Source organism: Nitrosomonas sp. Nm166 (assembly GCF_900112825.1).
GTDB lineage: Bacteria > Pseudomonadota > Gammaproteobacteria > Burkholderiales > Nitrosomonadaceae > Nitrosomonas.
On record NZ_FONE01000019.1, the window covers coordinates 1 to 56,022 of the forward strand.

At 44.9% G+C, this 56,022-nt stretch carries 48 protein-coding genes and 1 pseudogene; 33 read left to right on the forward strand and 16 right to left on the reverse strand.

Going from position 1 to position 56,022, the window contains the following annotated elements; all coding sequences use genetic code 11:
* Together BM021_RS06925 and BM021_RS06930 are read right to left on the reverse strand one after the other, a co-directional pair.
* A pseudogene (locus BM021_RS06925) lies at nucleotides 1-215 on the reverse strand (alginate export family protein); the annotation flags it as partial.
* A 358-nt stretch (nucleotides 216-573) separates the two neighbouring features.
* On the reverse strand, nucleotides 574-1,434 hold the full coding sequence (locus BM021_RS06930) for a radical SAM protein (RefSeq protein ID WP_090720256.1): 861 nt from the start codon (nucleotides 1,432-1,434) through the stop codon (nucleotides 574-576).
* 45 nt (nucleotides 1,435-1,479) lie between these two features.
* On the opposite strand from BM021_RS06930, the gene queD reads away from it, so the two are divergent.
* Genes queD through ald form a run of 5 tightly spaced genes read left to right on the forward strand, consistent with a single transcriptional unit; the run spans nucleotide 1,480 to nucleotide 5,302 of the window.
* Complete coding sequence (queD, locus tag BM021_RS06935; RefSeq protein ID WP_090720344.1) at nucleotides 1,480-1,929, forward strand: 6-carboxytetrahydropterin synthase QueD; 450 nt, start codon at nucleotides 1,480-1,482, stop codon at nucleotides 1,927-1,929.
* Nucleotides 1,930-1,953: 24 nt separating this feature from the next.
* Nucleotides 1,954-2,727 (forward strand): TatD family hydrolase, encoded by a 774-nt coding sequence (locus tag BM021_RS06940; protein WP_090720258.1) that lies wholly within the window; start codon nucleotides 1,954-1,956, stop codon nucleotides 2,725-2,727.
* On the forward strand, nucleotides 2,720-3,376 hold the full coding sequence (locus BM021_RS06945; RefSeq protein WP_090720260.1) for an ankyrin repeat domain-containing protein: 657 nt from the start codon (nucleotides 2,720-2,722) through the stop codon (nucleotides 3,374-3,376). Before BM021_RS06940 ends, BM021_RS06945 begins: the two co-directional genes overlap by 8 nt.
* Before the next feature lie 39 nt (nucleotides 3,377-3,415).
* A complete protein-coding gene (locus tag BM021_RS06950) occupies nucleotides 3,416-4,156 on the forward strand; it encodes an SDR family oxidoreductase (RefSeq protein ID WP_090720262.1) in 741 nt (246 codons plus the stop codon).
* A gap of 21 nt (nucleotides 4,157-4,177) precedes the next feature.
* Nucleotides 4,178-5,302: an alanine dehydrogenase gene (gene ald, locus BM021_RS06955; RefSeq protein ID WP_090720264.1), complete on the forward strand. Its 1,125-nt coding sequence runs from the start codon at nucleotides 4,178-4,180 to the stop codon at nucleotides 5,300-5,302.
* 164 nt (nucleotides 5,303-5,466) lie between these two features.
* Here the strand turns inward: ald and BM021_RS06960 are convergent, their stop codons facing one another.
* From BM021_RS06960 to BM021_RS06990, 7 genes are all read right to left on the reverse strand, one after another.
* Nucleotides 5,467-6,129, reverse strand: a complete 663-nt coding sequence (locus tag BM021_RS06960; protein ID WP_090720266.1) for an HNH endonuclease — start codon at nucleotides 6,127-6,129, stop codon at nucleotides 5,467-5,469.
* A gap of 151 nt (nucleotides 6,130-6,280) precedes the next feature.
* Nucleotides 6,281-7,147 (reverse strand): YicC/YloC family endoribonuclease, encoded by an 867-nt coding sequence (locus BM021_RS06965; RefSeq protein WP_090720268.1) that lies wholly within the window; start codon nucleotides 7,145-7,147, stop codon nucleotides 6,281-6,283.
* Nucleotides 7,148-7,164: 17 nt separating this feature from the next.
* Entirely contained in the window at nucleotides 7,165-8,199 is a 1,035-nt protein-coding gene (locus tag BM021_RS06970; RefSeq protein WP_090720270.1) for a metallophosphoesterase, read from the reverse strand.
* Nucleotides 8,200-8,211: 12 nt separating this feature from the next.
* Nucleotides 8,212-9,831, reverse strand: coding sequence for a peptide chain release factor 3 (locus BM021_RS06975; protein ID WP_090720272.1), 1,620 nt, complete (start codon nucleotides 9,829-9,831; stop codon nucleotides 8,212-8,214).
* Entirely contained in the window at nucleotides 9,821-11,893 is a 2,073-nt protein-coding gene (locus BM021_RS06980) for an ABC transporter ATP-binding protein (protein ID WP_090720274.1), read from the reverse strand. Before BM021_RS06980 ends, BM021_RS06975 begins: the two co-directional genes overlap by 11 nt.
* Nucleotides 11,894-11,925: 32 nt before the next feature.
* Nucleotides 11,926-13,404, reverse strand: coding sequence for an ABC transporter permease (locus tag BM021_RS06985; RefSeq protein ID WP_090720276.1), 1,479 nt, complete (start codon nucleotides 13,402-13,404; stop codon nucleotides 11,926-11,928).
* Between the two features lie 168 nt (nucleotides 13,405-13,572).
* On the reverse strand, nucleotides 13,573-15,957 hold the full coding sequence (locus BM021_RS06990; RefSeq protein WP_090720278.1) for a penicillin acylase family protein: 2,385 nt from the start codon (nucleotides 15,955-15,957) through the stop codon (nucleotides 13,573-13,575).
* 218 nt (nucleotides 15,958-16,175) lie between these two features.
* Between BM021_RS06990 and flhB the strand changes: the two genes are divergently transcribed.
* From flhB to motD, 7 genes are read left to right on the forward strand one after another with little or no spacing between them, the layout of a single operon-like run.
* On the forward strand, nucleotides 16,176-17,321 hold the full coding sequence (gene flhB / locus BM021_RS06995) for a flagellar biosynthesis protein FlhB (protein WP_090720280.1): 1,146 nt from the start codon (nucleotides 16,176-16,178) through the stop codon (nucleotides 17,319-17,321).
* A gap of 9 nt (nucleotides 17,322-17,330) precedes the next feature.
* Entirely contained in the window at nucleotides 17,331-19,415 is a 2,085-nt protein-coding gene (gene flhA / locus BM021_RS07000; RefSeq protein WP_090720282.1) for a flagellar biosynthesis protein FlhA, read from the forward strand.
* The gene (gene flhF / locus BM021_RS07005) at nucleotides 19,412-20,695 is read left to right on the forward strand and encodes a flagellar biosynthesis GTPase FlhF (RefSeq protein WP_090720284.1); all 1,284 of its coding nucleotides are present in this window, start codon (nucleotides 19,412-19,414) and stop codon (nucleotides 20,693-20,695) included. The genes flhA and flhF overlap by 4 nt, the downstream gene beginning before the upstream one ends.
* Nucleotides 20,688-21,584, forward strand: coding sequence for a MinD/ParA family ATP-binding protein (locus BM021_RS07010; RefSeq protein ID WP_090720286.1), 897 nt, complete (start codon nucleotides 20,688-20,690; stop codon nucleotides 21,582-21,584). The genes flhF and BM021_RS07010 overlap by 8 nt, the downstream gene beginning before the upstream one ends.
* 6 nt (nucleotides 21,585-21,590) lie before the next feature.
* Entirely contained in the window at nucleotides 21,591-22,307 is a 717-nt protein-coding gene (locus BM021_RS07015; protein ID WP_090720288.1) for an RNA polymerase sigma factor FliA, read from the forward strand.
* A gap of 38 nt (nucleotides 22,308-22,345) precedes the next feature.
* Nucleotides 22,346-23,104: a flagellar motor protein gene (locus BM021_RS07020; protein WP_256207821.1), complete on the forward strand. Its 759-nt coding sequence runs from the start codon at nucleotides 22,346-22,348 to the stop codon at nucleotides 23,102-23,104.
* Between the two features lie 40 nt (nucleotides 23,105-23,144).
* Nucleotides 23,145-23,945 carry a flagellar motor protein MotD gene (gene motD, locus BM021_RS07025; RefSeq protein WP_090720290.1) on the forward strand — a complete coding sequence of 267 codons (801 nt, stop codon included), beginning with the start codon at nucleotides 23,145-23,147 and terminating at the stop codon, nucleotides 23,943-23,945.
* Here the strand turns inward: motD and BM021_RS07030 are convergent.
* Both BM021_RS07030 and flgM read right to left on the reverse strand, forming a co-directional pair.
* Nucleotides 23,929-24,396 (reverse strand): flagella synthesis protein FlgN, encoded by a 468-nt coding sequence (locus BM021_RS07030; RefSeq protein ID WP_090720292.1) that lies wholly within the window; start codon nucleotides 24,394-24,396, stop codon nucleotides 23,929-23,931. The two genes, motD and BM021_RS07030, sit on opposite strands and share 17 nt — an antisense overlap.
* Nucleotides 24,396-24,689, reverse strand: a complete 294-nt coding sequence (gene flgM, locus BM021_RS07035) for a flagellar biosynthesis anti-sigma factor FlgM (protein ID WP_090720294.1) — start codon at nucleotides 24,687-24,689, stop codon at nucleotides 24,396-24,398. Before flgM ends, BM021_RS07030 begins: the two co-directional genes overlap by 1 nt.
* A gap of 329 nt (nucleotides 24,690-25,018) precedes the next feature.
* On the opposite strand from flgM, the gene BM021_RS07040 reads away from it, so the two are divergent.
* The 11 genes from BM021_RS07040 to der all read left to right on the forward strand — a co-directional run bounded on the left by BM021_RS07040 (nucleotide 25,019) and on the right by der (nucleotide 36,337).
* The gene (locus tag BM021_RS07040) at nucleotides 25,019-25,759 is read left to right on the forward strand and encodes an EI24 domain-containing protein (RefSeq protein ID WP_090720297.1); all 741 of its coding nucleotides are present in this window, start codon (nucleotides 25,019-25,021) and stop codon (nucleotides 25,757-25,759) included.
* Between the two features lie 94 nt (nucleotides 25,760-25,853).
* The gene (locus BM021_RS07045) at nucleotides 25,854-26,699 is read left to right on the forward strand and encodes a DUF3025 domain-containing protein (protein WP_090720298.1); all 846 of its coding nucleotides are present in this window, start codon (nucleotides 25,854-25,856) and stop codon (nucleotides 26,697-26,699) included.
* Nucleotides 26,700-26,754: 55 nt separating this feature from the next.
* A complete protein-coding gene (ndk, locus tag BM021_RS07050) occupies nucleotides 26,755-27,180 on the forward strand; it encodes a nucleoside-diphosphate kinase (RefSeq protein WP_090720299.1) in 426 nt (141 codons plus the stop codon).
* Between the two features lie 21 nt (nucleotides 27,181-27,201).
* Nucleotides 27,202-28,305, forward strand: coding sequence for a dual-specificity RNA methyltransferase RlmN (gene rlmN, locus BM021_RS07055; RefSeq protein ID WP_090720301.1), 1,104 nt, complete (start codon nucleotides 27,202-27,204; stop codon nucleotides 28,303-28,305).
* The gene (gene pilW, locus BM021_RS07060) at nucleotides 28,302-29,084 is read left to right on the forward strand and encodes a type IV pilus biogenesis/stability protein PilW (RefSeq protein WP_177186318.1); all 783 of its coding nucleotides are present in this window, start codon (nucleotides 28,302-28,304) and stop codon (nucleotides 29,082-29,084) included. Before rlmN ends, pilW begins: the two co-directional genes overlap by 4 nt.
* Nucleotides 29,084-30,334: a RodZ domain-containing protein gene (locus BM021_RS07065; protein ID WP_090720303.1), complete on the forward strand. Its 1,251-nt coding sequence runs from the start codon at nucleotides 29,084-29,086 to the stop codon at nucleotides 30,332-30,334. Before pilW ends, BM021_RS07065 begins: the two co-directional genes overlap by 1 nt.
* A 37-nt stretch (nucleotides 30,335-30,371) precedes the next feature.
* Nucleotides 30,372-31,610 carry a flavodoxin-dependent (E)-4-hydroxy-3-methylbut-2-enyl-diphosphate synthase gene (gene ispG / locus BM021_RS07070; protein ID WP_090720305.1) on the forward strand — a complete coding sequence of 413 codons (1,239 nt, stop codon included), beginning with the start codon at nucleotides 30,372-30,374 and terminating at the stop codon, nucleotides 31,608-31,610.
* Complete coding sequence (gene hisS, locus BM021_RS07075) at nucleotides 31,610-32,869, forward strand: histidine--tRNA ligase (protein ID WP_090720307.1); 1,260 nt, start codon at nucleotides 31,610-31,612, stop codon at nucleotides 32,867-32,869. The genes ispG and hisS overlap by 1 nt, the downstream gene beginning before the upstream one ends.
* A gap of 95 nt (nucleotides 32,870-32,964) precedes the next feature.
* The gene (locus BM021_RS07080; RefSeq protein WP_090720309.1) at nucleotides 32,965-33,603 is read left to right on the forward strand and encodes a YfgM family protein; all 639 of its coding nucleotides are present in this window, start codon (nucleotides 32,965-32,967) and stop codon (nucleotides 33,601-33,603) included.
* An 8-nt stretch (nucleotides 33,604-33,611) separates the two neighbouring features.
* Entirely contained in the window at nucleotides 33,612-34,838 is a 1,227-nt protein-coding gene (gene bamB, locus BM021_RS07085) for an outer membrane protein assembly factor BamB (protein WP_256207822.1), read from the forward strand.
* A gap of 101 nt (nucleotides 34,839-34,939) precedes the next feature.
* Complete coding sequence (gene der, locus BM021_RS07090; RefSeq protein WP_090720314.1) at nucleotides 34,940-36,337, forward strand: ribosome biogenesis GTPase Der; 1,398 nt, start codon at nucleotides 34,940-34,942, stop codon at nucleotides 36,335-36,337.
* Between the two features lie 40 nt (nucleotides 36,338-36,377).
* On the opposite strand, the gene BM021_RS07095 is transcribed toward der, so the two are convergent.
* From BM021_RS07095 to BM021_RS07105, 3 genes are all read right to left on the reverse strand, one after another.
* Entirely contained in the window at nucleotides 36,378-37,811 is a 1,434-nt protein-coding gene (locus BM021_RS07095) for a dihydrolipoyl dehydrogenase (RefSeq protein WP_090720316.1), read from the reverse strand.
* Nucleotides 37,812-37,882: 71 nt separating this feature from the next.
* On the reverse strand, nucleotides 37,883-41,809 hold the full coding sequence (locus BM021_RS07100; RefSeq protein ID WP_090720319.1) for a translocation/assembly module TamB domain-containing protein: 3,927 nt from the start codon (nucleotides 41,807-41,809) through the stop codon (nucleotides 37,883-37,885).
* Between the two features lie 9 nt (nucleotides 41,810-41,818).
* A complete protein-coding gene (locus tag BM021_RS07105; RefSeq protein WP_256207823.1) occupies nucleotides 41,819-43,609 on the reverse strand; it encodes an autotransporter assembly complex protein TamA in 1,791 nt (596 codons plus the stop codon).
* A 167-nt stretch (nucleotides 43,610-43,776) separates the two neighbouring features.
* Here BM021_RS07105 and BM021_RS07110 point away from each other — a divergent pair, with 167 nt between their 5' ends.
* From BM021_RS07110 to BM021_RS07150, 9 genes are all read left to right on the forward strand, one after another.
* Nucleotides 43,777-44,451, forward strand: a complete 675-nt coding sequence (locus BM021_RS07110) for a uracil-DNA glycosylase (RefSeq protein ID WP_090720321.1) — start codon at nucleotides 43,777-43,779, stop codon at nucleotides 44,449-44,451.
* 27 nt (nucleotides 44,452-44,478) lie between these two features.
* Complete coding sequence (locus BM021_RS07115; RefSeq protein WP_090720325.1) at nucleotides 44,479-44,667, forward strand: tautomerase family protein; 189 nt, start codon at nucleotides 44,479-44,481, stop codon at nucleotides 44,665-44,667.
* Nucleotides 44,668-44,672: 5 nt separating this feature from the next.
* A complete protein-coding gene (uvrC, locus tag BM021_RS07120) occupies nucleotides 44,673-46,490 on the forward strand; it encodes an excinuclease ABC subunit UvrC (RefSeq protein WP_090720327.1) in 1,818 nt (605 codons plus the stop codon).
* A gap of 55 nt (nucleotides 46,491-46,545) precedes the next feature.
* On the forward strand, nucleotides 46,546-47,142 hold the full coding sequence (gene pgsA / locus BM021_RS07125) for a CDP-diacylglycerol--glycerol-3-phosphate 3-phosphatidyltransferase (protein ID WP_090720329.1): 597 nt from the start codon (nucleotides 46,546-46,548) through the stop codon (nucleotides 47,140-47,142).
* Nucleotides 47,143-47,575: 433 nt separating this feature from the next.
* Complete coding sequence (locus BM021_RS07130; RefSeq protein WP_090720331.1) at nucleotides 47,576-48,559, forward strand: lysylphosphatidylglycerol synthase transmembrane domain-containing protein; 984 nt, start codon at nucleotides 47,576-47,578, stop codon at nucleotides 48,557-48,559.
* A 30-nt stretch (nucleotides 48,560-48,589) separates the two neighbouring features.
* Nucleotides 48,590-49,759: a non-hydrolyzing UDP-N-acetylglucosamine 2-epimerase gene (wecB, locus tag BM021_RS07135; RefSeq protein ID WP_218147829.1), complete on the forward strand. Its 1,170-nt coding sequence runs from the start codon at nucleotides 48,590-48,592 to the stop codon at nucleotides 49,757-49,759.
* Entirely contained in the window at nucleotides 49,756-50,742 is a 987-nt protein-coding gene (locus BM021_RS07140; protein ID WP_090720333.1) for a polysaccharide deacetylase family protein, read from the forward strand. The genes wecB and BM021_RS07140 overlap by 4 nt, the downstream gene beginning before the upstream one ends.
* 34 nt (nucleotides 50,743-50,776) lie before the next feature.
* Nucleotides 50,777-51,562, forward strand: coding sequence for a glycosyltransferase family 2 protein (locus BM021_RS07145; protein WP_177186319.1), 786 nt, complete (start codon nucleotides 50,777-50,779; stop codon nucleotides 51,560-51,562).
* A complete protein-coding gene (locus BM021_RS07150) occupies nucleotides 51,546-52,898 on the forward strand; it encodes an FAD-dependent oxidoreductase (RefSeq protein ID WP_177186320.1) in 1,353 nt (450 codons plus the stop codon). Before BM021_RS07145 ends, BM021_RS07150 begins: the two co-directional genes overlap by 17 nt.
* A 541-nt stretch (nucleotides 52,899-53,439) precedes the next feature.
* On the opposite strand, the gene BM021_RS16050 is transcribed toward BM021_RS07150, so the two are convergent.
* Nucleotides 53,440-53,574 (reverse strand): hypothetical protein, encoded by a 135-nt coding sequence (locus BM021_RS16050; protein ID WP_256207824.1) that lies wholly within the window; start codon nucleotides 53,572-53,574, stop codon nucleotides 53,440-53,442.
* A gap of 76 nt (nucleotides 53,575-53,650) precedes the next feature.
* Here BM021_RS16050 and BM021_RS07155 point away from each other — a divergent pair, with 76 nt between their 5' ends.
* A complete protein-coding gene (locus BM021_RS07155; RefSeq protein ID WP_090720340.1) occupies nucleotides 53,651-55,426 on the forward strand; it encodes a hypothetical protein in 1,776 nt (591 codons plus the stop codon).
* A gap of 120 nt (nucleotides 55,427-55,546) precedes the next feature.
* Here the strand turns inward: BM021_RS07155 and BM021_RS16575 are convergent, their stop codons facing one another.
* A complete protein-coding gene (locus BM021_RS16575) occupies nucleotides 55,547-55,819 on the reverse strand; it encodes a transposase (RefSeq protein ID WP_177186321.1) in 273 nt (90 codons plus the stop codon).
* Nucleotides 55,820-56,022 lie beyond the last annotated feature (203 nt).

Here is a 56,022-nt window from a genome sequence, read left to right on the forward strand (position 1 = left end):
GCAGCAGTTGCAGCAGGAGCTGTTGTTGTAGCTGGTGCTGGGGTATTCGTACTTGCTGGAGATGGATTTGCTGCATGCGCCTGAAAAATCAGACATATCATTCCTGTACAGCATAAACAGAACTTAAGTAGCCATTGCTGTAAACTTTTTACCAAATGCACTTTTAATTCAGCATAACGCCTTGCTGAAAAATGAAAAATGCTGAATGGATTCATTACGGAACTCCTGTTGTAAGAAAGTTAACATTAATTTTCTAGAGTAATACTATGTGAAGAAGGCTTGCAGCTTATTTTCTTGCAAGTCACTTTTTTAAATGAGATGGCATTGTTTTTCCTAGACGATTCAGGCCGCTATTATATGTGATAACAATTGATCTAAAAACTTAGAATTAATACCTCTGTCAGTAATAATCTTGAGTTAATTTAAATCTCATAATGCACTGTAATTAAATATATTGAATATCAGTTATCTAAGAAGCGGGTATTGATAAATATCAAAAAATAAACTTTGTTGTAAATTGGTTACAGGGAGTTTTTTATTTACTTTGTACAGGCAATGACTTAATTAAAATAGCTACGGATTAAGCCTGACAGCTAACCCGAGCGCTTTAATTTTTTCACCATACGCAGTTAACCATGACTCGCTGACTGGAGTGAGTTGCGGTGCTTCGGGCTGTAACGAGGGGCGTGCGATGCCGTATAGTAAAACTCCTTGAAGTGGCAATTCTTCCTCTCTTAAACGCTTAATAAATTCAAGATAAGCATCGGTTTCTGATTCACTGGGTGGTTCCCCATTGATTTGGAATACGCAGGTTTGTAGCCATGTAGGGCAAAGCGATGTAACAATCTGCAGGTGGTGGTGAATTGTTTTTAAACTGATTTTGGTATTATTGATGCGCTGCCTTTCTTCAGCCAAGGCACGGTCAAATTTGAACCAGACTTCTCCATTCAACTGCGCCATCCGTTTTAATCCGGTTTGTACTGATGGCCGATAAATCAGGCTTCCATTCGTAATCAGTACCAGTTTCAGGTCTTTGAGCGCATCAAAATCTTTTTTTATGTGACCAATCAGTTCGATGACCTGCTCGAATTCTTTGGCGCTGGTGGGTTCACCATTGCCAGACAAAGCGATATCGTGAATTTTTCTTGCTTCAGGTGGCACATACCGTTGCATGAAATCGCCATCTATCAACTCATGCAGAAAAGAACGCAATTCAAGCTCCAGTTTATTTAAGTCAACACGAGGTGCGGTACCTCGTTTAAGATCTGGCACCTGACAATAAACGCAGCGCCAATTGCAGGCATTATTGGGATTCAGATTAATACCGATGGAGACACCGCCGGCACGGCGTGAGATCACCGGATACACATACGTGAGTCCAGCGCTGTCACGACTGTGGTCAGTCGTATTCAATCGTTTGGAAGGGTCTTGCAATGTTACAATTTCACCTGTTTATTTCGCATTATTAAATTTTTACGTATGTTAATCACACGCAAGCTGGAATTTGATGCCGGCCACCGCATTTCCACGCATAACAGTCAGTGCCGTCATTTGCATGGACATCGTTATGTGATCGAAATTACACTATCTGGTAATATTATCTCTGACGAAGGCGTTGCTGAGCAAGGCATGGTCATGGATTTCTCCGAAGTGAAACGGATTGCCAAATCGGTACTGGTTGATGAATGGGATCATGCATTTCTGGTTTATTCAGGCGATACCGTGGTATTGCAATTTTTACAATCCATCGAAGGCCACAAAACCGTCGTATTGGATGTTCAACCCACAGCAGAAAATCTGGCTGTCATTGCTTTTGGCATTTTAGATGAAGCCTATCAGGATATCTACGGTAATCATCTTCAACTCGAGCAAGTGCGTTTGTTTGAAACACCGAACTGCTGGGCCGATGCAGTGCGTGGGGCATTATAACTTTTTTAAAAGTTTTTTATTCATATGTTTATTGACTCACATTGTCATCTGGATTTCCCTGATCTTGCAAAAGACCTGGATGAGCTGCTGCTGAACATGCAGAAAAATCAGGTAACACATGCATTGTGTGTCAGCGTTGATTTGCCTCATTTTCCTCGGGTACGGGCGCTGGCGGAAGCACATGAAAACATATTTGCTTCTGTTGGGGTTCATCCAGATTATGAAGATGAGATAGAACCGCAGGCTGCTGAATTGGCTGAGTTGGCACATCATCCCAAGGTGATCGCGATTGGCGAAACGGGTCTGGATTATTTTCGCCTGCAAGGCGATCTGGAATGGCAACGTGAACGCTTTCGCCAGCACATTCGCGCAGCACGAAAAATTAATAAACCCCTGATTATCCACACACGCTCAGCCGCTGTTGATACATTGCGGATTATGCAGGAGGAGGGGGCTGATCAAGTGGGCGGCGTAATGCATTGCTTTACTGAAAGCTGGGAGGTTGCGCAGCAGGCAATGGCAATGAATTTTTACATTTCGTTTTCGGGTATTGTGACATTCAAGAATGCGGCGGCTTTAAAAGAAGTCGCCAGGAACATCCCATTGGATAGGATGTTGATTGAAACAGATTCACCCTATCTTGCCCCAGTGCCGTTTCGCGGCAAACAAAATCAGCCGGCATTCGTGCGTCATGTGGCGGAAGAAATTGCGCGTTTACGGGCGGTAGAGTTGGAGGAAATTGCAATTGCGACCACGAATAATTTTTTTGACTGTTTTAAAGTAAACAGAAATGGATGACACATCAGCTAATTCGCGATTTTTGCCGGTTTTAATTGGTACCATTCTTTTTTTATTACCATTCAATGTTCTTGCCGGTGTTCAAGATGATTTTTTCCGGGCCATCGACAAAGGTCAAGTATCACAAGTATCCAAACTGCTTAAGAAAGGCGCCAACCCGGACATTCTTAACACCGAAGGTTACACACCACTTATGATGGCTGCTCGGACCAGTCATTTAGAGCTGGCGCAATTGCTGATCGAGGCGGGTGCGGATCTGAATATCCGCAACAAATACGGTGAGACAGCGATTATGCTGGCCAGCTACCACGGCCAGACTGAAATAGTCAGGCAGCTCTATGTCAAGGGCGCAGAAATCAACCATAGCGGATGGAATCCTCTGCTTTATGCCGCTTCAGGCGGTCATTCAGACACTATCCGACTCCTCCTGACCGCGGAAGCAAATATTAACTCGACTTCAGACAACGGAACCACTGCGTTGATGATGGCGGTCAGAGGCAATCATTTTGATGCGGTTTCATTGTTGCTCAACAGTGGTGCAGATCCCCATATTAAAAATGAACATGGTGATAACGCGCTCAATTGGGCAGAAAAAAGGAATTATCCGAATATTGTAAGATTACTTAAAAGCCATGGCGTATCTGAATAACCCATATCTGTGCATCTCCGTGCAGCGCGGATTGTGACAATGCAACCTTTGCAAGGAAAAACAGCGATTGTTACCGGATCCTCGCGAGGCATCGGTGCGGAGATTGCGCTCACGCTAGCCCAAGCCGGGGCAAAAATAGTCGTTAATTACGTAAATAATAAGGCCGCAGCTGACAAAGTTCACGCCGCGATAGCTGATGCTGGCGGTGAGTGTATGACCGTGCAGGCCGATGTGAGCGATCCCACTGGAGTTCGAAAACTATTTGAAACAGCTTCTGAGCATTTTAAACAGATTGATATCCTCGTGAATAATGCTGGAATCCTTCTGTTTAAAGAAATAGCGGAAATTCAGGATGATGAATTCGATCGCATTGTCGACGTGAATTTCAAGAGTGTTTTTTATACGTTGCGTGAAGCGGCGACAAAGCTTGCAGATCATGGACGCGTGGTGAATATTTCCAGTACCGTTACGCGCCTCATGCTGCCCAGATACGGCGCTTATGCGGCAACCAAGGCTGCCGCGGAACAATTGACGCGAATTTTTGCCCGCGAAATGGGGAGAAGAAACATCACTGCCAATATTGTTTCGCCCGGTCCGGTTGATACGGAACTGTTTCGCGCAGGCAAAACCGCAGCAGATATTGAGCGCATGGCTGCCATGGCTGCCTTGGGAAGGATTGGAACAGCCGATGATATCGCCCAGGTTGTGTTATTCCTGGTCAGTGATGAAGCGCGCTGGGTGACCGGGCAGAATATTGGCGTGAATGGCGGAATTATTTAACGGATAGAAAGGCAGAATCAGATGCGGATCGGCGTGCCCAAGGAAATTAAGATTCATGAATCCCGTGTAGGACTGACGCCAGTGGCGGTACGCGAACTGGTCGAGCATGGCCATCACGTGATGGTGCAAAAAAACGCCGGATTCCAGATTGACCTCAATGATGACAAATATCGAAGTGCCGGTGCGGAAATTATTGACACACCGCAGGAGATTTACGCCAAAGCCGATTTGATCGTCAAGGTTAAAGAACCGCAACCAGTCGAGATTCCCTTACTGCGTGAAGGACAAGTTTTATTTACTTATTTACACTTAGCACCTGATCCTGTGCAGGCCAAGGGGTTAATGGATTCCGGCTGCATTGCCATTGCCTATGAAACGGTGACTGATCGCTACGGCGGGTTACCCTTACTCGCCCCGATGAGTGAAGTGGCCGGCCGCATGTCTATTCAGGCTGGCGCCCATGCACTGGAACTGGATCAGGGCGGTCGCGGTATGTTGCTAGGCGGTGTATCTGGAGTGCCTTCCGCACGCGTCGTAGTCATCGGCGGCGGCGTAGTCGGCACCAACGCCGCGCGCGTGGCAATGGGTATGGAAGCGCATGTGACTGTGCTGGATAAATCCATTCATCGCCTACAGCAATTGGATTTTCAATACGAATCAAGGATTAATACTGTTTTCTCGACGGTGGATGCACTGGAAGAGTATGTCACAACAGCGGATCTGGTCATCGGTGCGGTATTGGTTCCCGGAGCGGCCACTCCCAGGCTGGTCAGTCGTGAACTCGTCAGTCGCATGAATCGCGGAGCCGTACTGGTCGATGTCGCGATTGACCAAGGCGGCTGCTTTGCGACATCCAAGCCCACAACGCTTGCCGATCCCATTTTTACCTTGGATGGTGTAGTACATTACTGTGTTTCCAACATGCCCGGCGCTGTCGCGCGTACCTCTACTTTTGCATTGAATAATGCCACGCTGCCGTTTGTCCTGGCGCTTGCCAATAAAGGTTACCAAAAGGCGCTGATGGATGATCCGTATTTGCGCAATGGCTTGAATGTGCACTGCGGGCGATTGACGCATGAGGCGGTGGCGCATGATTTGAGGTTAGTATATACGCCCGCAGTGAATGTGCTGGCAAAATCATTGTAGGGTGGGTTAAAAGTATCGCCGAGGTTCATCGTTGTATCATTAATAGGACTCTTGCCATTTTGCACAAGCTGGCTTGTGCAGAGCCGCTACCAATTCGGGGTCAACACTTGAAATTACCTACCCAGTTTTTCGCGCTGATTCGGTAGAATGATGGATTGAGAGGTTTATGTCGCAGTAGCTCTCTTTACTTGGTTACAGTCGGAACAAAGAATTTGAATATTCCAATAGCCATTTGAGCCGCCAACTGAATGCGGCAAGATGTGATCGAACTCAATACGCATAGTTTCACTTACTTTATGTCGCTTAGTAATTCCTGCTACTCCCGAGCACCAACGGCCTGAAGTAAGGAATTCCGTAAGAATGGCTTGCCTGACTTCGCCCGGTATATGTCTGGAATGTGCAATAGATTCCTTTGATTCGACAGTTGATGGTTGCCAATTGGAACGTAGATATTTCATGAGCCAATCTACTCCCTCTTCGTTGAGTACCCAGGAAATGTGTTCACCTTCAACGGGAAAGAGATGTGGATGTTTTTGAATTTCTTGAGAAAGATTCCTACTGTAACCTCCTGGTATCCAAATGATTGTTCTATACTTTCTTGGTTGAATATGAAACTGCAACTGCCCACGATAATATACGCGGAGGGAATCGGTTGCAAAGGATAATGTCACCAACGGATTTTTCTCTTGAAGTGCGTCAAATTTCTTCAACAGAAGCGATGCAATATGAAATGCAGTAATAGCATCACTCGGTGAGCAGGCAGATTTTGACACGATTCTGTCAAAAAAATTGGCGCAGTAATAAAAGCTTCCAAAGTTTTTTTTCATTCAGCCGCATTAATTACGGAGCTCATTTATAATTCTCCACTTAAAATTATGTCATCAAAACGATGTGATGCATTAACGTTAAGAATCGTATCCTTCTGTATATTTTCGGATATCTCATTACTTCTTCGATAATATATCGATTCATATTTCATCACTCAATATTCTGCACCTGCTCACGCATCTGTTCGATAATCACCTTGAGTTCCATCGAAATCCGGGAGATTTCCAGATCCACCGATTTTGAGCCGATGGTGTTGGCTTCGCGGTTTAATTCCTGCATCATGAAATCCAGCCGTTTGCCGACGGCGCCACCCTTGTTCAAAATACGTTCGACTTCATCCAGATGTGCTTGCAGACGGGATAGCTCTTCGTCGACGTCAATCTTTCCGGCAAATAATGTGATTTCCTGACGGATACGGTCGTCTTCCAGATTACCGAGGATTTCTTCGATGCGGGTGCGCAGTTTTTCCTCAAAGGCGGCGATGAGTGTAGGAATGCGGGGAGTTGCGGTTTGCAGCAGATGGCGCATTTGATGGATGCGTTCCAGCAGTATGGATTTCAGTTTGTCACCTTCGCGGATACGTGAAGCTTTCAAGTCTTCAAGTACCGTTTGCAGTAACCGGATGCTGATCTCATCCAGCTCATCCATGGGTAAATTGTCTCCTCCCAGTATGCCGGGCCATTTCAGTATATCTGCAACGGTTAATGATTGTGCTGCGGGATACCGTGTTTTAATGGTTTGATCCAGTTGCAGCAGCTGTTCCAATAAAGTGCTATCCAATTGCTGAGCATTTTCAATATTTGTTGATGGGGAGAAGTTGAGGCGACATTCGACTTTGCCACGACCGAGCTGCGTTGTTAGCAATTCGCGCATTGCAAATTCCTGCTTGCGGAAATCATCCGGCAACCGAAACTGGATATCCAGATAACGGTTATTGACAGAACGTAACTCTAGGCTGAATGATCCATAGGGCGTTTCCTGCGTTGCGGTTGCATAGCCGGTCATGCTGAAAATCATGATAAGGAATCTCCATGTCAGAGGGGAGAATAGCTGGAGGAACTGAGCAAATTGTAGTTACAGACTGTCGGTGCTGGTGTCTGGTCGAGCAAGCTGGTTATTGTGAAGGGTGTGTCTTTATTTTGCGGATCAAACAGAACCTGGCTTGCGTCAATGTATTTGTAATCCCCGGGCGCATTGAGCCGCCAAAGATTAGGAATGATGGGAGAAGGCTGATGCAAGCAATACGCTGGAGAGTCACCGTGAATCACCAGAACCGGTTTCTTGAATTGAGCGGCTTTATTTTTGATCAAATCACGTATTATCCGGTAGCCATCGCAGTCAGTCCGGTTGTCAGCAGAGCAAGCAGGTTTGCTGTAATCGAAGTCAAATATATCTGCATGCAAGGCAATTACTACCGCCTGTGCATATTCTGCTGCTTCAAAGAGTTGCTGCAGCCATTTCTTATTAAACTGGTCGCGATTATCCGCCGCATCCAGTGCATGCCGAATATCGCTGCGAAGAATTTCCTTTCTGCCATTATTCGTGCCAACGATGTGTAATGTGGCGAAAACAACCTGGTTGATTTGCCAGCGGGCGTTTTCAATAAAATTTTCCTGCCGGACAAGGCCTGGGATATCTTTGCTTAGCTGATGCTCATCCTGGTGAAAGAAAAGCTGGCGTAAATAATCGAGCCGTTCCAGTTCGTTATGCCGTACTGACGTATTGAATCGATCGCAGTCGGTCCACTCATTATCACCCGGTGTGTACACTGTTTTATGCGGATTGAGATAAGCGATCTGCCGGTAATGGTCTTTATATAATTCATCGCCGCAGCTTAGCCGGGCCTTTTTGAAGTCACCCAGGTGAATCAATACTGGAGGATTGAGTGCTTTGATGGCAGCAGCGATTGCGCCATCAGGCTCTAACAGCGCATATTCCGTATCAGTATAGGGCATATCGCCCATCACAACGAATTGAGTTGATGTGCTGGCAGTTGCATTGGCCAAATCATTGGCCCATGCGAATGAGGGTAAAAAAAACAATGCAAGCAAAAGCCACGGCCATTTCATCACGCTTTGTCCTTATGCATGTTGCCCATTCATATGGCTTTGAAAAACCAGGCCAGCATGTTCACGCAACTTATGAAAATGAATGGCGGGCCAATTTTCTGCGGCAACGCTCAGTTCAGCACCGAAAGATGCCAGGAAAGTCGGCGCATCAACCGCATCATAGGCAATGCGATGGGCATTGGCTTCAATAAAGCGCTGCAATTCGCGCGGATCATCAGAAGTAATCCAGCGTGCCAACTGATATTTAGCTGACGCAATCCGGGCAGTTACCCCGTATTCATGCTGCAGGCGATGAGTTACCACTTCAAACTGTAAAGTGCCGACGGCGCCGAGTAACAGCACATTACCCAAATGCGGCCGGAATACCTGAATGGCGCCTTCTTCGCCCAGCTGCGCTAACCCTAGTTTTAGTTGTTTGCTGCGTAGCGGATCGGCGATTTCCACGGTGCGGAAAATTTCCGGTGCAAAAAACGGCAATCCGGTAAATTGCAAGACTTCGCCTTCAGTTAAGGTGTCACCCAATTGCAACGTGCCATGATTGGGTATGCCGATAATGTCGCCGGGATAAGCTTCCTCAAGAATATCGCGGCGCTGCGATAAGAATGACACCACCGTGCTGGTGCGGATATCTTTGCCATTACGCGCAATTTTCAAATTCATGCCGCGTTTGAAATGGCCGGAACAAACTCGCACGAATGCAATGCGGTCGCGATGAGCCAGATTCATGTTGGCCTGAATTTTAAATACCATGCCGGAGAACTTTTTCTCGCTCGGCAAGACTTCGCGTTGAATAGCGTTACGTGATTCGGGCGGTGGTGCCAGATCAACCAGGGCATCCAGAATTTCTCTGACGCCAAAATTATTGATTGCTGAACCAAAGAAAACCGGGGTTTGTTTGCCAGCAAGGAATTCCTTGTGATCAAAAGCCGGGGAGGCGCCTTTAATCAAGTCAATTTCCTGCAACGCCGTAGACAGATCAGTACCGCAACGCTGATGAATCTGCGCGTCATCAAAATGCGCGATCACCTCATCGTCTTCGTGAGCACGATCAGACCCGGGTCGAAATATGCGCATACAGTTATTCTGCAAATCGCATACGCCATGGAAATTTTTCCCCATGCCGACAGGCCAGGTGAAGGGGATTGTGGCCATTCCGAGCGTTCGCTCAATCTCATCAATCAGGTCCAGTGGTTCGCGTACTTCGCGGTCCATTTTATTGACAAAAGTGACAATTGGCGTGTTGCGTGCACGGCAGACTTCCAGCAAGCGTACTGTTTGTGCTTCCACACCATTGGCGGCATCGATGACCATCAATGCCGCATCGACCGCGGTAAGCACGCGATAGGTATCTTCCGAGAAATCCTGGTGACCAGGGGTATCAAGCAAATTAATGACGCAATTGCGGTATTCCATTTGCATCACTGAACTCGCGACCGAGATGCCGCGTTGCTTTTCAATTTCCATCCAGTCAGAGGTAGCGTGCCGGCTGGCTTTGCGGGCTTTGACACTGCCAGCGATATGGATGGCGCCGGCATACATCAGCAGCTTCTCGGTCAATGTCGTTTTACCCGCATCCGGGTGTGAAATAATGGCAAAAGTGCGGCGACGCGCCACTTCGTGATTAATGCTCATAACTTTCAGAACTCTGTTCCTGTGGATAAAGAAAACAATGGGCCGTATGCGTTGCACTGAATGTGCTGGCTGATGGATAAACCTCACGGCAAATAGGCATCGCATAAGGACAACGTGGATGAAAATGGCAGCCTCGAGGCGGCGCGGCCGGTGACGGCAAGTCGCCCTTCAGAGGAATGATGTGCTGGTCAAGATTCGATTTGATTTGCGGAACAGATGACAGCAGTGCCTGAGTATAAGGGTGCTTAGGACTATCCATCACTTCATTAATATTTCCACGTTCAACAATTCGTCCCAGATACATGACAGCAACTTCATCAGCCAAGTATTCTACAACAGCGATATTGTGAGTAATAAACAAAAATGCAAGCCCCAAGTTGGTTTGCAGCGATTTGAGCAGATTCAGGATTTGCGCCTGAACGGATACATCCAAAGCGCTGGTCGGTTCATCACAAATCAACAGCTCGGGATTAACAGCTAACGCACGGGCAATTGCAATGCGTTGTCGCTGGCCACCAGAAAATTCATGTGGAAAGCGCCATTTTACATCAGCTGGCAAACCAACTCGCTGCAATAATGTATCAATTTCTTTCTCTCTCGAATCAGTGGAGGGCAAACTGCTGCTACCCACGGGGTGTATTCTGTCGACATTCAGGGCATTCATGCCTTCCTGAAGGATTTCAATTATTCGCATGCGCGGATTGAGTGAAGAGTAGGGATCTTGAAAGATAATCTGAAATTGCGAGCGAATCTGCCGCAATTGACTTCTTTCCAGTGCTATCAGCTCACGCTCTTTGAAGCGCACGCTACCGGCAGTGGGTTTGATTAACTGCAAAATACTCTTACCGATCGTTGTCTTGCCGCAGCCTGATTCACCGACTAACGCCAAGGTTTTGCCTGCAGTAATTGTCAGCGACACACCATCGACTGCTTTAACATGACCGACTACCCGTTTGAACAATCCTTCGTGAATCGGAAAGTACACTTTAAGATCAGTTACCTGTAATAAGATGGGTGCAGTCGTAGCGGGGACTGGCTGAACGGTATTTACAGCATGCCGGGTAGAATTTTTTGCTACGGGAGTATCGTTAACTGAGTCTTTGCTAAATAAATGGCAGCGGACCTGGTGCTCGTCGGTAACAGAATACCATTGGGGTATGGATTGACGGCATAACTCCATTGCCTGAGTGCAGCGATCGACAAAACGGCAACCGGTGAACTGCTGCGCCAATGACGGCACATTACCCTGAATCACAGTTAACGCCTGGTCGCGTTTTTGTTTACCAGGCAGGGAGGCGAATAACTGCTGTGAATAAGGGTGAGCCGGGTGGTTAAAGAAATCATCGCGGGTTGCCAGTTCTACAATTTCTCCCGCATACATGACCGCGATGCGTTGCGCCATTTCGGATACTACACCCAGATCATGCGTAATCAGCAAAATTGCCATGTGATTGCGTTGCTGAAGTTGCCGCATCAGATCCAGCACCTGTGCCTGGATAGTAACATCCAGGGCGGTTGTGGGCTCATCCGCAATGAGCAATTCGGGCTCGCCGGCAAGCGCCATGGCGATCATGGCGCGCTGTTTCATACCGCCGGAAAACTGAAACGGATATTCATGCATGCGCCGTGGTGCATCCGGTATGCCCACTTGTTGCAGTAATTCCTGAATGCGCGCTTGCATCGCTTGATGGGGCAGATTTAAATGCTGCTTCAACGCTTCTTCAATCTGCTCGGCAATGGTCAGCACCGGATTCAGACTCAGCATTGGTTCCTGAAAAATCATGCTGATGCGCTTGCCGCGAATTTTGCGCATTTCGGTTTCAGGTAATTGCAGCAAGTCAATCCCGTTGATTCTGATTTGGCCTGCCACAATCTCGCCGACATCGGGTAATAATCGCATAATCGATAGTGCAGTCATCGACTTGCCGCATCCTGACTCGCCTAGTAGGGCAAAGGTTTCACCAGGTAGAATCTTAAGGGTTAATCCGTCAACAGCGCGCACTGGCGCGCTGCCCGTGTGCAGCAGGGTTTCAAGATGTTCGATGGTCAATAATGTTTTCATGAATGAGCGAAGATTCTGACGGCGCTATTGTTTCAGGAGGCTTTGTTCAGCGGAGTATCCGTTTTGTTCCCACGGCGCTGGAAGAATTTGTTTCTTTGTTTTAGTGTCCGGGTACGAGGATCGAGCGCATTCTGTACTGCATCTGCGAATAAATTAGCGCTCAATACCAAGGTAAACATAAAGCCAAATGCCGCCAGCAGAGCCCACCAGACCATCGGTTCGCGCGCCATCTCCAGGCGTGCCGCGTTAATCATGGTACCGAAACTGATCATGGATGGATCGACACCTACGCCGACATACGATAAGACAGCTTCTGCCAGAACGAGGCCGCTGAAATCCATCACCGTTGCTATTAAAACCAGATGCATCACATTCGGTAAAATGTGACGGCTGATAATACGCCAATGCGAAACGCCAAATGCATGCGCTGCCTGGATATATTCCAATTCACGCAATTTCATGGTTTCACCACGCAGTAAGCGGCATAGACCAGTCCAACTGGTAATGCCGAGAATGATGCAAAGAAACAGCAGGCGTAAATCTGCGCGAGAGGCAATGGTCTCGAATAAATCAGGGTGCGTTTCAATATATACCTGCATCATCAATACTGCGGCGGCAATCAGCAAAACACTGGGAATGGAATTCAGTGTGGTGTAGATATACTGAATCACATCATCCACCCAGCCCCTGAAATAACCCGCCATCATGCCCAAAAGCAATGCGAAAGGCAGCATGATCAGGGTGGTTAAGGTACCAATTACCAGAGCTACACGTATGCTTTTGAGCGATTGATACAAAATATCCTGTCCGACCTTGTCAGTACCTAGAACATGGTAATGTGTGGCCAGCATAGACACGCAGCCGATCAGTAGCGATAGAATGAGCAATGTGATTAATATAGCGTGCCATGGAATTTCGCCGGTACGGCGCCAGATACCTGTCAGGCTTTGCATAAAGTTCTGCTGGTTGCGGCGTGCAAGAATGATCACCAAACCAGCAGTCAGTAGGCTCCAAACTAACAAGCCGTATGCCAAGCCCTTTGCAGTGCGCCACGCAATATCATTCATGCGCTCCATCTCAGGATTTTGTAAATGCGCGCCGCCAAATTCAAGCCGCGCAAAATCTCGTATTTGCCTGCCATCTGCAAGCTCAATCGTTTCCTTTGCATAGAGATGCGATGACAGCGGTGCTGAATAGGTTTTTTCTACCTGAGTGCGCAGCGGGGTGACCAGAATATCGAGCAGGCTCAGCACTTCAACGCTGTAGACCTTCTCACCTTGACTGGTCTTATGATCTAGAGCAGGACGAAAATGGATGGTATCGAGTAAGCCAATGATTAGAAAAAACAGCAGAACGGTAAGTGCTGACATACCGCTGACGCTATGCCCAACACGTTTCCATGGCGTCAGTAAGTGCTCGTGATGACGAACGTACCCAATAAAACATAAGACAACTCCGATAAACAAATAGATCAGTGCATCGGTCCATAGAATAATCGGGCTAAAAGGCATGGAGGTTAATTCAGGAAAAAGGAATACCAGGGCGTCGTGTTAGCTTCAATGTTGATATCATAAAGGAATATAGTTACTTTTTGAAAACTAATCGTTGCGGTTAGACATTATTTTGTAAATTTCTGAAAATATTTCAAGACTACACTAATACTGCCAATATTCCTGAGGTTAATTGATTGGAATAAGCCTCAACTGTCTTTCAGAGGGCCCGGGAAGAAAAGGCGTAGGCTTTCCATTGACCCAGTTGTCATGCCCGCTGCCGTAATAAGGTGACAGCGGATGCCCACTTTGTCCGCCTGGCATATCCAGATAACCTTCTTCTTCTTTGCCAGGGGCAACGACTGAGCGTTGCGAGGCGCCAAAATCAGGCGACTGAACCCGCGGCATATGATGATCACCCGGCAATGGGTCGCCCGGCATATCGAGCCATTGCGCAATTCCAAGAGGAAGTTTTGGGCTGAGCGGGTGCCTGATCCGTGCAGCATTGTACTCCCCCCAACTCTGTTCGGTAATGCTGCCGTTGCGCTGTAGCTGCTCCGCAATATTCTGGGCACAAGCAAATAGCAGGTTTTTCCAGTCCTTATAGAGTACCGGCAGTAGATGTTGGGGTTGCTGTTCGATTAATTGCCATACAATCAACTCTGCTTGGCTTAATCTGGGCAGTTTAAAATCAGGATCATATTTTCTCACCTGGGCAGCGAACCCATTTAAGACGGTTTTAATCACTTCATAGCGATACGTGCGCACAACGCGATAAGCGACAGAATCCGTGGCCGCATGCCCGTTCCAGTCTGTTAACGCTTCTTTCATTGCAACCACCCATGGCAGATCGCTGTCAACCAATTCCAGCGTGGTTTTCAGCAATTGGTGCCAAGGTGTTAATAACACTGCACGGTAATCTAACTGGATGGCTTGCATGTCCTTCGCAGTGAATTGGTCGCGTGCGAATAAGCTGTCGCGAATTTGAGTAGCTCTTGCCCCCAAGTCATAGCCGCCATCGCCCAAGAGCTCAAGCAGATTACCCGAGACAGTGCGCGAATTAGCAGACCACAGCCGTTGTGAAGCCGGATTGCTGATCAATGGGTATTGTTCGGCATCCAGCCAACCATTCCAGCCGGTATCCGGAGAACTCCAATCGGCGGGTGTTTGCGGATTGTAGTTGCCGGAGCGGGTAGGGATACGCCCTGCGAGAGTCCAGCTAATGTTGCCATCGCGATCACCGACGATAAAATTCTGCACTGGCATGCCTGCCAGTTGCGCAATTTTTACTGCTTGCTCAGCTGTTTGTGCCTGTTCCAGTTCATTCAGCTTTAGATTAACGGCTTCGGGCAGGAGTGCTGTCCAGGTTAGCGCCAGCGGTATCTGGTCATGATCCTGCGACAGGATCGGCCCCCATTCGGTTTCAAAAATATTAAGAATCTCATCCGGCGCACTACGAACATGAATCGTTTCTTGAATTGTGTTGATTGGCTTCCAGCCTGAGATGCTGAGATAGCGTGTGTGATCGTTTTCATCGATTTTTAGACGCACCCAGTCGGCAAAGTCGCCGTAACTGTTGGTAAAGCTCCAGGCGATACGACGATTTGAACCGATGACCATCGAAGGAACGCCTGGCAAGCTGATACCTGTGATATCGTGCGATTGTCCAGGAGAGGTGGTTGAAGGGTAAATGAGGCGGGATCGGAACCATAAATTGGGTACCCGTAGCGCCAAATGCATATCATTGGCGACTAGCGCAGCGCCATCGGCTAATGCGCCAGAAACCGCAAAGCTGTTGCTTCCCGGCATTTGTTCGAGGATTAAATGATCGTCTTTGAATAAATGTTCATCTAACGCTTGCAGATTAATTGCAGTGATTGAGGGTAGTTCTGGTAATGGCAGGGGTTCATCAATGAGGGGGGCATCCCATTTCCCCGCATGCATTGTCAGAAACTGATACACCGAATCGGGTAGCGCTGCCCGCATGCTGGAAAGCTTTAATTCACGGTAAATATTCGATTCATTCAGGGTGAAAAACATTGCATATATCACCAGAATACTGTCTTCATTGCGCCATGCAGCCGGCTGGGTTTGTGTCAACAAATAAGGAAAAGGGCGCACACTCAGTGATTGCATGCCTCGATTGACGCCAATCCGGTAAGCATCAAGCAACTGCTGCTGTGCATCGGGAAGTTGCTGGAGTGCTGTTATCGCACGGGTACGCATGCGAAATTGGCGTATTTTCCGGTCGTGTGTAACTGCGCTGGCGCCAAATAATTCTGCCAGTTCACCCGCAGCTTGTCTGCGCATGAGATCCATCTCAAAAAAACGCTCTTGCGCGTGGATATAACCCATGGCCATGGCCAGATCCAAGCGATCCTGACCGGTAAAGGTAACACTGCCCAGTGCATCTCTATCGATCAACACCGGAGCAGATAATCCGGGCAGAGCTGCTTCCCCGCCATATTGCGGTAAGCTGCCGCGCAGCAGGAATCCTGCAGCGATAACGGATAAGCAGATGATTGACAAGCTTGTTATCAGGAAGTAGCGGGTAAAACGTAAAGTAAACTGCATATCCTCATTGAATCGATAATTGACTAATCATTAAAAAATACCGAGGGTTAGGTAAGCGGCACTGAATGGCTTTGTTATTCCATAACCCATTGAAAAAATATTAAATATTGTGTTATTGACAGTATTGCATAAATAAAGGGGATGATTCCTTCTTTGTTCTCATTATTGAATCGCAACAGCCGCCATGATAATTCATTTGTAAGAATTTGGAGTGTGTCATGGCTGAAGAAAGTGATTTAGAACGTACAGAGCCGGCAACGCCGAAGCGCCTGGAAAAAGCAAGGGGAGAAGGCCAGGTTGCGCGTTCTCAAGAATTGACTACTTTTGCCTTACTGATGGCAGCCGCAGCCGGATTATTGTTTTTGGGTGCCGGTCTGATGGATAAGCTCCTGAAAATCATGCGAGCAGGCATGCAAATGGAGCGGGATTTAGCATTCCAGCCTGATCTGATGCTTAACCGTTTCTATGAGCTTGCCTTTGAGGGATTAATTGCAATTGCACCATTACTTTTTTTGCTGATCATCGTGGCATTTTTTGCACCGATGCTTTTAAGCGGCTGGATGATCAGTGCAAAAGCGTTGATACCCAAGTTTGACCGTATCAATCCGATTACAGGCTTCAGCAGAATATTTTCTGTGCGTAGCCTGGTTGAACTTGGAAAAGCAATCGCAAAAACCATTGTCATTGGTGGCGTTGCAGCGCTGATGATTTGGCACAACAAAGAAGAAGTCATGGCGTTATTGACACTTCCCGTTGATTCCGGAATTAGTCGCACCGGCGAGTACCTGGCAATAAGCTTTCTGTTGATTATCGGTGCAATGATATTGATTGTGGTGATTGATGTGCCATTTCAGATTTGGGAGCATGCGAAGCAATTGCGAATGACCAAGGAAGAAATTCGCAAAGAACATAAAGAAGATGAGGGTGATCCATTTGTTAAAGCCCGTATTCGTGGCCTTCAACGTGAAGCAGCACGCCGTCGTATGATGGCGGAGATCCCTAAAGCAGACGTTATTGTGACTAACCCGACGCATTATGCAGTGGCACTGAAGTATAAAAGTGAAACCATGCGCGCGCCCAAGGTAATTGCAAAAGGTGTGCATTTATTAGCTGCGCGCATCCGTGAAGTAGCTGAAGAGCATCGTGTGCCGATTCTTGAAGCGCCGCCACTGGCACGGGCTTTGTATTATCACGCTGAATTGGAAAGTGAAATACCTGAAAAACTGTATGCCGCAGTAGCTGAAGTATTGGCTTATGTATTTCAACTTAGACGCTATCACGAATATGGCGGTAATGCGCCGCCTAAACTGCCGGTTGATGTACCGGTTCCTGATGGTTTGGATCAACCCCGACATGCAGTTTGATGAGCAAATATGAATAATGCAATCACATTATCATCTTTAATTGATGCGAATAATCTCAAGACACTTGCCGGTCCGATATTAATTATCATGATCCTGGCCATGATGGTGTTGCCTTTGCCGCCATTCATACTGGATCTTTTATTCACCTTTAATATTGCGGTATCCATTATCGTGTTGATGGTGAGTCTTTATACAAAAAAACCCCTTGATTTTGCAGTTTTTCCAACAATACTGCTCATTACTACGTTACTGCGATTATCACTCAATATCGCTTCAACCCGGGTGGTACTGCTGCAGGGACATACGGGTCCTGATGCAGCCGGCAAGGTAATTGAAGCTTTTGGACATTTTCTGGTGGGCGGCAATTATGCTGTTGGCTTGGTAGTGTTTATTATTCTGGTGGTCATCAATTTCGTAGTAATTACCAAAGGTGCGGGACGCATTGCAGAGGTCAGCGCACGTTTTACCTTGGACGCCATGCCAGGCAAACAAATGGCCATTGATGCGGACCTGAATGCCGGATTGATCGGAGAGGATGAAGCGCGTAAGCGCAGAGCGGTTATTTCTCAAGAAGCCGATTTTTACGGTTCAATGGATGGTGCCAGCAAGTTTGTGCGCGGTGATGCCATCGCAGGCGTGTTGATTATGCTCATTACCATTATCGGTGGGTTAATTGTCGGCGTATTGCAGCATGATTTGGAATTGGGCGCAGCAGCCAGAAATTATACGTTATTGACGATTGGTGATGGCCTAGTAGGCCAAATTCCAGCCCTGGTTATTTCAACCGCTGCTGGTCTGGTTGTGAGCCGCGTCACTACCGATGAGGATCTCGGCGAGCAAGTTTTAAGTCAATTATTCAACCAGCCTCAAATTTTGGTAATAACCGCCAGCATTCTGGGTGTCATGGGGTTAATTCCTGGCATGCCTAATTTTGTGTTTCTGCTGATCGCTTCTATTTTAGGTGCAATCGCTTATATAAAACAAAAAAGCACAAATACACAATCTCCTGAATCGATTGCACCGCCAATCCCTATCGTAGAGAAAGTGGAAGCCAGCTGGGACGATGTCACGCCCATTGATACCTTAGGTCTGGAAGTTGGCTATCGGTTGATTCCGCTGGTTGATAAAGCCCAACAGGGAGATTTGTTAAAAAGGATTAATGGCATACGAAGGAAATTTGCGCAGGAAATCGGCTTTCTGCCACCGATTGTGCATATTCGCGATAACCTTGAGCTGCGGCCCAATGCCTATCGTATTGCCTTGAAAGGTTCAGTAATCGGTCAGGGAGAATCTTATTCAGGTATGTATCTGGCCATCAATCCTGGACGGGTCACGATGCAATTACCAGGTACCGTAACCAGTGATCCAGCTTTTGGATTGCCAGCCGTGTGGATTGAGACCGCCTTGCGAGAACAGGCACAAATTAATGGCTATACGGTTGTGGATGCCAGTACCGTGGTAACGACGCATCTTAACCATTTGATTCATTCACATGCGGCTGAATTATTAGGCAGGCAAGAGCTGCAAAAACTTCTGGATCATCTGAGCACACAATTTCCAAAACTGATTGAAGATTTGGTGCCTAAACTATTGCCTTTGTCAACGGTACAAAAAGTTTTACAAAACTTACTCGAAGAGAGTGTGCATATCCGTGATATGCACACCATTATCGAGGTGCTGACCGAGCATGCAGTACAAATACAGGATGCTACTGAACTGACTGCGATAGTCAGAAATGCTTTAGGCCGTACCATCTTAGAGCAATACTTTCCCGCCGGTACCGAGTTACAGGTGATGAGTTTGCATCATGAGTTAGAAAAAATACTGACCCAGGTTATGCAGACAGGCGGCGCACAGGTGGGAGCCGGAATTGAACCGGGACTTGCTGATACATTGCTAAAAGAAGCCCGCACTGCAGCACAACATCAAGAGAAATTGGGATTGCCGATCGTATTACTGGTACCTGGCACTATTCGTTTCTTACTGGCCAAATTTTTGCGTCGTGCCTTGCCACAGTTGAGAGTGCTTTCTCACTCCGAAATTCCAGATTCAAGAAGAATCAAAATCACTTCCGTTATTGGGGGTAGCAGATGAAAGTGAAAAGATATATTGCTTCTACGTCCAAAGAGGCATTGCGTCAGGTTAAGGAAGAACTTGGCGCCGATGCGGTAATACTTTCAAACAGAAAAACGAAAAATGGCATAGAGATCATGGCGCTCGCAGACTCTGAGATGTCAAGTCTCGTGCAAGAAGTGCCAACGCCATCCGCAGTGCCTGATACTCCTCAGTATGAACAAAATAAAGACCTGCGTGCGGCAGAACCGCATTTGAAGCTGTCTTTAACCAATGCATCAGCAGAAACCCAGAAGACATCCCATGAGGTTATGCCTGCGTCATTGGCGCATGACATTATTGCCGAGATACAAGCCATGAGAAGCACGCTGGAAGATCAGTTAGCGACTGTCGTATGGGGAAGCTTTGCACAGCGTAAACCGGAGAAAGTAAAAATACTTCGCGCTATGTTGGATGCTGGTTTTAGTCCGCTGTTGTCCCGTCGTCTTGTGGATAAACTAACAGCTGATTTCGATTATGAGCAGAGCTTGAAGCAGGCAGTGTCAGCTCTGGCTTTTAATCTGCATACTGCAGCCAGTGATGAAATGGTAGAAAAAGGCGGGGTTTATGCGCTGATTGGCCCGACTGGTGTTGGAAAAACTACTACCACTGCAAAATTAGCAGCTCGGGGCGTCATTCGGCATGGTGCAGACAAAGTGGCGTTGCTCACAACGGATAGTTACCGTATCGGTGGTCATGAACAACTCAGGATCTATGGGCAGTTATTAGGCATTCCGGTTCGTAATATCAAAGATACAGAAGACTTGCAGCTCACATTGTCAGAACTGAAAAACAAGCACTTGGTGCTGATTGATACCGTTGGCATGAGCCAGCGTGATCAGATGGTTGCCGAGCAGATCGCTATGTTGAGTAACTGTGGCGCAGATGTAAAACGCATGCTCATACTGAGTGCCGCATCCAATGGTAGAACGCTGGATGAAGTGATTTCTGCTTATCAAAAAAATGGTATTTGGGGGTGCATTATTACTAAAGTTGATGAATCGGCAAGTTTGGGCGTCACGCTGGATGCCGTTATCCGCAAAAAAATACCTCTGCATTATGTAGCTAACGGGCAAAAGGTTCCAGAAGATATTCATGCGGCTAATCCTCGATATTTGTTACATCGTATTTTTAAATCACCTCCGGGAGATTCTGCATTCACTTTGCAGGATGCAGAGTTTGCATTGATCATGGCCAGTAAGAACAATGCAGAGTCTTCTCGCTCGGATGAGAAATCATTCGCAGGGTTCAACTATGACTAGAATGATTGTGCAAGATCAAGCTGCGGGTTTGCGTCATTTAATGTCATTTCAAGCTCATGATTCAGCACGTATTTTCACCATTGCCGGCGGAACAACACGGATCGGTAAAACCAGCGTGGTGATAAATCTTGCTGTGGCATTGGCTCAGAACGGCCGGCGTGTGCTACTGATCGATGAAAACCCGTGCCATAACAATATCTGTACTCATTTAGGGCTGCAAGCACGTTTTGATCTGCTTCACTTGATCAACAGGGATAAAAAATTGCACCAGGTTCTCCTGCGAGGGCCGGAAAACATCACTATATTATCTGCGATGCGTGGCATTCATGCATTAAGCAAGCTGAATCCACTTGAACAGGATTGGCTTATCAAGAGTTTCTCAGAGTTGACTAAATCTGTTGATATTGTGCTAATCGATACTGCCATGGCCGGCACTACGCATGTCCTGCCTTTAAGCTTGGCTTCAGAACAAGTCGTGGTCATGATTTCAGGTTCAGCTGCTTCTCTGACTGGCGCTTATGCGCTGATTAAGATTATGAGCCAGGAATATGCAAAGCAGCATTTTCTCATTCTGGTGAATAAAGTGGATTCAGAGGCAGAATCGCTTGCTATTTACCAGAACTTACACAAAGTAGCGCGCCAATATCTTTCCGTAACACTTGAGCTTATTGGGTATATACAAAACAATGAGAAATTACGTAGCGCTACCCAACTGTGCAAATCTGTCATTGAAGCATTTCCGACTTCGCAAGCTGCAATTAGTTTTAGGCAATTATCTCATGACATCTTTCGTTCTTCATGTCCAGACAGATATAACGGTGGAATTGATAATTTCATGCAGAGATTGATTCGAACAAGCCATCTGAGCATGGCAAATTTAACGGTGTGATTGATTATGTATACTGCGACTGGAACCAGAACAATTGATAAAGAACAGTTTGTTACTGAATTTACTCCATTAGTAAAACGCATTGCATATCACATGATGACGCGATTGCCGGCAAGTGTACAAGTCGATGACCTTATTCAAGCCGGTATGATCGGTTTGCTGGACGCGATCAATCGCTATGAAGGCTCATACGGTCGGCAATTTGAAAGTTATGCGGCACAGCGTATACGTGGTTCTATTCTGGATGAATTGCGCGAAGCAGATTGGCTGCCACGGAGCTTACGAAGAAAAATGCGTCGTATAGAAGCTGCAATCAATTTATTAGAACAACGCAATGGTTGTGCGCCGAGTGAACAGGAATTAGCGGAAGAGTTGAATATGCCTCTTGATGAATATCATGAGATATTGCAAAACGCGCGAGGCGCTCAGTTAATTTATTACGAAGATTTTCAGCAAGAAGATGAGGAGCCGTTTTTGGATCGCCTGTTAGTCGATGCCGAGGGGGATCCACTCAATGCATTATTGGATGAAAATTTCAGGAAATTGCTGATCGTTGCGATTGATAATCTGCCACCCCGCGAAAAACAGGTGATGGGAATGCATTATGAGCAGGAAATGAATTTAAGAGAAATTGGTGAAGTACTTGGCGTGAGTGAGTCGCGGGTTTGCCAATTACATACTCAAGCAATAGCACGTTTACGCAGCCGTTTAAGAAATTCCTGAGAGCGGTCTATGGATTATCCATTGTGATCAGGTTCTTGATGAATAAAAAATCTAACATGGATTTAAATAGCGTGATCGGTATCTTGCTGGCTTTCGCTGCAATCATCGGTGGACAAATACTTGAAGGAGGGCATGCGAGTTCTCTCATTCAAGTGGCAGCGTTTTTAATTGTGGTGGGAGGCACTACTGGAGCAGTTTTATTACAAAGCCCAGTCAAAGTTTTTCTGAATGGTATCAAAATGAGTATTTGGATATTTTTCCCACCTATTAACTCGCCCCAAGCTTTAATCAAGCAAATCATTCATTGGTCTCATATTGCCCGCAAAGATGGCTTGTTAGCGCTAGAATCGCACATATCAGCTGTAACAGATCCGTTGACAAAGAAAGGCTTGCAATTGCTTGCTGATGGTAGTGCTGCAGAGAAATTACGCGAAGTTTTGGAAATTGATATCTCAGCTTTGGAAACGCACCAGCGTCAGTCCGCTCGAATTTGGGAAGCCGCCGGAGGTTATGCACCAACCATTGGCATACTGGGGGCTGTACTCGGTTTAATTCATGTGATGGAAAATTTAACCGACCCTGAGCTTCTAGGAAGCGGTATAGCAGTCGCCTTTGTTGCAACAGTATATGGAGTAGGATTGGCAAATCTGGTTTGTTTACCGATAGCCAATAAGCTAAAAAGTATTATCAATGAACAAGTGGTGATGCAAGAGATTCTGGTTGATGGATTTATGGCAATTGCTAACGGTGAAAATCCGCGGTTTATAGAGAACCGGCTAAAAGGCTATTATGTTTAACCACTATGCGGTTATTATTAAATGATTTGTTAACCATGGCATGTTGAAAAAAAGAAAGCGAAGAAATGATGAATCTTACGAGAATCATGAGCGCTGGCTTGTCTCGTATGCAGATTTTATAACACTATTATTTGCATTCTTTATAGTAATGTATGCAGTTTCTTCAGTTAATGAAGGGAAGTATCGCATTCTAAGCCATTCACTGGTTAGTGCATTTAAAAGCGGCCATTCATCAAACTTAATATCCGCGAAATCTTCAGAGCTTGCACTAGCCCACACACCGCAATTGAAACAAACTGATTCAATCAAGCTCATTGATGAGCTAAGTTCTCGTAAAGCAAAGCAACAAAGAAAAATGCAAAGCATGGCTAAAAATATCTTGCACGCTTTGGAACCCTTAGTAAAGGACGGTCAAGTAAGAGTTATGCAAAACTCTATAGGAATTACTATAGAAATTAATGCGAGTGTTCTTTTTTCACCAGGTCAAGCTAAGCTTGCAGAAAATTCCAGCTTAGCATTGCGGGCGGTTGCTCATATTATTAAAGGACATGAGCACGGAATTCATGTAGAAGGGCATACCGATAATTTGCCTATTCATACTGAAAACTTTCCATCCAACTGGGAGTTATCAGCAGCACGTGCAAGCAGTGTGATCAGGTTATTTATAGAGAATGGCGTAGAAGCAAGTCGACTTACTGCTATAGGTTACGGTGAAAACAGGCCGATAGAAACCAATGAGACAGCTGAAGGTAGAAGAAGAAACCGGCGAGTTGCCATTATGATTTTATCAACTGATACTGATAAAGTAATTGAAATACCGGCTGCTAAGTTTGAGCACTGAAATAAGCCTGACCTTTAGGGTTATATAAAGAAATATTTCCTGTTGCACACTGCAAAGCGGCAAAAGCCTGCTGATTGTGCTGAAGGTAAGCGGAAATAACCAAACCATTAGACTGGTTAAATTTTTGAGCTATTCTTGCCAGTTCTAATAGCTCATTCCAAGCAATCTGTATTTCAGGCTGATTTGGATATTGTTGTTTTAACCAAGTACTTACACAATTTCTTCCTGGAGGAAGTCCTTGATTATAAAAGTGTTCATTTCGATGTTCGTCAAGTTTCAGCAGTCTTTCAACCAAATGTGATTTATCTGAGGCTAGGTGATCAATCTCTTCTATTATTCCTTGAATTAAAGCGTTTTCTTCTTTTTTAAGAATTTCAATAAATGCGCGTAGTGTACTTTTTTCAGTTTCTAAGGCTAAAAGAAAATTTGCTGAATGCAGAGATTCAACCATTAAACAGTGCCTTTTTTAGATTGTATTAATTCCTTAACAGTTTCAAGTAGTCGATCAGCAACAACTTCTGGATTTATCTGAAAATTTCCTTCACTAATGGCTTGTTTTATTTCCTGAACCCGAGCTGTATTGACAATCGAGCCTCTATCAATATCTTGAAGCTTTGTAATATTTGGGCTTAGATGTACATTACTTTCTGATTCAGAGTTGGGATTCAGCGTAGTATCAGTGCGTCTTTTTCCATCACTGACAGAGACAGTTGTCACTGATTGTAATGATTTATCTATCTTCACTTTTCTTTCCTTTAATGGGTTTTATTAAATATTTAATCGACGCTTGCACTTGAAACTTTAGCCTCTAGGTCAAATTTCATTTATTGTTGATATGAATTTGATTCATTCTCTTCGATCTGTAGTATTAAAAATAAGGTTCTAATCTTATAAATCCAAGTTATGACAGGCTATTGAATTTATTTATAATCAGAAATTTTTAATGATGATCTAGACTTGACTTGTCATTAATAGTTCTAGCTATCCTTTTGATTAGTAAAACGCGCTGATATCGTAGATAATGACTATCTTCAGATCAAATATATATTTTATTTATTATTTTGTGAACTCCAATGTCTTTAATATTTAAAGCAATTGTAAGTGCACTCAGAGACTTACTGCGATTCCAAATTGCTTGGATTATGGTTTGGCCGATTCTGGTTGCAGCTTTTTTTTGGCTTACTGTTGGTTATATTTTTCAGGAGAGCTTTTCAGAGCTAACTTACCAAGCCTTTGATGCGATTGGTATTGGCGAATGGCTGAAGAATATTGAGTCGGATTGGATTGCTGTCACAATTCAGGGTTTATTCCATATCCTTTTATTTGTTCCGCTTGTAATAATAACCACACTAATTATTACCACAATTTTTGTAATGCCGGCACTCATAAAATTAATTGCTGACCGAGATTACCCGGAGCTTAAGCGCGCAAATGGGGGCAGTCTTAGTGGGAGTATCATTAATGCAGTGCTCGCTAGTGGTATTTTTATCCTGATTTGGATTGTAACTTTGCCTTTATGGACAGTTGGAGCAGGTGTTGTCGTCCCTTTCATTGCTGCAGCTTTTATGAATCAACAGCTATTTCGTTATGATGCGTTATCTGAGCATGCTACCAAGCGGGAGATTAAGATAATTTGTGCATCAAATAGATATTCACTATGGGGATTAGGATTACTGACAGGTTTTATCCAGTTTGTGCCGTTGCTTAATTTACTAGCCCCGATCTTCACAGCGCTGGCCTTTATTCACTTCGGACTTGAGCATTTAAAGCTTTTGCGTGCAGCAGATAAGCAAAGCCATCCTGTATTACTATAAGCTTTAATCAATTCAAAGCTATCACCAATGGAAAACGCTTAATCTTATCGTTCATCAAGATACTTTAAATAAGTATCCGAGTCATAGATTAATTATGAGCATTCAAGACTGGAATCCGAACTTTATGGATCTCTCCCCTATGTTTGAATCGTTTGGGCACTTAAGGGAACAGCTTGAAAATATGCAATATTGGCCAGATCACATTGATCTGAATCAGTTAAATCTTAAACAAAAACTGAAAATCCGGACTCGATCAGGAAAGAAAATTGACTTTGTGTCCCCAATTCCAATAATTGGAAAGCCATGTTTTGAACAAAAATATGAATCGAGAATTTATTTAACGGGCCAAGTACAAACCAGAACTGAGAATTGGCATGATTTCTTCAATGCCCTGGTATGGCAAATATTTCCACATGCTAAATCAGCACTCAATCAATTGCATTATCAGACACAGTTATTTGAATCATTGAATGGGGTTAAGCATCGTAGTGTATTAAGGGATGCAGCAACGCTTTTTGATGAATCTGGTGTGGTAGTTGTCAGTAGCAAGAAGATATTGGTACGGCTGTTAAGAAATTTTGAATGGAAACAGTTATTTTGGCGAGAACGTGAAGCAGTGCTGTCATCTATGCGTTTTTTTATTTTTGGCCATGCATTATATGAGAAAGCGTTAAATCCCTATATAGGGATGACTGGTAAAGGTATTATTCTTCATGTTGATGAGGTATTTTTTGATCAAACTTTATCAGATCAATTGCAGTCAGTTGATCTGATGTTGGAGCCTTTTTTATTACAAACTTTGTCATCAAATTCCGATCTGACTCCTATTCCGCTTTTGGGTTATCCGGGCTGGATTGAGAATAATAACAATGAAGCTTATTATGAAAATAAAAAATATTTTCGTGATCGACGTAAATCCGACCAATATCCTAAAAATTAAAATTTGATTTTTTGTTAGAATACCCGTTTAGTTTACTAATTTATTGGAGTATTTAATGGCAATTGAAAGGACACTATCCATTATTAAACCGGATGCTGTTGCAAAAAATGTAATTGGGGAAATTTATTCACGTTTTGAATCAAATAGTTTAAAAATCATTGCGGCTCGTATGGTCCATTTATCACAATCTGAAGCAGAACAATTTTACGCAGTACATCGTGAACGCCCATTTTTCCAAGATTTAGTAAAATTTATGACATCTGGTCCTGTCATGGTGCAAGTGTTAGAAGGGGATGAAGCGATTAAAAAAAATCGGGATCTGATGGGAGCTACAGACCCTAAAAAAGCTGAGAAAGGAACTATTCGTGCCGATTTTGCAGAAAATATTGATGCCAATGCGGTTCATGGTTCGGATGCTCCGGAAACTGCTGCGACTGAAATTGCCTGTTTCTTTCCTACCTTAAATATTCATTCCCGTTAAAGCTTATCAACAATTTAAGCAGTGACTACCAATTTATTAAATTACGATATCAAAGGATTAGCTGATTTTTGTGCAGAAATTGGAGAAAAACCATTTCGTGCAAAACAGTTGCTGCGCTGGATTCATCAATTGGGCATTACCGATTTTGTTGACATGAGTGATCTGGCAAAAAGTTTGCGCGAGAAATTAGCAGCACTGGCAGTCATTGAATCACCGCAAATTATTTCTGATTATGTGGCAGCAGACGGAACACGTAAATGGTTGCTATCAGTGGGAGCTGATAATGGGATAGAAACTGTTTTTATACCTGAAGCCAATCGCAGCACGTTATGTATTTCGAGTCAAGTTGGATGTGCCTTGGCCTGTGCGTTTTGCTCGACAGGGAAGCAGGGATTTAACCGCAATTTAACAGTTGCAGAAATTATTGGACAATTGTGGATTGCAAATAAGATGCTGCGAGCGTCTTCTGAAAACGTTACCCCTGATACAAACCGGGTGGTTAGTAACGTGGTAATGATGGGCATGGGAGAACCCTTGGCCAATTTTGAAAATGTAGTGATGGCTCTGGATTTAATGCTGGATGATCATGCCTATGGACTTTCACGGCGACGTGTTACGGTTAGCACTTCAGGATTAGTACCGGCAATAGACCGGTTACGTGAACGCTGCCCGGTTGCTTTAGCCGTATCTTTACATGCGCCAAATGATCATTTACGTGATCAGTTGGTGCCAATTAATAAAAAATATCCTATTAAGGAATTACTGGCAGCCTGCCAACGGTATCTAATCGCGGCACCCCGAGATTTTATAACTTTTGAGTATGTGATGCTGGATGGTGTCAATGACAGTATTGGCCATGCGCGTGAGCTCATCAAATTGGTCCAAGATGTACCTTGTAAATTTAATCTCATTCCGTTTAATTCGTTTGCTGGTTCCGGTTTCAAACGTTCACCACCAGAAGCTGTGCGTGCTTTTCGGGACCTACTGATACAGGCTGGGTTTGTTACGACCGTCAGAAAAACTCGCGGGGATGATATTGCAGCAGCTTGTGGTCAATTGGCGGGTCAGGTAAAAGATAAAACACGCCGCGCTCAACGAGCTGCGAGAATGGAAACAGTAAAGTGAAGAAGATTCTGCTAGCTTTTATATGGTTGCATCTTCTATGGCTAAGTGCTTGCATACAACAGCCGATTGCAGAGAGAGCGTCAGATCAGGCTAAATCAGACCGGGCGTATCAGAGTGCTAAGATTCATACTGAATTGGCTGCCGAATACTTCAATAGAGGGCAACTAAATGTAGCCATAGAAGAAGTTATGGAAGCATTAAAAGCTCAATCCAATTATGCTCCTGCATATAATGTGTTGGGGTTGATAAATATGGCGCTCAATGAAAATAATAAAGCACTGGATAACTTTGAGCAGGCCATTCGTTTAGCTCCTAAAAACTCTGAGATTCATAATAACTACGGATGGTTTTTATGTCAGCGTTTTCCTCAACGCATAGATCAAGCTATTAATCACTTTATGGTGGCAGCGAAAGATCCACTCTATTTAACCCCAGAAATGGCATTTGCCAACGCAGGTGTTTGCGAGCTTAAGCGCCAGAAATATCATGAAGCACAAATATTTCTTCAGAAGGCACTATCCATCCAGCCCAATTTTTCGCCAGCTTTAATGGGATTAATTGATATGGATTTTCAGCGCGGAAATTTAGTTGAAGCAAAATCCAAGCTTGTCAATTTATTACAAAATAATGTATCAACCCCTGAAAGTCTATTATTGGCAATACAAATTGAGCAGGCAATCGGTGATCAATTGGCTGCGGATAGCTATATTTTTCAATTGCAGAAATATTTCCCGGATTCCAAAGAAGCTGCAACTGTTCGAGAAGAAAGGATCAGATAATGAATGATATCCACCAAACAAATAATCATAATGCTCAACCTGTGGGAGAAAAGGAATCGGTTGATATCGATTTAACTACAGCGGGAGATCATTTACCACAAACCGAACATGAAAATGCTAGAGAAAATATTCAGCAGGATTTAACAGCGAATCAGAACATAGCAGTGTCAGAAGAAAAAAATATACTGTCTGTCAACACAGAACAGATGACGGATTTTAGCTTATCTTCAATCAATCAAAACAAAGATAATATTGGGCAAATCAAAGTGGGTAATAATGAGTATATAAACACAAATTCTGATTTGCAAATAGTTAAAAATGTACAGAATGATATTGATTCAACGCATATTGTGCAAAGCGTTGGACATATACTGCGTAAAGCGAGAGCAGCCAAAGGTATGAGCATTGAAGATGTATCTCGGCAATTACGCCTTTCGGTTCAGCAAATTGAAGTAATTGAGAAAGAAGATTTTGACAAATTGCCTGGGCGTACATTCTTGCGAGGCTTTATTCGTAATTATGCTAATCTCGTCCAGTTGGACCCGGTGCCGCTATTGCAAATGTTGCCCGAATCAGCTCGAACGATGTCTACTTATGAACGAATGCCTCTCAAAAAAAAGCAAATATCGTTTTCTTCAAGCCGAGAAAGCTCAGGCAGCAACCGGCTAGTTATTTTTATTGTTTTATTTGCTAGTATCTTCGGAGCGTATTTTATTTTTGAGAATAATAATTGGAATAATAAATCGGATAGCAATCTTTTAAGTAGCGAGACAAAGCGGAATACTGAAAAGACTTCCATGGAAATTCAGCTACCTTTGTCTGCAACAGTAAAAAATACTGCCAATCCGCAGGCTCATAAAACATCAGAGACAAATGTTCAAGTCAATGATGAGAAAAATTCAGAAATGAGGTCAAATATAAAAACTGAAACTTTTACTATTCCTATTCCGATAGAAAATAAACCTGTCACTCAAGAAGAAACTGAGAAACCAGCTGCGGCATCTGGTGATTTAGGTAATTTATATTTTAAATTTACTGCAGATTCTTGGGTCAAAGTAGTTGATGGCAAAGGTGTCCTTTTGCTCGAGCAACTCAAGAAGAAGGGAAGTGAGCAGAGTGTCGCGGGTAAAAAACCCTTATCAATTGTTATTGGCAATGCATCAGGCGTTAATCTCACCTATAATGATACCGAGATTGATATTTCTTCCTACAAAAAGCAGGATGGAACTGCGCGTTTTACACTTCAATAAATAAGCATGCTGCAACATATTGATTTAAAATTAAATTATGTCAGAAAATAGTTTCTTAATACATCGCCGACCCAGCGTAGGTGTTCGGGTTGGTCCAGTCATGCTGGGTGGTGGCGCCCCGATTGTAGTGCAATCAATGACCAATACCGATACGGTTGATGAGGTGGCGACTGCCGAGCAAGTTGCACAATTGGCACGTGCAGGGTCTGAGTTGGTACGGATTACTGTCAATTCGATGGAAGCGGCGAGTGCTGTACCAGGAATTCGTGCACGCCTGGATAATGTGGGGTGTCATGTACCTCTCGTTGGTGATTTTCACTTTAATGGTCATAAATTACTGACCAGTTATCCAGAATGTGCAAAAGCCTTGGCAAAATTTCGTATTAACCCCGGAAATGTCGGCCACGGTAAAAAACGTGATGAGCAATTTGCTACATTGATTGAAACTGCCTGTAAATACGATAAGCCTGTGCGTATCGGTGTCAATTGGGGGAGCCTTGATCCAGAGATGCTAGCGCGCATTATGGATAAAAATGCAGCTTCCAATAATCCACAAGATGCCAAATATGTGATGCGCGAAGCATTGATCACTTCTGCGCTGGAAAGCGCCACTAAAGCAGAAGAGATCGGCCTTAAGCGCAATAAAATTATCTTATCTTGCAAAGTAAGTGGTGTGCAGGATCTGATCATGGTATATCGCGAATTGGCTGCACGTTGTGACTATGCGCTACATCTGGGATTAACGGAAGCGGGTATGGGTTCCAAGGGCATCGTGGCATCGACAGCAGCATTGGCAGTGCTTTTGCAGGAAGGTATTGGGGATACCATTCGTATTTCACTAACGCCAGAGCCAGGTGGAACTCGTTCTCGGGAAGTCATTGTCGCCCAAGAAATTCTTCAAACCATGGGTCTACGCGCATTCGTCCCCCTAGTAGCCGCTTGTCCGGGATGCGGTCGCACTACTAGCACTTATTTCCAGGAATTGGCGGAGAGCATTCAAGCTTATGTACGCGACGAGATGATCATGTGGCGTCAGCAGTATGAAGGTGTTGAGAATATGACACTCGCTGTCATGGGGTGTGTTGTGAATGGCCCCGGTGAAAGTAAGCATGCTAATATCGGCATCAGCCTGCCTGGTTCTGGCGAAAATCCGGTGGCTCCAGTGTTTGTGGATGGTCAAAAAACCGTAACTTTAAAAGGCGACAACATTGCCAACGAATTTCGTCAGATCGTTGATAAATATGTAAGCGAAAAATATCCGAGAAAAGCCGTCTGATGGCTAATGGTGTAAAAGCAATTCGCGGAATGAATGACATTCTGCCGAATGAATCTTATCTATGGATACATTTTGAACAGATAATACACCAATGGCTTGCTGCCTATGGCTATCGGAATATTCGCACCCCTATCGTGGAGCAAACTGATTTATTTATTCGCTCCATAGGTGAAGTGACTGACATTGTTGAGAAAGAGATGTATACCTTCATTGATCATCTCAATAACGACAGTTTAACCTTGCGTCCTGAAGGCACCGCATCGTGTGCACGTGCTGTCATCGAACATAATCTCTTGTATGCTGGTCCGCAAAGACTATATTATGCCGGACCAATGTTCAGACATGAACGACCGCAGAAAGGGCGCTACCGGCAATTTCATCAGGTGGGCGTTGAAGCATTGGGTTATGCCGGACCAGACATTGATACGGAATTGATTGTGATGTGCTCCCGGCTATGGGATTTATTAGGAATTCCCGACTTACGCCTAGAAATCAGTACACTAGGTAATGCTGAATCGCGTGCATTGCATCGGACCCGGCTGATTAAATACTTTGAGCAGCATCATGACAAGCTGGATGAAGATTCATTGAGGCGCTTGCATACCAATCCACTGCGGATATTAGATAGTAAAAATCCCGAAATGCAGCAGATCATCGAAGGTGCACCTAAACTGATTGATGATCTGGATGAAGAATCATATCTTCATTTTGAATCATTGCAGCATATGCTGCGTGAACAAGGGATTAATTTTGAAATTAATCTGCGCCTAGTAAGAGGGCTTGATTATTACAATCGCACAGTATTTGAATGGATTACCGATAAATTAGGGGCACAAGGAACTGTTTGCGCAGGTGGGCGATATGATGGCCTAATTGAGCAAGTGGGAGGGAAATCTGCTTCAGCTTGTGGTTTTGCTATGGGGATCGAGCGGCTCCTTGCTTTAGTGCAGGAAAGCGATAAGAAAATAACGCAGCCTGTGCCTGATATTTATATTGTTCATGAGGGTGGGCAAGTAATGAACTATGCCTGGAAATGCGCTGAATTTCTTCGCGATGAAGGGCTCAATGTCATACTCCATTGTGGCGGTGGTAGTTTCAAGTCTCAGATGAAGAAAGCGGATGCTACAGGCGCTTATTATGCGCTGATTATTGGCAATGATGAAGTTAAAGCGCAAGAGGTAACCCTCAAACCGCTACGGGAGCCAATTGAGCAAGCAAGCGTAAAATTAAGTGCGGTTATTCAATTAATCAAAAAATGATTACCCTTTCATTAGTCGACTCATATTTAATATGATCAATTACTTACTTAATTATTGAATCTTTATGCAATTTAAAACTTATGTAGGAACCTAGAATGGCGACTTATGACCTTGAAGAACAGGAAAAAATTGCTGGAATTAAGGCTTGGTGGAATAAGTATAGCACTGCTATTACCATCTTATTAACAGCTTTTCTTGTGGCTATTGGCGGTACACAGGCTTGGAAGTATTATCAGCAGCAGCAGGCACAGCAAGCAGCTGATTTGTATGCTTTATTACAGCAAGTTAAAGAATCTAATGATGCAGCAAAAATTAATGATGCAGCGCATCTGCTTACCGAAGGGTTTCCATCCAGCGGTTATGCATCCCGTGCAGCGCTTATTGCCGCACAAGCGGATGTGCAGGCCGGTAACAATAAACGAGCAATACAAAATTTGCAGTGGGTCATCGACTATGCCCAAGAAACAGCATTGCATGATCTAGCGCGATTAAGAATTGCTGGTATTTTGCTGGACGAAGAAAAATATGATGAAGCGCTAAGAATTTTAAATACTCCACATGGCGAAACTTTTGCGGGATTATATTTAGATCGCAAAGGTGACATATTGGTGGCCTCAAAGAAAGTTTCTGAAGCGCGGCTTAGCTATCAGGCAGCCGTAGATAAGCTTAGTAAGAGTAACAATTACCATAATATTGTCCAAATGAAGTTGGATGCATTGGGTGAGTCTGATTAGTCATTAAAGTGATTGTTTGGTTAAATTCTGTCAGATCCTGGCGATTATCCCTCTTTTCGATATTTGTGGTTTTGCTGCTGCCTGGTTGTAGTAGCACAGAGAATCCATTTGATATGCGTGTCATCGAATCGATGAGTACAGGAATATCCGATCTTTTTGTTAAAGAAGAGGTGGTTGTATATGAGAAGGAAGAACTTGATGCTTTAAAAACGACTGATCGTATTCCTTTAAAATGGAAAGATAAAGTCAGTGAGAATCAGATCGCATCCTTTTATACCGTCTATGATAATGGTGCGTTATACGTCGCGGATGAAGAAGGAAAGCTAACGAAATATGATGCAGCGACTGGTAAGCAGTTATGGCAGATCAAAAGTAAAAATAAATTTTCTGCTGGAGTCGGTATCGGCGAAGGGCTGATTTTGATTGGAACATTTAAGGGGGAAGTACTTGCTTATAATGAATCCGGGCATATGGTATGGCAGGCATTCGTCACCAGCGAAATTTTGAGTCCACCACAAATACAAAATAATATCGTAGTGGTACGTACTTTGGATGGTCGTATATTTGGACTCGATGCCGTTGATGGAAAACGTAAATGGATTTACCAAGGCGCGACTCCTTCATTGATGGTACGCAGTGGTGCGGGGATAACACTGGCACATGGTGCAGTATTTGCTGGTTTTCCAGGTGGGAAATTGGTTGCAATGAGCTTGTTTAATGGGGATTTAGGTTGGGAAGTAGCTGTTTCCCAGCCACGCGGGGTGACTGAGCTCGAACGTATGTCCGATGTTACAAGCTCACCGGTAGTCAACAATCAGTTTGTTTGTGCAGTTGCCTACCGAGGGCGTGTCGCGTGTTTTGCGATTAACGATGGTTCGCAGATATGGGCGCGTGATTCTTCCAGCAGCGCTGGTCTTGCTATGGACAATGATTATGTCTATGTGACGGAAGAAAAAGGTGCGGTTGCGGCTTATGATCTGCTGAGTGGCGCTGGCATGTGGAAACAAAGCAGATTAGGCAGCAAGAAATTATCCCGGCCTGTCATAAAAGGACAATATATTGTAGTCGGGGATGATCAAGGTTATGTCAATTTATTACGGAACTATGATGGTGCGTTAGTGGCCCGTTCGGCGACTGATGGTACGAAGATTCAGACGGCTGCCAGCTTGTTGCCGGATGGATTTGCAGTGCAAACGGCTAAAGGCGGTGTTTACGCTTTTAGTACACAATTTTAGAATTTATGAAAAGTTTTCTTGCATCTTAAAGACTCATCTCTAATACAGGCGTCTACTTTTCCATTTTATGACATATAGCCATGTAAAGCGATTAGCAAAAAATGAAACCGACACTTGTGCTGGTCGGCCGTCCTAATGTTGGCAAATCGACCTTATTTAATCGCCTGACTCGTAGCCGTGACGCCATTGTTGCTGACATTCCTGGTTTGACACGGGATCGTCATTACGGGCAAGGCAGAGTGGGCGATAAGCCCTATCTGGTGGTAGATACCGGAGGCTTCGAGCCGGTCGTCAAAGAAGGGATTTTGCATGCCATGGCTAAACAGACGCTGCAAGCGGTTGATGAAGCGGACAAAGTGCTGTTTATCGTCGATGGGCGCCAAGGTGTCACTGCACACGACAAAATTATTGCCGAGCAATTGCGCAAATCCGGGCAAAATATTCTGCTGGTCGTAAATAAAACAGAAGGCATGGCGACAGCCGTTGTTACGGCGGAATTTTATGAATTAGGCTTGGGTGAGCCTTGCGCGGTGTCAGCCATGCATGGCGATAATATCAAAGAACTTGCCGATCTGGCATTGGCTGACTTTCCAGATATTGGAGAAGAATCTTCTGCTCGCAAGCATCCCAAAATTGCCATCGTAGGTCGTCCAAATGTCGGTAAATCGACGCTGATCAATACGTTGCTGGGCGAGGAACGGGTAATTGCATTTGATCAGCCCGGTACGACTCGCGATAGCATTTATATTGATTTCGAACACAAGGAGAAACATTATACATTGATCGATACAGCCGGATTACGGCGTCGTGGTCAGGTATTTGAGGCCATTGAGAAATTCTCAGTCATCAAAACCCTGCAGGCAATCGAAGATGCGAATGTTGCAGTGCTGGTACTGGATGCCAGAAATGAAATTTCCGATCAGGATGCGCATATTGCAGGCTTTATACTGGAAGTCGGGCGTGCGTTGGTCATTGCGGTGAATAAATGGGATGATCTGGATGAATATCAGCGCGATACCGTTAAGCGCGAACTGAATCGCAAACTGGGTTTTCTGAACTTTGCGCAAATGCACTATATCTCCGCATTGCACGGCACTGGCATGAATAACCTCCTGCCTTCCATTGACAAAGCCTATGCCGCAGCCATGGCCGATTTGCCAACGCCTAAATTGACGCGTGCATTGATTGCCGCGGTTGAAAAACATCCGCCACCGCGCGGGGGCATGTCACGCCCCAAAATGCGCTATGCCCATCAGGGCGGATCCAATCCGCCACTTATTATCGTGCATGGCAGCATGCTCGATCATGTGCCGGAAACCTACCGGCGTTATCTGGAAAATACCTTTAGGGAAGTTTTTAAACTGACAGGTACGCCACTACGGGTTGATTTTAAGGTCGGACACAACCCTTATGCTGATAAAAAACCCGCACCGCCCACGGAAGCGGAATTGCAGCGTGCGCATAACCGGCGGCGGCGTAACCGTAAGAAATATGGCTAGATGTGCAATCTGATTCCATAAAATGAATGACTGTGCTCAGTCAATCAAGTGCATCAGCATTAAATGGCCCACAGGAAGCCAAATCAGATTCGCTGCAGGCAGGCAATTGGGCAGCCAGATTACGCAATGCTGTACGCAAGCCTTCCTCAAGAACTGGATGGTAATAAGGCAGGCGCAATAAATCCCAAACCGTAAGTGAACGGTCAATGGCTAATGCCAATAAGTGAGCCATATGTTCACCTGTTGGTGCGCACATTTCACTACCCAACAGACGACCACTTTCCGATTCTGCATAAACACGTAATACTCCTTTATTGCGTTGTGCGGCACGGGCGCGTCCTTGACGATCAAAATTTACTTCACCGATCACTATATTTTTTTCGTTGAGTAATCGGAAATGTTCTCCAATGGTCGCTATAGTGGGATCCGAAAAAACGATACCCAGCGGCGTGCGTCGCCTGAAGCACACGATTTCTTTTCGCACTGCATTAAGCCCTGCGATATGCCCTTCATCTGCAGCTTCATGCAGCAGGGGTATATGATCATTTACATCTCCAGCCAGAAACACTGGGAGATCGGCTATTTGCATGGTTTCAGGATTTACCGGCGGTAATCCCTGCTCATTTAATGAAATGCCCAGCGTTTCTAATCCAATATCGTCAATGTTGGGGCGGCGCCCGAGTGCTACCAGCACCTTATCTACCGAGACGTTTATGTCACCTGCTTGTATGAAGATGCAATTTTTACCAGGCTCTGGAATCAGTTCAGCTTTTTCGCCTAAATGCAATGGAAATTCCTGGGAAAGTAAATCCACTGCCACCTGATTAATTCGTGGATCGCTTAAGCCACCAATTAATTTATTGCTACCGAACCCTGCTACTTTTATTCCCAGTCGGGATAGCGCTTGCGCCATTTCTACTCCAATCGGCCCCATTCCTACTACTGCCATACTTGCAGGTAATTCTTCTTGTTCAAATAATGTATCGGTTGTTAGCAGATGATTTCCCAATGCCTGCCATTTAACAGGTACGATTGGCCGAGATCCTGTTGCGATAATTATTTTCTTTGCATCGAGATTTTTATCATTGACGAGAACCTGATTCGGCCCTAGTATACGTGCACGACCAGAGATCGCGCGTGCACCCAGTGCTTGAGTTGTTGCTAGGGTGCTGGCTACGAAATCATCACGAAGCTTACGCACACGCTGCATCACACGGGTAATATCAATGGTTAACTGATCTGCACCTTGAATCCCAAAGGTATCAAATGTGGTTCGGTGATGAAAAGCATTCGCTGCTTCAATCAGTAACTTGGATGGCATGCATCCAACGCGGGCGCAAGTGGTTCCCCATGGACCATCATTGATGATTAAAAAACGCTTGGTACGCTTCCTGACTTCCCGTAATGCTGACAATCCTGCACTACCTGCGCCAATAATAATGACATCCAAAGTTTCTTCGGTATGTTCAGCCATGCTATTCCTCGCTTATTTCGATTTTCTACATACTGTTTCTGCCAGTGAGCTTCAGATTTATTTGAGTGAATCTAATCAAACTGAAATGTATAAAATAAATCAATGGCATTATCTTCACCGGTTTGCGTGACAACGGTTATTTTGGGAGTCAGGTTGTAAGTCAGCTTAGTGATTCCCATTGTGGTTGCCATCAGGCCACGTTCATAGCTCAAATAAGCACGTGATGAAATGCGTTTTCCGATCACACCGATTTGTCCACCCAATGAGCTACTGACAGGTATCTGTTGTCCGCTCAATGGACTGCCGACGGCTACCTGCTGCCCGCTCGACGGGCTGCCAAAGGGCTGTTGTCCGCTCAATGGGCTGCCGACACCTGCTTGTTTGAACGAGATTTCATCCACACCTAATGCCCGGGTAAGTTGTTCGGTTACGCCGCCACCAGATCGCCCTCCCAATATCACTCCAGCTGCTGACAGTAATACCGAAGTATCTAAACCACCTGCATCGGGCTTTCTTCCCAGAACAATCCAGGAAAGTTTTTCGTTATCAGGAACATTGGGAGCCGACACCAACTTAACCTGAGGGTGGCGTACCGAACCCATGATCTCAATACCGGCCTCAACCGGTAAGCCTTCCCGCACAGCCAGAATATTTAATCCGGGATCATCCAGCGGTCCATTAAAGTTAACAATGCCGCGCCTGACTGTAAGATTCTGACCATATGCTTTAAAAGTCGTCTCTTTGGTCGCAATCGAACCATTCACCTTCAGTTTATTTTTTTGATCATTTTGTACTTTCAGTCGTCCAGTCAGACGACCTTCCAAGCCAGATACCCGTAAATAGAATTTTTCTCCCAGATCAACGCTGATATCCAGCAGGACGGAAAAATTCTGTTGAGTTGTATCTTGCGGAGAATTATTCACGAGAACAACATCTTCAGGCAATTCAGGTCGATCTTCCGGTGGTTGCTGCAATAAGCCGGCGTCTGTCCGGAGATCGCCTCTCAAATTCAGGACGTTCTTGTGCAACCTGGCTTGGCCCGAACCGGATGCGATGATCCAGTAATCTGTTTTATGTGTTAACGGTAATTGATTAATTTTAAAATCTAAGTAGCTCTCATTGCCAGTAAGTCCAATACTCCCAGTGATGGTCAGGGAGCCTGATGTGCCGTCCAGCTTAAGTTCCTTGGATAGGCGATTATCCGGTGGTGCTTTGTGGGGTGTGATAAAGCGTAGCTGATCGATTTGAAGGTCTGATTGATGGAATTTTGCAGTCAAGGCGCCATGCTGTAAATCTATTCCTTGCTCTAATAACAGAACACTCAGTTCCTTACCAGTGGCAGTGCCTTCAAAATCTGGTTGATTCAGCGTTCCTTTAATATTTGCCTGAATCTGAAGTTGACCATCTGTACGTATATCACCGCCCAGAATGGAATCCATCCATTTTAAGTTAGTGATGTGAGCAATCACCTCCCCATTCAGCGGTGCTTCATTCGGAATAGACCAGCCATTGTTCGAAGACTTGGTGGGTATAGTTAAATGTGCATTAGCTGAGCCAATCAATTTGCTGAATAATTCAAATGTACCCGTTATTTTTCCATTTTGGGCGGCTACCTGCAGTTGCAGCGTTTCCAGACCTAAAGGAGGTGATAGCTCGCCGAGTAAAGACCAGTCGCCTTTTTCTCGCTGAATTTGTAAATTGCCGGTTAACTGAGAATCAGAAACGAAATTCCAATAACCTCTAAAATGTAATGAATGTTGTTTTAATTCAGCATGTTCACCGGGAAGTAAACCAATACTGGAAAAATGACCCTGGGTTTTCCAGTTTTTTGGCGTCCATTGAAGCTGATCAATGTCCATAAACCCATCGGAAATTGAGAATCTTGCATGTCCGAATGAAACAAATTCAGGGCTGATTGAAACTGCTGTGGGCGCCATTAAGCGAACGGGTATTTTGCCAACAGAGGATAATTCTATTAGCTGGCCTTGCCAGCGCGGGGATTGAGTTTTGCGGTCGATTCCCCCGGTTGTTTTTAGCTGGATTTGAATATCATTGTTAATCTGTGCCTTAGCAAAGAGGGTGTGATCAGAAGTTTTTCCATCCACATTCATAATTAAGTGCTTAACCCGTGCTTTTTCACCGGCAGCGTAGCGATCAATTGCTAACTTGAATGACATCACTTCATTTTGTAAGCGCCCATCGGCAGTTAATCCGGAAAAAAGCTGATCTCCTGGCAAGCGTAATTGCCGGCTTTTTAGCTTCAAAGCAAAATCAGGTAATTTAAGATTTCCGCTCAGTGTCATGTATGCCTGCAAATCGCCTGCTAAACCGAATCCAACATGTTCTAAAGTTGGCGCATTCAGCGTGAATTGAAATGAATCCCTTGGCTCTCCAATACTTCCCTGTGCCAGAAAATGATTGGACCCCACCTTTAATTCTGCTTTACCCTTGAATCGTTCAAACCCGCTGAATGCAATCTGACCGGCTCCTGCCACGAGAGATTTCGCCAGCCGGCTTTTTTGAATGACATACTTTAATACTCCAGAGATTTGCGGAGCCAATTGTCCGGACAGATTGATGGCTGCATTCAAGTTTGAGTCAGGCGCTTCAATAAAATCTGCGATATTGAAATTGGCCAAATGACCGGACAATTCGAATGTCTTTGCATTGCCGAGATCAAGCTTGCCTTGCCCGTTTAATTGGGATTTGCTGCGCTGAAGATTGAATTGCTCGAGTGTAATGCGCTCGCCTGATCGGGTCACCGCGGCATTTAGGCCAACTGAGTGATCCTTAAGATTGATACGTGCAGATTGTGCCTGCACGTTGCCTACCAGATCAATTTGGCCAGAAACTTGCGCGGCGCGTATACGGCTGTCAATACGTTGCGGATTTAATTGGTTAATCAGCAAATGCGCTGAACCGGATTGTTCTTGCATACGCCACATCAGATCGCCGCGCAGAATTTCATTAGCGCCTATCCGAGCACGGATATCTTGTAATTTTAAAAATTCTGAAGTAATGAACGCTTGCGTGCTGATGGCAGAGAAGGGCAGACCGCCATCGTTGAGTACGGTTGTTGCTTGGTTTTCAACCACAATCTTGCCTTCCAGTTGCCCTGATTGATTCGTAATTAAATCTGCGGTTACTGAGAGGCTGGCATTCGGCGCATCAGCAAGAAAACCAGCCGGGTTAAGTTTTTCCAGCATTGCATGCAATTGTGCTACGGGATTAGCTGCAAACGGTTGCAGTTGAATATACAAATCTCTTTTTGGAGCTGACTGTTTGGCACTGATCTGAATATTCATTTGCTCCAGATTGCCGGTAACCGCAGCCTGAGTATCTCCCCATGGATCGGCATCAGACAGATCAATGTATGCGGATACATCAAACGGAGAATCTCCATTGAGTTCTGCCTGAATGTGGAAAGCTCCCCATGGAGTATGAAAGTTGAGATTGTTGAGTCGATGATAGTGGCCATCGCTCTCCAGCGACAGGGCGAGATCAGAAATGATGAATTCAGAATCCTCATTTTCCGCCGAAGTTAGTCGGATTGAATTGACTTGAAGTGCATGAATCGAGATAGCCAATGGAATCTGCAAGTGATCGGGCAGAGTGCGTTGTGGTGCTGGCGTTGTGGAAGGTCGTGTATGAATAGCCATGGTTTCAACAGACAGTTGATGAATGTTTACCCGCTCCTGAAGCAATTCACCGGGATGCCAGGAAACATGGATATTTCGCATCACAAGCTGAAATTCATCACTGGAGAAATGAACATTTGTGATGTGCATATTTCGCAGTGTTCCGCGAACTTCTTCGAATTGAATAACGCCAGAACTCAATCGATTAATCATAGAAAAAGCCCATTGTAGCCCTGACTGGCTGTTCAGTAACCAATATCCGACGATTGAAACTGAGAACAGGAGTGCAAACACCAAGCTTATAAGCCAGTTATATTTTTTATTCTTTAAAGTTTGATTGTTATGAATGTGATTGGTCATGATCGAATTTCAGAATGCCACTGCCATTGAGAAGTGTACGCGCAGCGTGCCTGTTTCATGCGCCCGAGCCAAATCAAGTGCTATCGGTCCCGCAGGGCTTCGCCAGCGGATACCACCACCATATCCCAGAAACGGGTGCATTTTCTGCCAACTGTCGGCCGCGCTACCAATATCTGCAAACACAGCTGCACCCCATTGATGCGTTAGCCAATGGGTATATTCGATAGTGCCGGTGGCCATGGCACGACCACCAACAATCGCATTGCCTTCCTGTACACCAATGCTTTTAAAGTCATAACCGCGAATCGACTGGATGCCGCCGGCGCGGAAAAGATATTCCTGAGGAATTCCAAATCGTGATGAAGCGAGCGTATAGCCCACCTCTGCTCGCAAGAAAATCACATCTTGAGAGCCAACTGGCCACCAGCTTTGATGCCGCGCATAGCTGCGAATAAAATCCTGATCTGATAACAGTTGCTGGCTGCCTCCACCAATCCGGATCTCTGTTACATCACCGCGTCGAACGTAAACCGGATCATCGACCACCTGGCGCCGCCATCGCCAATCAAGGGCTAATGCTTCATTCGTTTGGTGAATTGCGCCAGCCGGCTTTTTTTCCTCCCTTAGCCAATTCAATCCGAGCTGCATTTGAATATGTTGAGTCTGATAATTGCGAGTAACGCCTACTTTTTGCTCAACTGTCTTCAAGTTTTCAATATCTGTCATTTGAAAACTGGCGCCCATTGAATAATTGATATTATTCTGATCGGGAAGCGTATCAATGCCGGTAAAAAAGGTTTGACGCTTTTGTTCCAGACGCAATATGCTGGTTAAGTTCCAGGCGCGGTCCAGGAAATTATGATTACGATAATTGATCTCACCACGCGCGCCATTGTTCGAGCTGTAACCAGCACCGAAGGCAAAGCGCTGTGACTGGGCTTCGGTCAAAACGACCTGAACAGGAATGGATTTATGTTGCTCGATATCGGGAGAAATACTGACTGAAACCGTGCTAAATTGTGGAGCCTTTTGCAGAGCAGTCTGAAAGAGATGTAGTAAATCGCGCCGATAAACATCACCAGCTTTGAAGGGTGCGAGGTTAGTGATCAATGTCTGATCATAGCGCTCTAGCCCGGTGATTTGGATAGCACCTAAATAAAAAATCGGCCCTGAATCAATGGAAATAGAAAGATCAGCGCGTGCGCTATCAGGATCAACAGTAGCCTGGCTCGCGGCAATAGCTGCTGCAGCAAATTCTTCTCGGGTTAACTCCGATAATAAAGCTGCTTTTGCTTTTTCCCATTCAGCAGAACGGAAAGGAGAATCTGTCTGCAAAGACCATGCAGCACGAATCTGTTTAATACGCTTCTGATACTTTGTATCTTGTGTGATTTCACCTTCAAAGGTAATCGAAACTTTACCAACGCGCGTTAATACGCCGGGGTCCACCTTGATTTCAGGTTTGGTAACTGCATTATGCGTCTGCTGTGATAATGAAATTGACGGCGAGAAGTAACCCTCTGTTGCTAATAAACCGCGAATTTCTTTTTGTGCGCGATGCAAAAAAGTTTTCTCAGCCGTACTGTCAGCAAATGGCTCGGCTGGAAATTTAAAATACTTTACAAGAAATTTTTTAATATCGTCAGGGGCCGACAATATAATGACCGATGAATTTTTGGTGGAATCGGGTGTTTTCTGCGCCAGAGTCACGCCAGGAGCGACGATGATGAGTAGCAGGATTATTGACCAGAGTCGAATAGAAAAATGATGAGTTTCTGATGCGGTGCTTGGCGTAATCACTTGATCTGCAAATGGTTAAGACTTCAACCTAATTATCATTTTTTTATTATTCTTATGGTTAATAAAGCGCATTTTTTAAAATTCAAAAAGATTATGCGAAAAACTGCATTTGAATAATCGAATTGCATAAGTCGCATACACTATAACTAATTATTCTGACTTTACGAATGGCGAATGATTCTTTAACTTACCCATGGAGTAATCCGGATCTGCATAATTGTCAGCAATGCCCGCGTTTATCCAATTTTTTGCAAGCTGTAAGAACCCAGCATCCAGATTATCATGCGCGGCCCGTCAGTGCTTTTGGTGATGCGCACGCCAAGCTATTAATTGTTGGTTTGGCTCCTGGCATGCATGGCGCCAACCGGACAGGTCGGCCATTTACTGGCGATTACGCGGGAATTCTACTGTACCAGACATTGCACCGATTTGGTTTTGCTACTCGGTCTGAGTCTGTTTCTGCAGATGACAGACTGCAACTGCCAGGTTGTCGCATTACCAATGCAGTAAAGTGCTTGCCGCCGGAAAATAAACCCATACCCCAGGAAATCAAGCGATGTAATCAATATCTAAAAGCAGAAATGAAGGTGTTTATAGAGAATGGCGGAATGGCAGTACTTGCACTGGGAACGGTCGCACATCAGGCGACACTAATGAGCTTACAACTTAAATTAAAGGATTATCCATTTGCTCACGGGATTATTCATCATTTACCGCTGAGAAACGGTCTTAAACTTTATGACAGCTATCATTGCAGTCGCTACAATACACAAACCAAACGCCTCACCCCGGAAATGTTTAAGAGCGTTTTTGATAAAATCGTTGCTGATATCAATTTATAACATCATCATTAATAAGGAGGATTTTATATGCCGTATGTCAATATCCGTATTGCAGGCACACTAACACGCGAACAAAAAAAGCAAATTGCTGCAGAGCTGACTGATACGCTCGAGCGCATCGCCAAAAAACCAAAATCCTATACGTATATTAGTTTTGATGAGCTTCCCGATGAAAACTGGGCGGTGGCAGGAAAATTACTCAGCGGCGAGGATTAAGCAGTTTGTCGAATACCAGTTTTAACGCCAAGGAATTTTGCATCAACCTGCCGCTTCAGCCAGGGGTTTATCGCATGATAAACGTCAAAGGCGAGGTGATTTACGTTGGCAAGGCGATCAATCTCAAAAAGCGTGTTTCTTCCTACTTTCAGAAAAGCAATTTGGGACCCAGAACCCAGTTGATGGTTTCACAGGTGGTCAATATTGAAACTACCGTTACACGTTCCGAAGCCGAAGCGCTGTTGCTGGAAAATAATCTGATCAAAAGCCTGAAGCCGCGCTATAACATCTTGTTCCGGGATGACAAATCCTATCCGTATGTGATTCTGAGCGGTCATGATTTTCCACGGTTAGGATTTTATCGCGGTGTGCTGGATAAAACGCATCAGTATTTTGGGCCTTATCCCAATGCTGGCATCGTACGCGAGAGCATACAGTTGTTACAAAAGATATTCCGCTTGCGCACTTGCGAAGATAGTGTTTTCAGCAATCGTACTCGTCCCTGCCTGCTGTACCAGATTAAACGTTGCAGTGGCCCATGCATTGGTCAGATTAGCCACCAGGCCTATCAAAATGACGTCAGAAACGCTGAATTGTTTTTACAAGGCAAGCAAACCGAAGTTTTGGAAGTGATCTCGACCAAGATGCAGCAGGCTTCCGATCGTATGGAATATGAACAAGCAGCGGTATTGCGCGATCAGATTCAAGCACTGCGTAAAATTCGTGAAAAGCAGTTTGTTGATAGTGGAAAAGCGCTTGATGCCGATGTCGTAGCTTGTGCGCAGATGAATGGTTCTGGAAAAGTGTGCGTCAATCTGGCCATGATCAGGGGCGGGCGGCACTTGGGCGACAAGAGTTTTTTTCCTCAGAACGCGGATGACTGCACGCCAGCCAGTGTACTTGAAGCATTCCTGGCGCAGCATTATTTGAATCGAAGCGCGCCGCCACTGATTATTCTGGGTGCAAAAATCGAACGCGAAGCGCTGCAGCAACTATTAACCGAGCAATGCGGACATAAAATTATCATTCAATTAAATCCTACGGGTGAGAAGCGCGCATGGCTTAACATGGCAACCGAAAATGCCTATTTGGCATTGAAACAGATGATGAGCCGGCAAGCTAGCCAGGAAAAGCGCTTAATGGCATTGCAACAGGAATTGCATATGCCCGGTTTGAATCGCATTGAATGTTTCGATATCAGTCATACGCTAGGGGAAGCTACGGTTGCTGCCTGTGTTGTGTATGATAATTTTTCCATGCGTAATAACGAATATCGCCGTTATAACATCGAAGGCATTACACCCGGTGATGATTATGCTGCCATGCGTGAAGCCTTATCTCGGCGCTATCAAAAAGTTGTCAGTGGCGAAGGGCAATTGCCCGACCTGATTCTGATTGATGGGGGAAAAGGCCAAATAGCAGCGGCACAGGAAGCCTTGCAGGAGCTGGGAATTTCTGATGCTAATTTGTTGGGTGTAGCTAAAGGCGAAGAACGGAAACCTGGTCTTGAGCAATTGATTTCTCCCTCCCTGGAAAAGTCGCTACAATTACCTAGTGAGCATGCCGCATTACATCTGATACAGCAAATCCGGGATGAAGCCCATCGTTTTGCAATCCAGGGACATCGTAGCAGGCGCAGCAAAGCAAGGACCAGCTCCAGTTTAGAAGAAATCAGCGGTATAGGTGCTAAGCGCAGGCAACGTTTGTTAGGTCGATTTGGCGGATTAAAAGGAGTGCTCACTGCAAGCATTGAAGAATTACAGCAAACAGAGGGAATCAGCCGGAAGCTGGCCGAAAAAATATATAAAGAATTGCATTATTAGTGTTTGGCCTGAAGATCAGTTTAAATCGATATTTTTATAATCAGTCAGTTTTCATATGCCTTACAATTTACCCAATTTATTAACGTGGCTTCGCATACTGGCCATACCGTTATTTGTTGGTATTTTTTATTTCCCGCACTCGTGGTTATCTCCCATCAATCAGAATTTAGTTGCTACTTTGATTTTTGCCGGTGCGGCTGCTACAGACTGGCTTGATGGTTATCTGGCGCGGGTTCTCAATCAAACATCTGCTTTTGGTGCATTTCTTGATCCAGTTGCGGATAAGTTGATGGTTTCTGCCGCACTAATTGTCTTAGTTTATCTTGGGCGATTAGATGCACCGATCGCTTTAATTATTATCGGACGGGAAATCACTGTATCAGCGCTGCGTGAATGGATGGCGCAAATCGGTCAATCGAAAAGTGTCGCCGTATCTTTTCTCGGTAAAATCAAAACCACTTCGCAAATGATTGCAATTCCCTTGCTGCTTTATCATGAGAATATTAGTGAGAATGTGAGCCCGCAAGAAATCGGCACCTGGCTTATTTATCTTGCCGCCATTCTAACGCTATGGTCTATGTTCTATTACTTGAAAGCTGCTATGCCACAGGTGCTGAAGGAAGAAAAAAAAATCCTTGATGATCAAATTTAATTAATTGATAATCACGAAATCTATATCAAATGCCAGCCAGTCACATCAGAATTCATTCGCTGCTGCGCAAATGTTGTAAGCACATGAATTCTACAAAAAACAATAGGATCTCATGCAAAACTGCACGCCTTGTATCAAACCATACATATAGAAAATTAGGATCAAAGTTTTTTTACTCTTTGTTCCATATTATAGAAAAAGATTCTTACATTACAATTAATGGTAGTACGAATGCTGGTACGTATAGCTATATCAGACTTCAGAATATGCTCTCGTACAATCTTCATAGCCTATGGATTTTATCCAAAATAGTATGTCATGAAAGTGTTATATAGGACAAATCACTTAAAAGGTTAGGACAAATGCTTGAAGAAATCATCAGAATATATTGTTACCATAAGAAGATCTTATACATCACAATATTTAAAATTCTATGACGATAAAGATTGAGTTTAAATGGACAGTGCTTGGTATCATAATAGGACTCATCTTTCTCTGGCTTTCATTACGAGGCATCGATACTCAAGCGATGCTAGAGAGTCTTGCGACTGTTAAATTTTTACCGGCTATGATGGCCTTGGGAGCCGGGTTATTATTTATGCTGGTTAAGGCTTGGCGTTGGTCTATTATTTTAGGGCCAGTAGCTCCTGTGGAATTATCATTGTTGCACTCTGCGGCTTACATTGGTACCGCAGCCAACCTGATTATCATTCATTCTGGAGAAGTGCTCAGAGCCGCTCTGATTGGACGCAGATCACGCGTTGCATCGAGTGCTGTCCTTGCATCAATAGGGGTCGAGCGAATCTTTGATTTTATGGTGGTAGTGGCACTGTTCGGTGTTCTTTTGACTATAAACCCGCAGTTACCCGAATATGTTGCCGCAGCTGGATTTATTGCCATATTTATGGTGGTAGCAGGCTTGATAGCAATTGTGTCGTTACTGATGCCATCGAAAATTCGGCGTAATGTAAGATTACTGGTTATTCGCCTCTTACCGGAGAAATTATCGGTGATGATTAGGGGCCAACTTAAACGCAGTCTCGTGGGATTCTCAGCGCTGGGTAGTCCGTCTATTGTGATCAATACTTTTTTACTTTCTATCTTGCAGTGGAGTTGTATTGTTGGCGCAATCTGGTTATGTGCTATTTCGGTTGGTTACCCGGCTACATTCTCAATGGCGGTTACGGTGTGGGTGCTAATGGTTGTTGGCCTCACTTTACCATCCTCTCCAGCGCAATTAGGAACGACACAATTAGCTTTTACATTGGGCCTTTCTCTTGCACTTAATGAGACAGAGGTTCCTTTTGCAGCCTCGGTTGTCTATACCTGTTGCGTGAATATACCTTATATGATCATTGGTGCAGCGTGCTGGTTACGGTCCGGCGGAATCGATGTACAGCCAAAAAAAATACAATAAATTCTTTATTAAAAGAGAAGGGAAGCTGACGTGACTATAAAATCAGGATCTAATCGCGGTACCATCAAGACAATCCTTACGCTTTTTGGAACCCGGCCAGAAATCATCAAGCTGGCACCAGTTATCTGGGCAATTGAGCGTCGTCGAGACATTTGGCGAAGTGTCACTGTTTCATCATCGCAGCATACGGATTTGCTGCGACCCTTTATACGTGAATTTGGTATAAGCATCGATCATGATTTGGCAGTTATGACACCTGGTCAGACGCCAAATGCTGTATTGGCACGGGTGATTGAGGCAATAGAGCCGTTACTCCTGACTGAGCGACCCGATCTGGTCTTGGTACAGGGCGATACGACAACGGCAATTGCCGGGGCATTGGCAGCTTTCTATGCGCGAATACCGGTGGCTCACGTGGAAGCAGGTCTGCGTACAGGCAATCGCTATAGTCCGTTTCCAGAAGAAATGAATCGCCGCCTCATAACTCAATTGGCAGATCTCCATTTTGCCGCTACTTCCAATAATGTTGAAATATTGATTGCTGAGGGTGTTCAGAAAAATTGCATTGTACTTACTGGAAATCCGGTTGTTGACGCTCTCCAGCACATCCTCGCCCGTTCAACGGCTTCTCCATCGCTTTCCAAACTACTTGACAGTATTACGAATAAGCGTCTGATTGTGCTCACGACTCATCGCCGGGAGAATTTCGGAGAAGTCATGTCTTCACATCTGAAAGCGTTAAGGCGATTTGTAGAGCGGCATCAAGATATTGAGTTGGTTTTTCCGGTGCACCCAAATCCATCGGTGCGCGCCGTGGTCGATGCAGAATTTACTGGTGCAGAGCGAGTTCATTGCATTGAGCCGCTCGAATATGCCGATTTCTTGCACTTGCTATCACGTGCATGGCTAGTGGTTTCTGATTCAGGAGGTGTTCAAGAGGAAGCGCCTTCATTGGGTAAGCCATTATTAGTCTTGCGCGATACGACAGAACGGCCCGAAGTACTTGATTGTGGGATCGGACGGCTTGTTGGTCATTCTGGGGAGCGTCTTGAGGAGATGCTCGAGACGGCACTCGTGGACAAAACCTGGCTCAGTATAGTAAGCACAACAGAAAATCCATTTGGTAAAGGCGATGCTGGGGAAAAAATAGCATCAGCCATCGAACAGTTTTTGACTGCTGGAGAAGGCGACATATCATGACTCAAACGCAACATCATCAAGTTGGCAAGCCACTAGCAAATCTGTCCTTGGATTTGGATAATGAATGGGCCTATCTGAAGACTCACGAAGATCCCATATGGGAATCCTATCCTTCTTATTTGGATGTTGTCGTTCCTCGGATACTTCACGTACTCGAGCGCCGCAAGTTGCAGATTACAGTATTTATAGTTGGCCAAGATGCGGCACTTGAACACAACCGTGAGGCGCTGGCGCAAATTGCGCGTGCCGGGCATGAAATAGGAAATCATTCTCTGCGTCACGAACCTTGGCTACATCTGTTTTCTGAGCAAGAACTCGAGCAGGAGTTGGCGGAGGCAGAACAACATATACAGGCTGCAACTGGCCAAAGACCCACAGGCTTCCGCGGACCGGGCTACAGTCAATCATCAACAATGCTACGCGTATTAGCTCGGCGTGGTTATAATTACGATGCCAGCTCATTACCAAGCTTTATTGGTCCAATTGCACGTGCTTACTACTTTGCTACCGGGCAATTTAATGCTGAGCAACGCGAGCGTCTCAATCGTTTATTTGGCAGCTGGAAGGATGGACTCCGGCCACTCAAACCTTATCGTTGGCGTTTCGATGGAATTTCCCTGTTGGAAATGCCTGTGACGACTTTCCCCGGTTTCCGGATTCCGATCCATTTGAGTTATGTCATGTATTTAGCTGGATTTTCTACGAGCCTGGCACAAATCTATTTCAATACTGCGCTCCGAATGTGCCGCCTGTTCGGCGTGGAACCATCAATATTACTGCATCCGCTTGATTTCTTGGGTGGAGAAGATGTACCCCGATTGCGATTCTTTCCCTCCATGGGAATGACTAGAGAGAAGAAGATTGCCGTAGTTGAACGTTGTCTGGATAGCTTGACACATTTGTTCGATGTGCGATCAGTAGGTGACCACGCTGCAATAGTAGCTACCCGAAAAAATTTGATGGAAGTGGAACCAAGTAGTTAATGATGACGTTAACGTTATGTGGCTAGGAGAGAAAATGCTAGATAAGAAGATTACAGTCATGCTACCTGCATACAATGAAGAAAAAGATCTTCCCGTATTGCTGGGTCGCATTCAGCGTGCGCTCGATGGATGGGCTGATTATCGAATTCTTGTGGTCGATGATGGCTCGCGCGACCGAACCGCACAGATTGTGCGTGATGCAGCGGCAAAGATGCCAGTAGAGCTGATACAGCATTCTCAAAACATGGGGCTTGGCGCAGCGATGCGCACCGGGCTTAAGGCGGCGGCACAAAACAGCGATGTTGTGGTTACCCTTGATGCAGATAACTCCCAGGATCCAGAATTGATCAAAACAATGGTAGAGCGGCTCGGTGAGGGTTTTGATGTGGTAATTGCATCTCGTTTTCAGCCTGGCGCGCAGGAAATCGGTGTACCGCCGTTTCGCGTGCTCCTGAGTCATCTTTCAAGCGCGGGAATTCGTACGTTAGTTCGTTATCCAGGTGTGCGTGATTATACTTGTGGGTTTCGAGTTTATCGAGCCGAGACACTGCGTAATTTGATTAGTATGTTTGGTGACAACTTCATACGCGAAAATGGCTTTTCCTGTATGTTCGAGCTGTTGCTGAACCTTCGCACACTGCATGCCCGTGTCTCAGAAGTACCACTCGTGCTTCGTTATGACCTCAAAGAGGGTGCCAGTAAGATGCGTATTCTACGCACGATGTGGCGCTACCTAATTACACTGACACGTGGTTTTTTGCCGCTTTCTTGGCGCGTGAAATCAGGACATGAAGGAGCTTCCAATGGCAAGAAGTCCTAAGGATACTGGTGCTACCAGTATGCCCAGGACTATCGATGCCCATCGTATTGCGGTGGTAGGTGGCGGCATTGGTGGCTTGGTGGCGGCTTACTGGCTTGCCAAGTCAGGTGCCCGGGTAACCGTTTACGAAGCCTCTGATCAGCTTGGTGGTTTGGGCACTTTCTTCCAGTACCGGAACGTCTTTCTCGAACGTTTTTATCATTGTATGCTGCCAAGCGATCGGCACTTGCTTGGCGTGTTGCGCGAGCTTGGCCTTGAGGACCAGATCTATTGGAAAGAAACCAGTTTTGGGTTTATGCGTGATGGACGACTGTATGGCCTTAATACGCCTCTCGAACTACTGCAATTCAGTCCGCTCTCTTTGGCTGACAGAATACGCGTTGGCTTGACCGGTTTGTGGGGAAGCGTTTGTTCATCAAAAGGATTGGACGATGTAACATGTGTTGAATGGTTAAGCCGACTCTCTGGGCGACGTGCCTTTGAAATTTTTTGGAAACCAATGCTGCAAGCTAAATTCGGCGATCGTTATCATGAAGTGCCTGCTCTCTGGTTTTGGACGCGCTTTAACCGTGAAAAAGGGGGCGGAAAAAGTGAATGCAAGGGATACATTCATGGCGGCTATCGGCGCATCATAGACACCTTGGCCGATTCAATCAAAGCGCACGGTGGCACAGTCAAATTACAAGCTCCTGTAGAAAAGCTGGATCTTGCCGAAGATGGACTACTCACCGTTCATGTGGCACAGGATACACCAGAAGTATTTGATCGCGCTGTTATTACAGCCCCTATTTTCTTTCTGCGCAAGGCAATGGCGAATGGTCGATTGGCTAGTGTTGCAGGGCAGATTGATACCGAAATCGATATGCAAGGTGTGGTGAATGCCGTGCTCATGCTGCGACGCGGATTTACAAAGCATTATTGGGTTGCTACGATCGATGAGGAAACCCCATTTCAGGGTATTGTAGAGAGCACAACTCTACTTGAAAAGACCGATACTGCAGGCGTACATCTAGCTTATTTGATGAACTATGTACACCGCACCGAGCCACGTTTTCATCAAAGTGATGCTGAGATTCTGGAAGCATACGTGGCAGGGTTAAAGAGGCTTTTCCCAGATTTTCAGGATGAAGATGTGATCGATCGCTTTGTGTTTCGCGCACCTTTCGTGGAGCCGCTCTATACCACGGGCTACCAGCAGCGTAAACCCCCAACAGTCTTGCTTTCTGGAAAGCTTTATTTGGCCACGACTACCCAGGTTTACCCGGAGGTTACGTCTTGGAATGGCACAGTCGGCTTAGTGCGAAAAGTTATTGATGAACTGCTTGCTGAGAAATAGGGAACCCAATATTTAAAGGAAGTGAAGCAAAATAACGTGCAATTTTCTTATTTTTACCAGAAACTGAATAATTAAGTCATGAATGTAAGAAAAATAAGGCAAGAAGGTAGACTGCAGGTATTAAAATTTTAAAATTATCAAGTGGAATAGAACGGCTAGGGGTTATGGTAATACACTAAAGCACTTATGCTTATGTGTATGTAATTTTCCTGGAGAATCTTTATTAATCACTATTACCTTATGCTAATATTATTGGATTTTCGTCAATCAATTGTTAATTGCAATAATACGATAGCGAAAATATAGCTTGATTCGTGGCAGAGGAATAGTTAAAAAACAGAACTTCTCTGGGACTCGATATTGCATTGTTATTTTCCAACTATATTCATCACGGATTGAATCTACAAGAACATATTTGGAGTGAGTTGCCAGTAAGTTGCTTTACAGCTGAGCTTGCAGCGATGTTTTGAGAGCCATTCAACGCTATTATCAGATAGAATCGAATAATTGGTAATGTGATTATGGCGAGTTGGAGTTAAGCTTAGTTGCTAGCAGGGGGCATTCGAACATAATAAGCCAGCATGATCCTGGGATAACCAGACCACCAGCGCATCTTTCCATCGCCCATATCGGTGATCGTACATTGATCGGCCAGTTGATCAGGCCTGATCAGCATAAAGACACTTTTAAATCTAAACGAATGAAAATGAGCCTTTTTATTACCGATAACAATAATAAGGAAACAGACTACTTTGAATACCGAGTCGCGCGCATATAATATTGACAAGCTTGGTAAATTTGCAGAGTGGTGTTCTTTGTTACATCCTTTCTACGTACTGCTGCTGGTATTTTTTATCGCATTATTGTTTCATTCTGATCTGGCTCCACTAGAAGAAACTCACTGGGATGCACCGATCTACGTGCAGCTTTCCAAGAGAGCTGCAGAGACAAATATGCTGGCTGAATATCATCAGTACGCTCATGACGTTCAGCCTGGCCCAGGTGATGATGCGTATTGGTATTTCACGCGCATTGGCCATATTCTTTTGCTCGGTGAAGTTACTCGGCTATTTGGTGCTACCGAAACTGCGCTTGTGGCAATGCAATGGCTGTACCGTGTTTTCATGGCATTAGGTGTAACTCTCTGCATAACATTGGGTTTGCGCCTAGTTATTTTATTGCGATCTGAAAGACCAGATCCTATCTGGTGGGCAGGATATCTTCTTGCAGCAGTTACTTACATTGCTTCAGATAGTTATCGTGGACTTCAAGGTCACCTGACCAGTGAACCTCCAGCATTTCTGGCATTGGCTGTTTTCGCTTTAATGCTACTGAAAGCCGTTGAGCGCCGATCTTTAATAATAAGCATTTTTGCTGGTTGTTTGCTATTTCTGTTATTTTTTATTCGAATTGATGCGGTTTTGCCGGGGATAGTTTTTTTGATTGTATTGTCGGCGACAGCAGTGACACTGAAAAAGCTTGATGCGGTACCAGGCATTGTCGTAGCTGGCTTTGCTTCATTAATTTTTTACTTGTTATATGCCTGGTGGTTTTCTCCATTAGTCAATCCCCAAACATTGGTGAACTTTTCCTCTGAGGCAAAGGAAATGTTTCCCGGAGTCCCAGCCAAGAGCCTATTTGCCATCGTAATTGCAGGAGGGTTATTGTGGGTAGGGGCCTGCGTGGCAGTATCGATATTATGGCGTGATCCCGTGATTCGCTTTGCTGTGGTATGGCTTGGGTTGGCACTGCTGCCCATGGTGATCGATAGCTTGAGTGGGCGCTCAGTTCAAGCGCGTATGGCTTTTTTTGTCGCGCTGCCACTTTTGGTTCTCGCGGGCGAGGGTTGGAGCTGGATTCTGCGGAGTTTTATTAAGCAGCGAAAAATTCGCCCTTTAGCAATAGCGTTGAGTTTTGTAGCGATATTGGCATTTACTCCTCATTCGCTGGTAATGCAAGAACTTCGTAGTCTGGCGGTTAATCATTTGCCACTAGAGATTCAGAGATACTTATTCATTTCATTATCCAGAACAGGCGCGATTAGATCCACTCCACAGTATCAGGATGCCAGATTGGGCTTGCTTGTTCGTTCGGTGTATGAGCGCTTGTCTTTAGAATATTCGAAGGCACGAGAAATAGGAGAATATTTGTATGTTCCCGAACGACCTGCTTATTTGTTATGGTCAAGTGACGAATTGGCTGATCAACAACTATCCTATCGCTCGCTTCAAGGTTACATAAGGTTGTTCCGCTATTTTGGTAAAGAATATCCAAAAAATGCGGATATTGTATTAACAAAGCCGAGAAAAGCCAGCACTGAACCTTGTACTGCGCAAGCGCCAACAGAGCTAGAGCCTGTGGTATTTTGCTCAACCTTTGATTCTTCGGATTTAGAAGTTTTGCAGAAGAGCAATATTCCTTTATATATTCTTAATGCTGGGGAATATCCAATGCCGGATATTCCACAGTTAAAACTTAAAGTTTTATTATTTTCACCACCGTTTGTAATGTACGGAATTGCTGAATAAGAAATAACCTTTTGAATTCTTGAACAGGAAGTACAAATTCTTGATGAGGTTTGGTGGAAACGGCTCAAGGCGCAGAAATGATTGTTCGTTCCTCCGCTTAAAGAGAAAATAGAGGAACGTTTAGTAAGCGGGTGTGTTAACTCTCCCAAAACGCCGCACACACTTTCGAGTATAAACTTGTCGAAAACATGAGTCTTGCCGGTCATTGATGACCAGGTGCAGCTTGAACCCATAAAACCAATCCACGCTCGTCTTTTCCCAGGCAGCAAATGCTGCCATCACTTGATGTGACCAGATGCGGCGATTGTGACATACACTGATCCTGGTCGAATCAATGAAGCTGATCCCACTGCAGCGCCCAAAGCGGCTAATCAGAACACAGCTCAAGGGCACCAGCGTTACCTTGCAACAGCTCAACAAAGCGATTGTAACTCACCAACCCTGGAAAATAAGGTCGCTCATGCCTCAATACCTGATTCAGGTAATAGAGCATTCTGCATTTAATTCCAATTACAGATAGAAACAGTAATAATATAAGCCTTTACCTTTGGTAGAGGTCATCATGGCACGGAAGGCAAGTGGAACGGAGCAACTTG

Coding starts and splice junctions, on each gene's coding strand:
- queD (WP_090720344.1), top strand. CDS start 1,480: ATGTTAATCACACGCAAGCTGGAATTTGATGCCGGCCACCGCATTTCC.
- BM021_RS06940 (WP_090720258.1), top strand. CDS start 1,954: ATGTTTATTGACTCACATTGTCATCTGGATTTCCCTGATCTTGCAAAA.
- BM021_RS06945 (WP_090720260.1), top strand. CDS start 2,720: ATGGATGACACATCAGCTAATTCGCGATTTTTGCCGGTTTTAATTGGT.
- BM021_RS06950 (WP_090720262.1), top strand. CDS start 3,416: ATGCAACCTTTGCAAGGAAAAACAGCGATTGTTACCGGATCCTCGCGA.
- ald (WP_090720264.1), top strand. CDS start 4,178: ATGCGGATCGGCGTGCCCAAGGAAATTAAGATTCATGAATCCCGTGTA.
- BM021_RS06960 (WP_090720266.1), bottom strand. CDS start 6,129: ATGAAAAAAAACTTTGGAAGCTTTTATTACTGCGCCAATTTTTTTGAC.
- BM021_RS06965 (WP_090720268.1), bottom strand. CDS start 7,147: ATGATTTTCAGCATGACCGGCTATGCAACCGCAACGCAGGAAACGCCC.
- BM021_RS06970 (WP_090720270.1), bottom strand. CDS start 8,199: ATGAAATGGCCGTGGCTTTTGCTTGCATTGTTTTTTTTACCCTCATTC.
- BM021_RS06975 (WP_090720272.1), bottom strand. CDS start 9,831: ATGAGCATTAATCACGAAGTGGCGCGTCGCCGCACTTTTGCCATTATT.
- BM021_RS06980 (WP_090720274.1), bottom strand. CDS start 11,893: ATGAAAACATTATTGACCATCGAACATCTTGAAACCCTGCTGCACACG.
- BM021_RS06985 (WP_090720276.1), bottom strand. CDS start 13,404: ATGCCTTTTAGCCCGATTATTCTATGGACCGATGCACTGATCTATTTG.
- BM021_RS06990 (WP_090720278.1), bottom strand. CDS start 15,957: ATGCAGTTTACTTTACGTTTTACCCGCTACTTCCTGATAACAAGCTTG.
- flhB (WP_090720280.1), top strand. CDS start 16,176: ATGGCTGAAGAAAGTGATTTAGAACGTACAGAGCCGGCAACGCCGAAG.
- flhA (WP_090720282.1), top strand. CDS start 17,331: ATGAATAATGCAATCACATTATCATCTTTAATTGATGCGAATAATCTC.
- flhF (WP_090720284.1), top strand. CDS start 19,412: ATGAAAGTGAAAAGATATATTGCTTCTACGTCCAAAGAGGCATTGCGT.
- BM021_RS07010 (WP_090720286.1), top strand. CDS start 20,688: ATGACTAGAATGATTGTGCAAGATCAAGCTGCGGGTTTGCGTCATTTA.
- BM021_RS07015 (WP_090720288.1), top strand. CDS start 21,591: ATGTATACTGCGACTGGAACCAGAACAATTGATAAAGAACAGTTTGTT.
- BM021_RS07020 (WP_256207821.1), top strand. CDS start 22,346: ATGAATAAAAAATCTAACATGGATTTAAATAGCGTGATCGGTATCTTG.
- motD (WP_090720290.1), top strand. CDS start 23,145: ATGTTGAAAAAAAGAAAGCGAAGAAATGATGAATCTTACGAGAATCAT.
- BM021_RS07030 (WP_090720292.1), bottom strand. CDS start 24,396: ATGGTTGAATCTCTGCATTCAGCAAATTTTCTTTTAGCCTTAGAAACT.
- BM021_RS07040 (WP_090720297.1), top strand. CDS start 25,019: ATGTCTTTAATATTTAAAGCAATTGTAAGTGCACTCAGAGACTTACTG.
- BM021_RS07045 (WP_090720298.1), top strand. CDS start 25,854: ATGAGCATTCAAGACTGGAATCCGAACTTTATGGATCTCTCCCCTATG.
- ndk (WP_090720299.1), top strand. CDS start 26,755: ATGGCAATTGAAAGGACACTATCCATTATTAAACCGGATGCTGTTGCA.
- BM021_RS07065 (WP_090720303.1), top strand. CDS start 29,084: ATGAATGATATCCACCAAACAAATAATCATAATGCTCAACCTGTGGGA.
- ispG (WP_090720305.1), top strand. CDS start 30,372: ATGTCAGAAAATAGTTTCTTAATACATCGCCGACCCAGCGTAGGTGTT.
- hisS (WP_090720307.1), top strand. CDS start 31,610: ATGGCTAATGGTGTAAAAGCAATTCGCGGAATGAATGACATTCTGCCG.
- BM021_RS07080 (WP_090720309.1), top strand. CDS start 32,965: ATGGCGACTTATGACCTTGAAGAACAGGAAAAAATTGCTGGAATTAAG.
- der (WP_090720314.1), top strand. CDS start 34,940: ATGAAACCGACACTTGTGCTGGTCGGCCGTCCTAATGTTGGCAAATCG.
- BM021_RS07095 (WP_090720316.1), bottom strand. CDS start 37,811: ATGGCTGAACATACCGAAGAAACTTTGGATGTCATTATTATTGGCGCA.
- BM021_RS07100 (WP_090720319.1), bottom strand. CDS start 41,809: ATGACCAATCACATTCATAACAATCAAACTTTAAAGAATAAAAAATAT.
- BM021_RS07110 (WP_090720321.1), top strand. CDS start 43,777: ATGGCGAATGATTCTTTAACTTACCCATGGAGTAATCCGGATCTGCAT.
- BM021_RS07115 (WP_090720325.1), top strand. CDS start 44,479: ATGCCGTATGTCAATATCCGTATTGCAGGCACACTAACACGCGAACAA.
- pgsA (WP_090720329.1), top strand. CDS start 46,546: ATGCCTTACAATTTACCCAATTTATTAACGTGGCTTCGCATACTGGCC.
- BM021_RS07130 (WP_090720331.1), top strand. CDS start 47,576: ATGACGATAAAGATTGAGTTTAAATGGACAGTGCTTGGTATCATAATA.
- BM021_RS07140 (WP_090720333.1), top strand. CDS start 49,756: ATGACTCAAACGCAACATCATCAAGTTGGCAAGCCACTAGCAAATCTG.
- BM021_RS07145 (WP_177186319.1), top strand. CDS start 50,777: ATGCTAGATAAGAAGATTACAGTCATGCTACCTGCATACAATGAAGAA.
- BM021_RS07150 (WP_177186320.1), top strand. CDS start 51,546: ATGGCAAGAAGTCCTAAGGATACTGGTGCTACCAGTATGCCCAGGACT.
- BM021_RS16050 (WP_256207824.1), bottom strand. CDS start 53,574: ATGCTGATCAGGCCTGATCAACTGGCCGATCAATGTACGATCACCGAT.